Annotated in this window: 48 protein-coding genes and 1 pseudogene (1 of these 49 running past the window's edge); 32 read left to right on the forward strand and 17 right to left on the reverse strand. The window is 52.9% G+C overall.

Going from position 1 to position 57,671, the window contains the following annotated elements:
* Nucleotides 1-165: 165 nt before the first annotated feature.
* The 3 genes and pseudogenes from mscL to P1P89_04565 form a co-directional block, all read right to left on the reverse strand.
* Complete coding sequence (mscL, locus tag P1P89_04555) at nt 166-621, reverse strand: large conductance mechanosensitive channel protein MscL (GenBank protein ID MDF1590767.1); 456 nt, start codon at nt 619-621, stop codon at nt 166-168.
* A 68-nt stretch (nt 622-689) separates the two neighbouring features.
* The gene (locus tag P1P89_04560) at nt 690-1,712 is read right to left on the reverse strand and encodes a DUF481 domain-containing protein (GenBank protein MDF1590768.1); all 1,023 of its coding nucleotides are present in this window, start codon (nt 1,710-1,712) and stop codon (nt 690-692) included.
* Between the two features lie 246 nt (nt 1,713-1,958).
* Nucleotides 1,959-2,645, reverse strand: a pseudogene (locus P1P89_04565) (mechanosensitive ion channel family protein).
* Nucleotides 2,646-3,882: 1,237 nt separating this feature from the next.
* Here P1P89_04565 and P1P89_04570 point away from each other — a divergent pair.
* The 20 genes from P1P89_04570 (at nt 3,883) to P1P89_04665 (ending at nt 29,240) form a co-directional block, all read left to right on the forward strand.
* On the forward strand, nt 3,883-4,152 hold the full coding sequence (locus P1P89_04570; GenBank protein MDF1590769.1) for a type II toxin-antitoxin system Phd/YefM family antitoxin: 270 nt from the start codon (nt 3,883-3,885) through the stop codon (nt 4,150-4,152).
* Between the two features lie 4 nt (nt 4,153-4,156).
* A complete protein-coding gene (locus tag P1P89_04575) occupies nt 4,157-4,582 on the forward strand; it encodes a type II toxin-antitoxin system VapC family toxin (GenBank protein ID MDF1590770.1) in 426 nt (141 codons plus the stop codon).
* Nucleotides 4,583-5,044: 462 nt separating this feature from the next.
* A complete protein-coding gene (locus tag P1P89_04580) occupies nt 5,045-6,130 on the forward strand; it encodes a rhodanese-like domain-containing protein (protein ID MDF1590771.1) in 1,086 nt (361 codons plus the stop codon).
* 5 nt (nt 6,131-6,135) lie between these two features.
* Nucleotides 6,136-6,657 (forward strand): YeeE/YedE thiosulfate transporter family protein, encoded by a 522-nt coding sequence (locus tag P1P89_04585; GenBank protein ID MDF1590772.1) that lies wholly within the window; start codon nt 6,136-6,138, stop codon nt 6,655-6,657.
* Nucleotides 6,658-6,661: 4 nt separating this feature from the next.
* Entirely contained in the window at nt 6,662-7,204 is a 543-nt protein-coding gene (locus P1P89_04590) for a YeeE/YedE thiosulfate transporter family protein (GenBank protein ID MDF1590773.1), read from the forward strand.
* A complete protein-coding gene (locus P1P89_04595) occupies nt 7,188-7,787 on the forward strand; it encodes a hypothetical protein (protein ID MDF1590774.1) in 600 nt (199 codons plus the stop codon). Before P1P89_04590 ends, P1P89_04595 begins: the two co-directional genes overlap by 17 nt.
* A 284-nt stretch (nt 7,788-8,071) precedes the next feature.
* On the forward strand, nt 8,072-8,536 hold the full coding sequence (locus P1P89_04600; GenBank protein MDF1590775.1) for a universal stress protein: 465 nt from the start codon (nt 8,072-8,074) through the stop codon (nt 8,534-8,536).
* A gap of 235 nt (nt 8,537-8,771) precedes the next feature.
* A complete protein-coding gene (locus P1P89_04605; protein ID MDF1590776.1) occupies nt 8,772-9,005 on the forward strand; it encodes a hypothetical protein in 234 nt (77 codons plus the stop codon).
* A 306-nt stretch (nt 9,006-9,311) separates the two neighbouring features.
* Entirely contained in the window at nt 9,312-9,605 is a 294-nt protein-coding gene (locus P1P89_04610) for a hypothetical protein (GenBank protein ID MDF1590777.1), read from the forward strand.
* Nucleotides 9,606-9,617: 12 nt separating this feature from the next.
* On the forward strand, nt 9,618-11,123 hold the full coding sequence (locus P1P89_04615; protein ID MDF1590778.1) for a ShlB/FhaC/HecB family hemolysin secretion/activation protein: 1,506 nt from the start codon (nt 9,618-9,620) through the stop codon (nt 11,121-11,123).
* A gap of 9 nt (nt 11,124-11,132) precedes the next feature.
* The gene (locus P1P89_04620; protein ID MDF1590779.1) at nt 11,133-18,623 is read left to right on the forward strand and encodes a hemagglutinin repeat-containing protein; all 7,491 of its coding nucleotides are present in this window, start codon (nt 11,133-11,135) and stop codon (nt 18,621-18,623) included.
* A 508-nt stretch (nt 18,624-19,131) separates the two neighbouring features.
* Complete coding sequence (locus P1P89_04625; protein MDF1590780.1) at nt 19,132-19,287, forward strand: hypothetical protein; 156 nt, start codon at nt 19,132-19,134, stop codon at nt 19,285-19,287.
* A 433-nt stretch (nt 19,288-19,720) separates the two neighbouring features.
* Nucleotides 19,721-20,644 carry a TRAP transporter substrate-binding protein gene (locus tag P1P89_04630; GenBank protein ID MDF1590781.1) on the forward strand — a complete coding sequence of 308 codons (924 nt, stop codon included), beginning with the start codon at nt 19,721-19,723 and terminating at the stop codon, nt 20,642-20,644.
* Nucleotides 20,645-20,976: 332 nt separating this feature from the next.
* Nucleotides 20,977-24,252 carry a caspase family protein gene (locus P1P89_04635; GenBank protein MDF1590782.1) on the forward strand — a complete coding sequence of 1,092 codons (3,276 nt, stop codon included), beginning with the start codon at nt 20,977-20,979 and terminating at the stop codon, nt 24,250-24,252.
* A complete protein-coding gene (locus P1P89_04640; protein ID MDF1590783.1) occupies nt 24,249-25,610 on the forward strand; it encodes a WD40 repeat domain-containing protein in 1,362 nt (453 codons plus the stop codon). Before P1P89_04635 ends, P1P89_04640 begins: the two co-directional genes overlap by 4 nt.
* Nucleotides 25,540-27,492: a caspase family protein gene (locus tag P1P89_04645; protein ID MDF1590784.1), complete on the forward strand. Its 1,953-nt coding sequence runs from the start codon at nt 25,540-25,542 to the stop codon at nt 27,490-27,492. The genes P1P89_04640 and P1P89_04645 overlap by 71 nt, the downstream gene beginning before the upstream one ends.
* A 107-nt stretch (nt 27,493-27,599) precedes the next feature.
* Nucleotides 27,600-27,923, forward strand: coding sequence for a hypothetical protein (locus P1P89_04650; protein MDF1590785.1), 324 nt, complete (start codon nt 27,600-27,602; stop codon nt 27,921-27,923).
* 460 nt (nt 27,924-28,383) lie between these two features.
* The gene (locus tag P1P89_04655) at nt 28,384-28,590 is read left to right on the forward strand and encodes an AbrB/MazE/SpoVT family DNA-binding domain-containing protein (GenBank protein MDF1590786.1); all 207 of its coding nucleotides are present in this window, start codon (nt 28,384-28,386) and stop codon (nt 28,588-28,590) included.
* A complete protein-coding gene (locus P1P89_04660) occupies nt 28,587-28,961 on the forward strand; it encodes a type II toxin-antitoxin system VapC family toxin (protein ID MDF1590787.1) in 375 nt (124 codons plus the stop codon). Before P1P89_04655 ends, P1P89_04660 begins: the two co-directional genes overlap by 4 nt.
* Nucleotides 28,962-29,012: 51 nt before the next feature.
* On the forward strand, nt 29,013-29,240 hold the full coding sequence (locus P1P89_04665) for a hypothetical protein (GenBank protein ID MDF1590788.1): 228 nt from the start codon (nt 29,013-29,015) through the stop codon (nt 29,238-29,240).
* Between the two features lie 99 nt (nt 29,241-29,339).
* On the opposite strand, the gene P1P89_04670 is transcribed toward P1P89_04665, so the two are convergent.
* Together P1P89_04670 and P1P89_04675 are read right to left on the reverse strand one after the other, a co-directional pair.
* Entirely contained in the window at nt 29,340-29,669 is a 330-nt protein-coding gene (locus P1P89_04670; protein ID MDF1590789.1) for a hypothetical protein, read from the reverse strand.
* 86 nt (nt 29,670-29,755) lie between these two features.
* The gene (locus P1P89_04675; protein MDF1590790.1) at nt 29,756-30,247 is read right to left on the reverse strand and encodes a peptidylprolyl isomerase; all 492 of its coding nucleotides are present in this window, start codon (nt 30,245-30,247) and stop codon (nt 29,756-29,758) included.
* A 348-nt stretch (nt 30,248-30,595) separates the two neighbouring features.
* On the opposite strand from P1P89_04675, the gene P1P89_04680 reads away from it, so the two are divergent.
* The 4 genes from P1P89_04680 to P1P89_04695 all read left to right on the forward strand — a co-directional run bounded on the left by P1P89_04680 (nt 30,596) and on the right by P1P89_04695 (nt 34,820).
* Nucleotides 30,596-31,507, forward strand: a complete 912-nt coding sequence (locus P1P89_04680; protein MDF1590791.1) for a hypothetical protein — start codon at nt 30,596-30,598, stop codon at nt 31,505-31,507.
* Between the two features lie 55 nt (nt 31,508-31,562).
* Nucleotides 31,563-32,882, forward strand: coding sequence for a CDP-alcohol phosphatidyltransferase family protein (locus P1P89_04685; GenBank protein MDF1590792.1), 1,320 nt, complete (start codon nt 31,563-31,565; stop codon nt 32,880-32,882).
* A gap of 109 nt (nt 32,883-32,991) precedes the next feature.
* Nucleotides 32,992-34,017 carry a Na/Pi cotransporter family protein gene (locus tag P1P89_04690; protein MDF1590793.1) on the forward strand — a complete coding sequence of 342 codons (1,026 nt, stop codon included), beginning with the start codon at nt 32,992-32,994 and terminating at the stop codon, nt 34,015-34,017.
* Between the two features lie 8 nt (nt 34,018-34,025).
* Nucleotides 34,026-34,820, forward strand: a complete 795-nt coding sequence (locus P1P89_04695) for a PhoU domain-containing protein (GenBank protein MDF1590794.1) — start codon at nt 34,026-34,028, stop codon at nt 34,818-34,820.
* A gap of 141 nt (nt 34,821-34,961) precedes the next feature.
* Here the strand turns inward: P1P89_04695 and P1P89_04700 are convergent, their stop codons facing one another.
* The gene (locus P1P89_04700; protein ID MDF1590795.1) at nt 34,962-36,557 is read right to left on the reverse strand and encodes a DASS family sodium-coupled anion symporter; all 1,596 of its coding nucleotides are present in this window, start codon (nt 36,555-36,557) and stop codon (nt 34,962-34,964) included.
* A gap of 426 nt (nt 36,558-36,983) precedes the next feature.
* On the opposite strand from P1P89_04700, the gene typA reads away from it, so the two are divergent.
* Entirely contained in the window at nt 36,984-38,825 is a 1,842-nt protein-coding gene (gene typA, locus P1P89_04705) for a translational GTPase TypA (protein MDF1590796.1), read from the forward strand.
* A gap of 70 nt (nt 38,826-38,895) precedes the next feature.
* On the opposite strand, the gene P1P89_04710 is transcribed toward typA, so the two are convergent.
* Nucleotides 38,896-39,873, reverse strand: coding sequence for an electron transfer flavoprotein subunit alpha/FixB family protein (locus P1P89_04710; GenBank protein ID MDF1590797.1), 978 nt, complete (start codon nt 39,871-39,873; stop codon nt 38,896-38,898).
* 10 nt (nt 39,874-39,883) lie between these two features.
* Nucleotides 39,884-40,663 carry an electron transfer flavoprotein subunit beta/FixA family protein gene (locus tag P1P89_04715; GenBank protein MDF1590798.1) on the reverse strand — a complete coding sequence of 260 codons (780 nt, stop codon included), beginning with the start codon at nt 40,661-40,663 and terminating at the stop codon, nt 39,884-39,886.
* 313 nt (nt 40,664-40,976) lie between these two features.
* Here P1P89_04715 and P1P89_04720 point away from each other — a divergent pair, with 313 nt between their 5' ends.
* From P1P89_04720 to P1P89_04750, 7 genes are all read left to right on the forward strand, one after another.
* Entirely contained in the window at nt 40,977-41,684 is a 708-nt protein-coding gene (locus P1P89_04720; protein MDF1590799.1) for a phosphoglycerate mutase family protein, read from the forward strand.
* Nucleotides 41,685-41,710: 26 nt separating this feature from the next.
* Nucleotides 41,711-42,925, forward strand: coding sequence for an acyl-CoA dehydrogenase family protein (locus P1P89_04725; GenBank protein ID MDF1590800.1), 1,215 nt, complete (start codon nt 41,711-41,713; stop codon nt 42,923-42,925).
* An 11-nt stretch (nt 42,926-42,936) separates the two neighbouring features.
* Entirely contained in the window at nt 42,937-44,004 is a 1,068-nt protein-coding gene (locus P1P89_04730) for a phosphotransferase family protein (GenBank protein ID MDF1590801.1), read from the forward strand.
* A gap of 146 nt (nt 44,005-44,150) precedes the next feature.
* The gene (locus tag P1P89_04735) at nt 44,151-44,711 is read left to right on the forward strand and encodes a hypothetical protein (GenBank protein ID MDF1590802.1); all 561 of its coding nucleotides are present in this window, start codon (nt 44,151-44,153) and stop codon (nt 44,709-44,711) included.
* A gap of 131 nt (nt 44,712-44,842) precedes the next feature.
* Nucleotides 44,843-46,987: a SulP family inorganic anion transporter gene (locus tag P1P89_04740; GenBank protein MDF1590803.1), complete on the forward strand. Its 2,145-nt coding sequence runs from the start codon at nt 44,843-44,845 to the stop codon at nt 46,985-46,987.
* Nucleotide 46,988: 1 nt separating this feature from the next.
* Complete coding sequence (locus tag P1P89_04745; GenBank protein MDF1590804.1) at nt 46,989-48,215, forward strand: response regulator; 1,227 nt, start codon at nt 46,989-46,991, stop codon at nt 48,213-48,215.
* Nucleotides 48,216-48,326: 111 nt separating this feature from the next.
* Nucleotides 48,327-48,815 (forward strand): response regulator, encoded by a 489-nt coding sequence (locus P1P89_04750; protein ID MDF1590805.1) that lies wholly within the window; start codon nt 48,327-48,329, stop codon nt 48,813-48,815.
* Nucleotides 48,816-48,824: 9 nt separating this feature from the next.
* On the opposite strand, the gene P1P89_04755 is transcribed toward P1P89_04750, so the two are convergent.
* From P1P89_04755 to P1P89_04795, 9 genes are all read right to left on the reverse strand, one after another.
* Nucleotides 48,825-50,138 carry a TRAP transporter large permease gene (locus tag P1P89_04755; GenBank protein ID MDF1590806.1) on the reverse strand — a complete coding sequence of 438 codons (1,314 nt, stop codon included), beginning with the start codon at nt 50,136-50,138 and terminating at the stop codon, nt 48,825-48,827.
* Nucleotides 50,123-50,623, reverse strand: a complete 501-nt coding sequence (locus P1P89_04760) for a TRAP transporter small permease (GenBank protein MDF1590807.1) — start codon at nt 50,621-50,623, stop codon at nt 50,123-50,125. The genes P1P89_04755 and P1P89_04760 overlap by 16 nt, the downstream gene beginning before the upstream one ends.
* 67 nt (nt 50,624-50,690) lie before the next feature.
* On the reverse strand, nt 50,691-51,710 hold the full coding sequence (locus tag P1P89_04765) for a TRAP transporter substrate-binding protein (protein ID MDF1590808.1): 1,020 nt from the start codon (nt 51,708-51,710) through the stop codon (nt 50,691-50,693).
* A gap of 383 nt (nt 51,711-52,093) precedes the next feature.
* Nucleotides 52,094-52,552 carry a 4Fe-4S binding protein gene (locus P1P89_04770; GenBank protein MDF1590809.1) on the reverse strand — a complete coding sequence of 153 codons (459 nt, stop codon included), beginning with the start codon at nt 52,550-52,552 and terminating at the stop codon, nt 52,094-52,096.
* Nucleotides 52,540-54,651, reverse strand: a complete 2,112-nt coding sequence (locus tag P1P89_04775; GenBank protein ID MDF1590810.1) for a molybdopterin-dependent oxidoreductase — start codon at nt 54,649-54,651, stop codon at nt 52,540-52,542. Before P1P89_04775 ends, P1P89_04770 begins: the two co-directional genes overlap by 13 nt.
* Before the next feature lie 11 nt (nt 54,652-54,662).
* A complete protein-coding gene (locus P1P89_04780) occupies nt 54,663-54,866 on the reverse strand; it encodes a hypothetical protein (GenBank protein ID MDF1590811.1) in 204 nt (67 codons plus the stop codon).
* 4 nt (nt 54,867-54,870) lie between these two features.
* Complete coding sequence (locus P1P89_04785) at nt 54,871-56,190, reverse strand: AMP-binding protein (protein ID MDF1590812.1); 1,320 nt, start codon at nt 56,188-56,190, stop codon at nt 54,871-54,873.
* 55 nt (nt 56,191-56,245) lie between these two features.
* Entirely contained in the window at nt 56,246-57,007 is a 762-nt protein-coding gene (locus tag P1P89_04790; protein MDF1590813.1) for an IclR family transcriptional regulator, read from the reverse strand.
* Between the two features lie 108 nt (nt 57,008-57,115).
* Nucleotides 57,116-57,671, reverse strand: partial view of a class I SAM-dependent methyltransferase gene (locus tag P1P89_04795; GenBank protein MDF1590814.1) — the 3' portion only. 68 nt of this gene lie beyond the right edge of the window; the window shows 556 of its 624 coding nt (coding positions 69-624); the start codon falls outside the window, past its right edge — the gene reads right to left on this strand; it ends in the stop codon at nt 57,116-57,118.

A 57,671-nucleotide genomic window follows, 5' to 3' on the forward strand; every position in this document is an offset into this window, starting at 1 on the left:
AGCAACAGGGTGTCTTGGCTCCTCCATAACCGCATACTACACCATGTGGTCGGTTGAGTAAAGTGCATACCCACTATATTATTTATTCCAAACTCGGGCCGAAACCTCTGCCTCGACCAGGGGCATAATCTCTTTGATGCATGCCCATCATTCTTTGCCCGTTAGTTAGTTTGTCTTCAATTCTGATGTACAAAAAGCGCAGCGAGTCGCCTTGATGGGTATTGTTGACAGACAATGTGGGCACGCTTTTGTTGTCGGCTCTCCCGAGGGCTTTTCCTCTTGCCTCTTGAGTTTATTTATATTCCGAATTATGAGAAATACCGCAAAAGCGACAATAATAAAGCTAATGATTGTGTTCAGAAACACACCGTAGTTAATTGTTACAGCACCAGTTTTTTGAGCTTCGGCAAGGGTAACAAATGGGCCGATGGTGGAACCAGCTTTTAAGACTAAAAATAGGTTAGAAAAATCAACGTTACCTAAAAGCATGCCGATAGGCGGCATGATGATATCTGCAACGAGTGATTTGACGATGGCACCAAAGGCTGCTCCGATTATGATTCCAACGGCCATATCAACTACGTTACCTCTCAAGGCAAACTCTTTGAATTCTTTAATCATAGCGGCATTCACCTTTCCCTTCAATCGATATCTCCATATAAAATCCAAAAAATTCAATCATGATCTGATCAGAATTGATACCCGAGAGTAAAAATATAAGCCGTATCGGTATTTTCAACTCCGGACGCAGGTTCGTTGTCCCAGTCGAAATTCACCTGGGCGGTTGAATTCAATCCCTGGTAGATCTTGAATCGAAATCCTGTCTGGCTCTGCAGGGATGTTTTTGACGTATTTTCCAGACTCATCAAACCGACATGATGATGAAAAAACTGGACGAAATCCTTGTAAAGAAGGTGGTCAAAATTGACAGCCCAGCGACCAGCAGCATAACTGTCATCATCCGCTACTATATAATCTTCGTTTACATAATTTGCTCCTAATTCAGCCGACAGATTGGTTGTCTTAGTCTCGAAGAATTGGTATCCTATACCTAAACCAAAGTTAGACCTTAAATTGAGATCCTTAAACGTGTCTTTGGTCCCGGCAGCGTTTGCGAGAAAATACCATTTTGGGGTTAAAAAATGGTCATATTTGATATAGCCGGTCTGATTGTCCACCGTCGTATCACCGCTATCCTCTGCGCGGTTATATCTGCCTCCCAGTGTGAAACGGTTTTTTTCACTTCGTGCGACCAGTTCCGCATCGCCATAATAGGTTTTGGTATCGGTGTTCCCATCGGTGATATTAATTCCAATATTGAACCGGCCCGACAATGTCACCGGAGGACCTGGAGGGGGCGGATTAATCCCCTTTACCTGGGTTAGCTGGAAGGTCAAGGGCATCTCCATCTGCTCGGATTTCATGCTTATTTTTCCATCTTCCCCGGAAATAATTACCCCTTGCAAAGAGGTGCCATCGCTGAAGAGCACCTTTATGGGAGCGTCTGTACGTATATTGACAATTTCAGACCAGGTAATGGTAATGTCACCGGCATAAGATGTTTTGAAAATAAGCTTTTGCGCTTTCATCGAGACGACGATTCCCTTAATACGGTCCCCGTTCTTGAGCCAGACATCATCGGCTCGAACGGTATTTCGATCTATGAGGATTGCAAGAACGGCAATTCCAAGCATTATTCGAAAAAATTTCATTTTGACCTCCTGAATTTATTTTAAGAAATAAAATGAATTCCTATAAGTTCGGAAGTAAATTTAGGGCAGCGTGGCATTTGAATCGAAATGGTGCCCAAGCAGAACAGATACTCAATAGTTGTCGGTTTCGCCGGAAAGTGCGGTCACTTTGCATCGGACGTTATTAATGCCCTGGTCAGCACAGCGTATGCATTTACCATGAGTGTAAATCTTGGCATAATCCCCAAACGTTAAACAGCTGTCTGTTTAATCGATTGATTCACTTGATTCCGCTTTCTTTAGGACTACCATGTTGAGTGGGGCCGATTTGCCTTGCTTATCCTGGCCCGCATATAGCGTTACGTGCGGGTAAGGAATTTCAATGTTTTTTTCATCAAAGGCTTTTTTTAATCTCCTGTTGAACTCCCGACCCACTGCCCACTGACGAATCGGCTTTGTCTTCGTGCGTGCCTTAATGATAACAGCTGAATCCGCAAATTGATCCAATCCGAGAATTTCAATAGGTTCAAGTATATCGTCTTTAAATGAAGGGTCATTCCGTAGTTCCTCATCAACTTGCTTGATAACTTCAATAACTTCATCCACATTTTCTCTATAGGCCACACCTATGTCAAACACATATCGGCCGTAGTCTTTGGTCATATTGGTGACCACTTGAATCTGCCCATTGCGAATATAGTGAACATTTCCAGCCAGATCTCTTAAAACCACAAGTCTTAAGCTCATTCATTCAACCAAACCGCCTTTATCGGCAATTTGCACAACATCGCCAACACGAACCTGGTCCTCCATCAATATAAAAAACCCGCTGATAACATCCTGTACCAAGTTTTGTGCTCCAAAACCGACGGCCAGTCCGACAATTCCGGCAGCAGCCAAGATTGGTCCGATTTCAATGCCGAGTTCCCCCATCATCGTGATGGCAGCCACAATAATGATTGCAGTAAATAAAGTATAATGAATTACGGAACTGAGAGTGTCTGCACGTTTCTGGAATTCAGGGTCCTTCTCTTTTTTAGATGCTGGAAAAATCCTGGTAGATATAAACCGGGCCGCCCCTTAGAGCCACCAATGTGAGAATCACAATGAGCAAGACTCTTATCCCACTGGTAAGAAGCCATTTGCTAATCAGTTCAAAGTATTTTTGAATATTCATAATTTCCTCCCTATCAAATTTTGTGAACTTGTAACGGCCCTTTCCTACATCACGAAGATAGAAGATATAAACCAGTATAAAAGTATGATTTCGAATGTCAATACACGAATCTTATTATCCATCTGACTCAATGACTTTCCCCAAGATATAACTCCATTGAGCCGGAGCCCTAATGCGCCGCGTCGATTTCAACAATGGGCGCTGATTGTCGTCCCACCTTAATCTAACCGGATCTTACCTAAAATAGGGTGATCAATGTATTTATGCTTGACTATAACCTGCCTGCATCCCATGCGAGCGTAAACAACGGGTCTTGAAGCAGTTTTTTGCATTAATTGAAAGACTTGGATTTTATATGCGGTGGTACTGAATCAAGTGGTGTAGGGGACTGGTTTAGATGGGGCTCCATCACAGGGATGGTTAAAAAAAGTGGTTTGGATGGAACTTATTTGCTGGTTTGGTTTAGCAGTATATTGATTCTGAGTAAAATAAGGGCTTTTAACGCGGTGTTTGTGGGGGTAAATGAAGGATGACGGTAGTAATAATATCGTAGAACATCATTAAAGTAGAACCATCCACCATCAGAACCATCAACAATCAAACCCTTCAACCTGGCAGGCATAACCAAAGTCAGCATCAACCTTTTCACAAACAACTGTCCATACGTTTGGAAATCGGTCAATTGTTGACAAATGCCTGATTAAAGGGGATAAATTGTTAGCAAAATGGGTGTGTCGCTTACCTTGATCTGATCTGAAACCGAACCTTCCAAAACCGCTCCTTTTCAACACGCCCGAAACTTAATGATACAGCGAGAATCCATGAGCATGGCGGGTGTTTCGTCTAGATGCAAGAATTGTTTAAATTGCTTCGTTTTCGGCGATGTTTTGACTTGGTATAGATGCAGAGCAACAAAACGCAAAATTGCATAGGCGTTCTTGTTTCTCATTTGACAAATGAGGTAACTTAAATTATCATGTGTACACATTTTATAAATATATAAGGACTCGTGTTATGGAAACAATCGGCATAAGAGAGTTAAAGGAAAACCTGAGCCGTTACATGCAGAAAGTGAAAACCGGCGAGAAAATTATTGTGACTGACCGTAAAAAAGAGATCGCTGTCATCATGCCTCTCGAAAAAAACGCCAAAGAAGAGAAAATATATCAGTTGATTCAGCGGGGCGCGGCCTTCTGGTCCGGCGGTAAACCGGCTGGTATGAAGAAGCGCATTGTTTCAAGGGGCAGGAGTGTATCCAGCGCCGTTATTGAGGACCGGCGGTAACCATATGATCGGATATCTTGATACCAGTAGCCTGGTGAAACTATATGTGGAGGAAGACGGATCATCGCAAGTGGACGACATCGTCAGATCTTCTGAAGTTACGGCCACATCCATTGTTGCTTACGCTGAGGCGAGGGCTGCTTTTGCCCGCAGATATCGCGAAAAGGCTTTTACATCATCCGAGTATCATCGCATTAAAAAGTATTTTGAAAAAGATTGGAACAGCTATCTTATCCTGAACCTAACAAGAGAGATTGTCAGGCTGGCCGGTGATCTGGCGGAGAAACATGCTCTGAGGGGATTTGATTCTATCCATTTAGCATCGGCCTTATCCATGCGGCGGGAATTATCCGCTCCAATCGTTTTCTCTTGTTTTGACGACAATCTTCAAAAAGCATCTGAGCTTGAAAACTTGATCAAATTCAATTGAACTCCGATCGAGATTAAATGCTGGACCTTCTGATTTTTTTTAAGACTCCCTTTTGTATGTTTAAATCTGTCATTTTTTCATAAATGCAAGAATTGTTGAGTTGGCAACGCCGTCATTTTGTATATCGGCGGGTCATAATATGTTGTGGTGGTAGTCATGAGGTTTTGTTGCATGTCCTCGAAGAATCCGCAGCCGCGGAGAGAGGGGTCGCGGAGTGTCTGTCGGGGAATCATACGCAATGATATACGGTGCGGCCCTCAATTCGTGACAGGCGCTGTGCCAAAGGAACGGTTCGTGAGCCGCGGCAGGCTTATTATGCATGCCGATTTGATTAGATTGATGTATCAATCATTGCTCTTTAAGTCCGGGTCGGGGGTATTGATTTCAATATGATAGACGGTACATTTGAGAGACAGATTCCTGCTTGAAATTATTGATCGTTAAAAGGGAGGTACTGGAATCATGAAGCAAAAGCATTCAATACGATTCAGCATCATTGCCGTGCTGTTGGGATTAGGCGTGTTTTGGGCTCTAGTTTCAGCTCAGGACGTCGCAACCAAGGGCTATCCCAATGAAAACTTCCTGGCTGATGCCCAGTGGCTGAACAGCCACATCAACGACCCCAAACTGGTCATTGTTGACGTTCGGGAAAAGAAATACCTCAAGGATGTTTTCATTCCCGGTGCGATCCATCTGGAATGGAAACAATTTCAGGAGTCGGCCACGGCGCGAGGCATCGGCGGTGTGTTTATCGGGGTTGATCGGGCACAGGCGATATTAGGCCAGGCCGGTATCGCGCGCGGCGACACCGTGGTTCTTTACGATACCATAGACCGCGATGGCGGAGCCACCTCGTCCTATCTTTTCTGGGTGCTGGATGTATTGGGGCATGGCAGCAAGATGGTTCTGGAGCGTGGCATCGAAGCTTGGGTTGAAGCCGGCTTTAAAACCGCTGCCGGGCCGCGCCCGGCCGAACCGGTTCTCTACCAGGCGCCCGTGCAGGAGTTGCGAATGGATCGCTGGGCGGATGGCGCGTTTATCCAGGCCCGACTGGGAGACCCTTTTTACCAGATCCTGGATGTCCGCTCAGCGGATGAATACCTCGGCGTCAAACTCAACGAGGGCCTGGACGGCAAGCCCCTGAAAGCGGGTCATATACCGAGTGCCTACAACGTCGAGTACAAACAAAATTGGGGCGATGGGAAAAGTAAGGCGGTCAAGACCTATGCCGACTTGCAGACGCTGTATGCCGGGTTGGATCCTAACCGCAGTGTGATCACCTATTGTCACTCCGGGCGCCGGGGGTCGTTTTCGTATTTTATCCTGCGCTTGATGGGGTTTGAAAACGTATCCCTCTACGATTCATCCTGGTTCGAGTGGGGTAACAACGGTCTCTTCTTCCCGGTCGAAACTCAGGCCCGCCGCCTGGTGGGTGGATTGCCCGGCGCGAGTGCGCAAGACGCCGCCAAAGGCGCCCCCCTTGCGAATCAGAAGAAATCGGAAGCCGGTTCCAAAAGCGCCGGCGGATACGTTTCCTGTGGAGGATGATCGCCATGAAAAATAATAACACATCCGTTTATTGGAATATTTATCCGGCGGCAATCGCGCTGGCCGGCATCATTGTATTCATTTTTGCCACCTTCGGTCCCCCGGCGTCATCGAGCGGTTTCGTGAGTGCCCTGAAAGGATTGCTGCAGGCCGTGGCGCCCGACTATGCCGCGTCCAAGGCGCATTACCAGTCGATCCCCGGACCCGGGTCGTGGCTGCTGGCGTTTGTGCTGGGCATGGCCATCGGCGGTTTCATCGCCGGCCGGACGTTTCCCCGGCCGGTCCGTGACGTGCCCGAAATCTGGGAGGCTAAATTCGGGCCGGGCCGCATGCGGCGCTATGTCGTCACCTTCCTGGGCGGTTTCCTGATCCTTTTCTCTTCACGGCTGGCGGGTGGATGTACGCTCGGTCTGTTTATATCCGGATCGACGCAGCTGGCCGTGAGCGGGCTCTATTTCGGCGCCTTGATTTTCGGTGCGGCCATGCTGACGAGCCGCTTCATCTATGGCAAACAAAAAGGGAGGTAAACCCATGGAAAAAGTCTTGCTTGGACTCATGGCGGGAATCGCCTTTGGCTTTGTCATCCAGAGGGTTGGGGCGACGAACGCGGATAAAATGGCGAAAGCCCATTTAATGATCGAACCGCAAATCCCCCAGTTTATGCTGCTGGCTGTGATATTTGCCGCCATCGGGGTCTTCGGCCTGAAGCTCGCCGGCATCGGGCGCTTCTTGCCGCTGCCCACCAGTATTGTGGCCACCGGTTTGGCTGCTATTCTCTTCGGGGTCGGCTGGGGAATGACCGGATACTGTCCGGGAACGTGCTGGGCGGCGGCCGGGGAAGGTCGGGGGGATGCTATTTTCGCCTTGCTGGGCGGTTTTGTCGGCGCCGCCGTTTTTGCCGCTTTTCATGAGGCCCTAATTCCGGTGCTCTATTTACCAACCAATATAGGCCAATTGACGCTGGATGGATTGTTCAACAGTGCTGCCGCCGGACTTTTCTTATTGGTTTTGGTGTTCGCCGGCGGGGTCGTCATGATTGGCCGTTTGTGGCAGAAAAATGAATCTACCTATTAAATACGGCCTGGTCGCATGGCTCGTTTTACTCGCCGCCTGCAGCGGCGAGCAAAGCCAGGCACCGGCAAAAATCCCCCGTGGTTATTATGCAACACTCCGCATTGTCGCAGATGGGCGCCAACTCCATATTGGACCGTTTGTCGGGTACTACTTTAAACCGGCAGATCCGAGCGATTTCAGCCGTATGGATTTCATTTGCCTCAATGAGCGCCAGTTCTACACCAAAGATTTACCCGACGGTGCCAAACTCTATGAAGGCGAGGCCATTCAAACCACTTTGCCGCGGGAGATACCGCTTCCAGAGGCAGAGGGTGACCGCATGCGCCCGATTTTCGACAAGGACATTCCCGCCGCCTGGTGGGCCACTATGCCACCGCCGCAGGAAGAATTCATTCACTTTCACTCCTGTTACGATGCGGCCGGCCCGGTCCATACCGGCTACTGGCTCAGGCATCGGGCGGTTGCAGCTTTTACCTATGATATGGGCGGGCGTGTTGGGCCTGAAAGTATCCTTTATCACCGCGTAAATATTGGAACGGACCGCGAGTTTGCTCGAATCGTTGAATTCGATTGGGGCCCTTAGCAAAACAGCAATAATAATTATCCGAAGCGAAAAAAAACGAAAACCCATCTACAGAAAAGGAGAAAATTATGGTTAATTGTGCTGAAATGAAAAAAGGCGATATTTTCAAATGCGAAAAATGCGGCCTTGAGCTCCAAGTTGTCAGGACGTGTTCCTGCTCTGCCGGAGAAGAGGTCTCGTGTTTGGTTCCTTTGCAGTGTTGCGGCCAAGACATGGAAAAAAATAGAGATCACTATTTAAATAACAGAATGAATTCATAAAGAAATTAGAAAGAAGATAAAGAGATGTATAAAAAAGTATTAGTTCCGCTTGATGGTTCAGAGTTGGCCGAGTGCACGTTGTCCCATGTTAAAACCCTTCTTAAAGATGGATTCGTTGGAGAAGTGACCCTTCTAAATATAGTCAAGTTTGATGTTCCATGGGCTCAAATCAGGTCCGAACAGCACCATGCCATTGATCTCGATGCGATCAGAAAACCGCTCTTTGCTGAATCAAGGAAGTATCTTGCAAATGTAGAATCCCAGCTTGTTTCCGAAGGGATTAAGGTAAAAACGGAGTCGCTGGAGGCTAACCGGCCTGCAGATACCATCACTGAGTACGCCAAGGAAAAAGGCATGGATATGATCATTATCGGCACCCATGGTTATACCGGACTGAAAAAGCTGATGATGGGCAGCGTGGCTTCTGGTGTTCTTAATCAATCCCATATACCCGTGCTCCTGATTAGGCCGGAGTCTTGCCAAATATAGGTAATATATGGCGAGCAGATGTCAGGTACTATGAATATTTGGTACTTCAGCACGCAAAAGGGATAGGCGATGGGAGATGTCTGGTTTGCGTTTGGCCTAACCCTGTAATGAAAGGGGACATTCTATAAGAATTCAATACGTAGATTTTTTTAGATGACGAGCTTTGATATTCCAATCAAAAAAGTTATTAAATTGATAAAGAGCGTCCCACTTTACCCATAACGTGGCAACGTCCATGCAACTAACTACCGGCCTTGCAAAAAAACGAGCTGAGAATAAGAAAAACACTCGGCTTTTCCAAGCCATGGAATGGAAAACGATTCGGTTCCTATTGATTAACCGTGCCGGTCGCATTGCCTGGAATAATGGAAGTAAAGTGCTCCAAATGACCAAAAATCTAAAAACCAAAGAACTATATGAGAAAATATCAAACTCACTTTCGGACATACAATTCAAAAAAGCAGCCTAATTTTTCGCTCATTTAGGGTTATAAATAAGTAATTATTTGACATTCTCATATTTTTAGTTAAGTATTCAAAAAAATGATAGTTCTATATATGAGAATGATGCCGGTCACATCCCTTTTATTGATAGCCATCGCGGTTTATTTAAAATACTTGATCCCTTGTTTTTTTAGGGGTGGTATTTTTTGCTTGGCAAATCGTTCCAACCGGGTGAATTCAAGACAAGCACGCAAAATCTGATATTTATTTTCGCCGACAGGAGGTTAGATGCGGGCCTTTTTTTGAAAAATCAATCTGTCATGTAAGGGGCAATGGTGATTGACCAGAGAATCCCCCTCTTGAATCTTCAAACTCGTTTTCAAGCATGCCAACATGCTCTTGGATTAGCTGATGCTGACACTCTCTCGAACGTTTCTTTGGTTTTGTCTGTCATGGTCATGTGGATGGCCCCGGCCGTATTCGCGCAATCCCCTGCAGACATTGAGGCCGCGAAACGCCAGTTAGAAATCATTCAACGCCAGGAGCAGGAGCGCCTTCGGCGCGATCAGGAAGAAGCCAGTCGCCGATCCAAACCCTCTGAGCCCACCGATACAAAACCGCTGTAACCCAAGATTGAAGTGCCGGCCATCGGCGCACCCTGCCGTGAAATCAAGACCATCACCATCAACGGCGCCCCCAACCTCCCCGCTTCGGTACGTAAACGCATCATCACCGAATTCACCGGCCGCTGTCTCAATGTGGGCGATATCGAACGTATTCTGGCCGAGATCACCAAAAGCTATATTGACCGCGGCTATATCACCACACGCGCCTACCTGCCGCCGCAGGATTTGAGCAAGGGGCATCTCGAAATCCTTGTCATCGAAGGCGTCGTGGAAAAAATCATCATCGAGGATGGTAACGCCAACAGCATTTCGATCGGCAACGTGTTTCCGGGTGTCGAAGGTGACCTGCTGAACCTGCGGGATCTGGAACAAGGACTGGACCAGATCAACCGCCTTGCCTCCAACGACGCACAGCTCGATATTCAACCTGGAGAAAAACCGGGCACAAGCCGCGTTGTTGTTCGCAACCAGCCCCGCTCCCGATTTCACTTTTACGCCACGGTAGACAACCAGGGGTCTGAATCCACAGGAGAACTACAAGCCGGCCTGACTGCCAGCGGGGACAATCTGCTGGGGTTTAACGAAATGCTTTCTGCGACGCACCGGGAGTCCATCCCCGGCGATTCGGGTCATAAAGACGCCAGAAGCAACAGCGTATATTTCAGCCTCCCCTTCGGGTATACCACCCTTTCCCTGGGTGCCAGCCGTTCAGACTATGACAGCCCGATTCGCTTGTCCAGCGGCCGCGAACTCATCGCCAGTGGTAAGGACGAAATCAATTATGTACGCCTCGATCGGGTAATGTACCGCAATCAATCTACCCACTTCTGGCTGACATCCATGCTCACCACCAAAACAACAAAAAATTATCTTGACGATCAATTCCTGAATGTGAGTAGCCGCAGCCTTACCGTGCTCGATCTGGACGGCAACCTTTCGACCGGTTTTTTGGGGGGCGTGCTCACCCTGAATCTCGGTTACGCTCAAGGTCTGGACGCACTGGGTGCGCTGCATGATCCGGATCATCTGCCGGATTGGGCCGCGCGCGCCCAGTTCGGCAAGTACAAGGCCGGACTCAACTACGCGCGCCCCTTTCGTCTGTTCAATAAAAACGCCAGTTTCTCCAGCCAGGTGAGCGCTCAAAAAGCCAACGACACGCTTTATGGCAGCGAGCAAATCTCCATTGGCGGCCTCTACTCCGTTCGCGGTTATGTTCACAATACCCTGGCGGGTGATGACGGCTACTACTGGCGCAACGAAATCGCCCTGCACCAACCGCTGGCCATCGGCAGCAACACGATTTCAACCCGCATCTACGCCGGCTATGACACCGGCAAGGTGGAAAATCGCGCCACGACCTTACAGCAGAGCCACCTGTCCGGCATGGTTGTCGGTCTGTCGGCTTACTGGCGGGACGTCTCTCTGGATCTGTTCAACACCTGGCCGCTGACCACCCTGCCCGATACCATGCCCAAGGAATCGAGTCAGATCTGGTTCCGTATCTCTTACTCAATTTAGGAGCGCTCTATGAATCGCAGTTACCGACTAATTTTGAATATACAAACGGGTTCCTGGGTTGCCATCGTCGAAACGTTTCACTTTTGCTGCCAGGGCATCGGCCGCGCTGTCTTCAGAACCGTTCTCGTTGCGCTGATTGCGTGCGGATCCGGAATGGCACCGGCAATGGCCGAGTCACCTGCCACCACGGTCGTGCCCGCCGGCGGCAAGACCAAGGCCTATATATCCGCAAACGGGGTACCGGTGGTGGACATTAAGACCGCAAACGCGGCCGGGCTCTCGCATAACCGCTACCTCCGTTACGATGTCGAGACAAACGGCCTGGTGCTCAACAACGGCAACAGCAGTCAGCTTGAGCGTCAATCCCAGCTGGCTGGACGCGTGCCGGCCAACCTGAATCTGGGAGCTGAAGCCAGGGTCATTCTAAACGAAGTGGTGTCCACCCGTCGCAGTACGCTCGCCGGTTTCACCGAAGTCCTCGGCGGCAAGGCCGACGTCGTCGTGGCCAACCCCAATGGCATCACGTGCAACGGTTCCGGGTTCCTCAACACCAACCGCGTCACGCTCACCACCGGCACGTCCAATATCGCGGCCGATGGCAGCCTGAAGGGCTTTAGCGTCAACCGCGGCGATGTGCAGATAGGCGCCGGAGGTGCGAATGCCAGTGCCCAGGAGATTTTTGATATCGTCGCCCGGTCGGTGAACCTGAGCGGTAAGATCAATACCCCTGCAGGCGGCAGCCTCAATCTGACCACCGGCAACAATATCTGGAACTACAGCGGCCGCAATGTAAGCGGTGCGGTTACGGGCAGCGGCACAGCGCCCACCTACGCTGTCGATTCCAGCGCCCTGGGCGGTATGTATGCGGGCAAAATCCGGATTCTGAGCACCGAAGCGGGGGTGGGCGTGCGCATGCTGGGCGAAGTCGCGGCCAGCGCCGAGGATTTCACGCTGAGCAGCGCCGGCAAGATCGAAATTCAATCGGCGGTAAGCGCCGCGCGGGATGCGCGCCTCACGTCAACCTCCACCAGCAGCAGCGAGGATCTCTTTTTGAACGGCGCGGGCGCCAAAGTTTCCGCCGGCCGCGATCTTACCCTCTCCGCCGCCGGCGGCCAAATCAAACTAAGCGCGGGCGAGCTATACGCCGCCAACAACCTCACGCTCACCGGCGCCACCCTGAGCGATGTTTCCACCAGCGCGCAGACGCGTTTCGCCGGGGTCAGCAACACACTCACCACCACGGGTTCGGCCGGCATCGACGGCAGCGTATGGGGAGCGGGGAGCGCGCTGTCCGGCACTTTCGACAGCCTCTCGGTGGGCACCAACGGCGCCACGATGTATGCGGACAGCACCCTGGACCTGACTGCCGCCAATGATCTCTCACTGGCCACGGCAGCAGTTCGTTCTGCGGGGGACATGACCCTTGCCGCCGGCGCGGGCACGCTCAGCACCACAGCCGGAACGGATCAGGGCATCCAGACCACTGCCGGCAACCTGAGCCTGACGGCGGGCAACGGACTCACCAATGCCGGAACGATGACATCCGACGCCGGCAGCGTCACGGCCCGCATCGACGGCGCGTTCGTAAACAGCGGCACGCTGCATGCCAAAACCACGCTGGATATTGCTGACAAGACAAACGGCAGCAGCGAAAACGTTACCAACAGCGGCACCTTGTTGGCAGACGCTACCCTGCAGCTCAAAGGCGACGATATCGTCAACACCGGCGAAATTCAGGCCGTGCAGGGGACACACCTGGATGCCGCAACGTTTGCCAACGCGGGTGGCGCGGCCAAATTCATCGGCAGCACCCAGGTCGGATCGGGCACCACCCTGAACGTGAGCGATTCCTTCAGCAATGAGAGCACATTGCAATCGGCAGGCGCGCTGAACGTGACGGCGGGCTCTATGCTGGTCAACTCAGGCGGGATGTTTGCCCTGCGCGATGGCAACGGCGGCAGCAATGGCGCTGTGGCGCTGCAGGCAGGCAGCATTGACAACAGCGGTACCATCGATGGCGGCGGTACATTCACGGCCACTGCAACGGCGACTGTCGGCAACAGCTTTGACAACAGCGGCAATCTCCAGGGCGGCGGCGCAATGGCCCTTGATGCGGGCAACCAGTTCAGCAACCAGGGTGCCGGCACGGTGGTCGGTGAAAGCTCTTTGAGCATCACTTCCAGCCGCAGCGCGTTCACTCTCGACAACGCCGGCCTGCTGCAATCGACAGGTCTTATGACGCTGGGTGAAAACGGCCATCTGGTGACTCTGGACAATGCAGGCACGGGCGGCATCCTGGGCGAGAATCAGATCGCCATTACCGGCGGCGCCCTGACAAATGCCGGCACAATGCAGGCGGCAACGGGAGCTGTTGTGACCGGCAGCAGTTTCGCCACTAGCTGCGGGACTTCCAAGTTTCTGGTATCCACGGCAGCGGGTGTTGACGGCAGCCTGACGCTGACCGGCGCCTTCAATAACGAGGGCACCCTGCAATCGGCCGGCGGTCTCAATGTCAACAGCACCGGCACCCTTGCCAACAGCGGCACCATCAAGACTACCGGTACCGGTGATACGCTGGCATTGACCGGTACCACGCTCACCAACAGCGGCTATATCGACAGCGCCGATCTCACCACGCTCACGGCGACGACTACGAGTGGCACGACGCTTACCAACAGCGGGCAGGTGACGAGTGTGGATGCCCTTTCCATTGTTACCGGGGGGAACCTCGTTAACACCTCGACCGGCAACCTGATGGGAGACGGCGCAGTTTCAATCACCTCGCCCTCGGCCGGTTTTACCCTCATCAACGACGGCCGCATCGAGTCGGGCAGCACGCTCAGCCTGGGTGGCGCCGGGCATGTGGCCGGCCTGACAAACAACAGTTCGGGTGTTCTGTTTGCAGGCACCGGATTGGGCATCATTGGCGGCAGCCTTAATAACCAGGGCAAGATCACCGCGACTTCCGGTACGGCAATGAGCCTGAGCGCTCTAACCAACGGCAGCACCACCAACAGCAGTGCGGTGATTCTGGGCGCCACCACGTCGGGCGAAAGTTCCATAAGCGTTTCGAATTCCCTCAGCAACTACGGCGCCATTCATTCGAATGCTAAATTGGGGATCACTGCCGGTGGTATTTCCAACAAAGATACCGGCGGCATATCTTCTCTCACTACGCTGAACCTCACCGCCACAGGCGCCGGCAGCATTGACAACTACGGAGCCCTGTATGCCGGCACAGTCATGAATCTCACAGCCGACGGCGGCTCTATTTATAACCGCGCCCCTACTGATACCACCAGCGGCGGCACCATTGACAGCGGCGGCACCCTGACCACCAGCAGCACCAACTTTACTAACAACCATGCGGTGGTGACCACGGGTAACATCTCTATTAAGACCACCAACTCGTTCGTTAACGAAACGACAATTGAAGGGACTCCGATCACCAAGACACTGGGCGACCCTGTTAATGTTGCCAATGGCAATCTAACGACAAACTTTGCAATCAGCACAGAGGGCAGCGTGTTAAGCGGTATGTATGCGTATCTCAGGGAAAATAAATTTACCAGAACCGAGCAGCTCAGCGGCATAACCCTGGCCGGCTTGAACGCCTTGCCCAGGGCTCAGATCATCGCCAATGGGGCGGGCAGCAACCTCACCATCAATTATGGTCTCATCGGTCTTAACAAAATTGCCGTGCTTTCGGCGCCAACAATCAATATTGCAGGAACCGGCACCTTTACCAACGAAGACCTGACCCTCTACGAATACGAGTACACCAGGCGTTGGATAGTGATCGAGGACTATTATATCGATGGGGGTGCAGCAGCTGTGCATAGGGTAATGTGGGTGAGGAGCGACCCGAATTATTCCGGGTACACCGCCGTAGGTTCAGATAATGATAACTACGATACCTATAATCCGGGCCCGGGATGGTCTACGCCTTATACAGAAGCATTGGCTAATGCGGGTGGCTTACTTGGAAACACGACAGCCGTTCCCGGAGGAACCTCTGGTTCCGGCATCTTTGCCACAACGTTGAATGTTACCGGCGGCACGTTTCACAACGTGGGATCTCCCTGGCCAACGGATCCCGATAGGGCCATAGCGGGCGGACCCGGTAGCGAAGACGTAATTGAAAGATCTGGAAGCGGTGCTGATACCGAATCCGGCTTGCCAGTGGGTTCGGCAGGCGTGGACTTGCTGGGAGTTCCAAGCACAGTAGTCGCCGACAGTCCGCTTTCTTTTGTCGGGCTCAACCTGACGTTGCCCACCAACCCCAATGGCTACTTCGTCATCAGTCAGAATCCCGGCTCCGGCTATCTGGTGGAGACCAATCCGCTCTTTGCGGTCGGCTCAACGGTCGTCGGTTCCGATTACATGGCCGATCGTTATGGCTATGACCCGGACACGATTATCAAACGGTTGGGCGACGCCAATTACGAGGCGTACCTGGTTCGCCAGCAGTTGATCGCGCAGACCGGCAGCAATATCATAAATGGCTACGCCAATGAAGCCGACCAGATGATGCGCCTGATGGCGCAGGCGATCGACGAGGGCAATCGCGCTGGTTTTGTTTATGGCCAGGCACTTACTGACGACCAGATAGCCAACCTGCAGGAAGACATCGTCTGGATGGTGGAAACCACGGTCGCCGGTCAGAACGTTCTCGCACCGGTGGTCTATCTGGCGGCCGGCACCCGTGATGCCATCATGACCGGCGCGGTGATTGCAGCCGCTAACGTCACCATGACTGTGGACGCGCTGACCAACACCGGCGGAACCATCAGCGGGTCCACATCGCTTGATATCACCTCCCAGGGCGACATCACCAACACCAGCGGCACCATCAAGGGTGGAGAGGTCGGGCTGACTTCCACCGAGGGCAGTATCGTTAACCAGACTCAGGTCGAAGGCGCCGGTGATGGGACAACCTACACCACCACTATCGGCAAGACGGCTGGCATTGAAGCGACCGGAAACCTTGATATGGATGCCGGGAAAGACATCTCGGTCACGGGCGCCGACGTGACAGCCGGCGGCGACGCCTCGCTCACGGCGGGCGGTGATATCACTTTCGACACCATCATCGATAAAACCACCGGCACGACCGGTTCATTTTCTACCGACGACTCCCAGATCTCAAGTGAAACCACGACCACCACGACCGAGAAAAATATCGGCTCGACGCTGCAAACGGGGGGCAATCTTTCCCTGCAGAGCGGCAACGACACCACGATCGCGGGCAGCGATGTAACCACCGGAGGTGATCTGGAGGTGAACGCCGGCGGCGACTTCAACGTCATATCCCGCCAGGATACAACGACGACCAGTTCCGTGGAAACCAAATCTGGCATGGGTGTGGGCGGGGGCGTGTGGGGCACGGAAAAAACCACCACCGACAGTTTTACCGGCACCAATGTCGGATCGACCGTCACGGTCGGCGGCAGCGCCACGGTCATGGCCGAAAAGGAGATGACCCTTCAGGGCTCGGACGTGACGATTGCCGGTGATGCGGATATCAACGCCAAAGAGGGCATCCATATCCTCGACGGTCTGGATGAACAGCGGACCACCACCACCACCACCACCGAGACCACGACCATTTTAAAGACGGACAACTCCGGCGAAGCGAGCTCGGATTCCGCATCCGCGAGTCAGCCCGACAGCACCAGTGCCGGTGACAGCGCGGAAGCCAGTGCCGCGGCCTCCGGGTCCTCGGATATCAAGCTGACCGAGACCACCACGACAACGACCACCTCCGCCTCTGATACCAGCGTCTCCTCCAACTTCACCGTCGGCGGCAAGCTGAAGGCGACAACGGAAGGGACCCTGACGGTTCAGGGATCGAACGTGGCGTCCGGCGGCGAAATGGAACTGGATGCCAAAAACATCGAGGTGCTCACCGGTCGCAATGAGACGTCATACAGCAAAACAACCACCAGCACGTCAATCGGTCTTTTCAATGATGGTGAAGCGTCTGCCGATGCGGATGCAACGTTTAACGACAATAATGGTAATGATAATCAAATAAACGCAGCCGCCTCTGCCGCTGCGGATGCCAGCGGCACCTCCACCATGGGTGTCAGGATGGTTGATACGGAGCAAACTTCCTACAGCCTTACCAATACCGCTTCTTCCATAAAATCAGGCGGCGATCTTTCCCTTAAGGTAAAAGAAACCGCATCAACTAAAGAGGTAAGCCTCGAGACAACCGCCACAACAAACAAAACGACGACCTTTAAGGCCGGCGGCGATTTTAACCGAACCGCCACAGACACGATCACTGACCAGGGTACGCAGGTCTCGGCAGGCGGCAATATTACCCAAGCGGCACAAACAATAACAGATATTGCTGTTTCTGATTCCACTGCGACAACCAGCTCATCCTCAAGTGAGGATATTATGGTCGGTGTCGGCGCCGGTGCTTCAGGTGGCGGTGAAGATTTAGGCGGTGCCGGCGCAGGGCTGCGTGTCAGATATGATAATAGCAGCGAAGATACAGAAAATACTTCATCCACGGCTGTAACCAGCAGCTTCACAGCGGGTGGCAATATCACTTCAACGTCAAAAGATAAAACAACCCTTGTCGGCACCGAGTTGAAGGCAGGTGGTGACGTAACGCTTAACGCAGGATCACTCGACTATCAGGCCGCTCACAATACGACCAGCTCGGATACAAGCTCTGAGAATATCAATGCCGCCGTTGATGTCGATGTTGTCGGCACCAGCGGATTTAATCTGGAAGGCGGGTACGCAACCGAAGACAGTTCAAGTAAAACCTCTACCGCAAAAACCGGCGGCATTACAGCCGGTGGCAACCTCAACATAAACACTGCGGGCGATGCCACTCTTGAGGGCACACAACTTGAGGCAGGCAAGGATGCAAACCTCAACATCGGAGGCGATTTAAATTTTAAAAGTGCGGTTGACACCGCCGAAAGCAGCTCTGAAAGCCTTGATGCCGGCGGGGCACTGGGCGCATCGAAAAAAAGCAAAACAAAGAAAAGCGGTGGAAAAACAAATAAAAACAGCAGCAGCGGAGGGAATGGGAAAGAGGTAACAAAAGCGGGTCAGAAATCATTGTTCAACTACAATTCTTCCGAAGATGAGGGTTCCAGCAGTACCGCCAGAGTTGGCAGTATAACTGCCGGAAGCGGGGATGTTAACATTAAAACCGGGAATGACGCCACTTTCGTCGGCACCAAGGTACAATCAGAAAACAATATCTCAATAGAGTCTGGCGGCACGGTTAACCGAAACGAAGCAACCAGCACAGTGACGGGATCATCGAGCAGTGTAGATGTTGGTTTGAAGAGCATAAATAGCGTCAGCAAACAAGCCTTGCCTAAGGATAAGACGGTGACGACGTTTAAAAACACAAACGAGGGTACTTTTAATATCGATAATACCGAAACAAATAATTCAAGCACTGCCGAAACAATTTTCAACTCAGGCGGCACGACCACCATTAACGGTCAAGATGCCGGCAATTGATAATCTCAGAAAATAGAATGTCGAGCAGATAATTTGAGTAGTTTTGGTAAAAATGATCGGCAGAGATATACAGGTGCAAGATCTCTATCAGAGCACCTGTCAGACAGGATTGAAACTAGCAATTTCAACGTGTACTGTCTTGTATGAGTTTTTACAATTAAGGTTCATTCGGTTAATGAGTAAATGGGGACATTCTATAGTCCTCGTGTCAAGTATTTTTTTTAACCCCGTAATATCAAAAAGTTGTGATCTTCGCGAAAATTTGGGCTCACTTCTCCTCTGGTGCTGACATTTCTTTTCGGCGAGGTTCTCTCCTCTCGGCGAACTCACTGCCTGAGCGTTACGTTTATCCGGCATCCAACCCCAGGGGCGGTGTCCATAAAAAGCACAGGGTCAAGTCTTGAATCTTGCAGGATGTAATTCTTTCTCAATACCTATGACCAGCCAAATATGCAAATTTCAAGACACGACCCCGATGGCTACGAATTGAACAAGCAGGAGAAGTTACATGACCATAAATATCGCTATTATCGGGCCGGGAAAAATTGCCGGCAACCAGCTTGCTCCGGCTCTTGCTCAGGTCGAAGGCGCAAGATTTTGGAGTGTTATGAGTCGGGATTTACAGCGGGCATCTGAATTTGCAAAGGCCCACAAGGCACAGTAAAAGGGGATGTAGGTTCCAAAACAACTTATGAGTATACAATCGACATGATGTTGAACTTCTTCGAAAAACAGATTTGCGGTTATCAAACTCCGGGGGCAGGTCGTCATTCTTCACTAAATATGTCAAAAGTGAGGACGCGCCCCCGTTGATCCTGTAGAATATATTCTAAGGCGAGAGATACTATTCGGCTTGCCGACATGCCCCAAGTTAAGCGCTCGGGGTTTATGACGAAATTTACACGGGTGACGAGCGCTGCTGGGCCTTTCGGTAAATATCTTGAGTCGAAAGGCAATTGCCCCTTATTTCGTTGACAAGCAGAACTGTTCGCCCTATATTCCCGCCGAATGAAAGCAGTCTCTGACTTGTCGACGGCGATTCTTCAGGCAGGTTCTGTGACTGACGACATGTTAGACTATCCGGAGGTGACCATTCAATGACGATTCAAATCTGCATGGGGGGATACGGCCCAGCGACAACGACCCACAGCCGCGCACTCAAGATGATCGGCGATAAACTCACCGCGCAGTTCGATAAAGAAGTCGATATCCGCTACGTCTGGAACGTAATGGACTTCGGCTACAAATCCGAGGACGTGCTGTGGATGGCCGAGCGCGGCATCCTGACGCTCGCCTATCAATCGACCAGCTACCTGACCGAGCGCGTGCCGGAACTCGAATTTGCGGACCTCCCCTTTCTGTTCAAAAGCCTGGCGCAGGTGCGTTCCGCCATGGACGGCAAGCTCGGCGCCTACCTGAGTCGAAAGATTGAGGAGCGCATACCCGGCTATCATATGCTCGGCTACTTTGAAAACGGCTACCGCCATGTTTCCAACCGGCTGCGCCCGGTACTTACACCCGCAGACATGAGAGGACTCAAGATACGTTCCCTGCCGAGTCGAATGCATGCCCGGACTTATGAATTGCTGGGTGCGATTCCCCTGGTCATGGATCTCAAACCGGCGATTACCGGTTTAACGTCGGGCGAGATCGACGCCCAGGAAAACCCGCTTGCCAATACCGTCGATTACGGCGTCCACAAGCTGCACCGATATCATACATTGACCAGCCACATCTATCTTTCGCGCGGCCTTTACTGCAATCGCGCGGCGTTCGAGAGCTGGCCTCCGGTGCTCCAAGCCGCCATGACGAAGGCCGTGCGTGAAGCGGTCCTGGCGCAACGCGAACTGGCCGTGAGCGAAGAGCAGGTCGCCCGCAAGGCGATCGAGGATGCGGGAGGCGAGATTGTCGAACTGACGCCGGCGGAGCAGGCTGTGTTCGTCGATGCGGTAAAACCGTTGCACGATGAGGCCCGCGATCGTTTTTCTGAGCCGTTCGCCCTGCTGGCGGAAATGAAGTAGCCACAGGGATTTTGTTTTCAGCCCCATGTTGCCTGGTAAACAGAGAACAGGGAAAATCATCCACCGGATCCATAAGAGAGAATTTCTTCTATAATTCCCTCAGTTTTCCTTGTCGGACCACCCATTTTATTAGAGGTGATAACTTGTATGACTGCTTGACAAGACGGCTAATTAGTGGAAATAAATAAAAAAAGATCCAAGGCGCATTGCCCATGGGAAAGCGTCATGAGATAGGCACCTTAACCCTGTTTCTCAAAGAGAGATGGGTTTTTTTATTTTCCTGCCTGTCACGGCGATTCCCGGCGATTTGAAATAGCAGGAGGGTTATGTCTATGTTTAAAAATGTATTACGTTTCTTATTAGTCTTTTTGGGGATGATGGTGATCGTGTCCGGCGGCTTCGTTTCCGTTTTTGCGGCCGAAAAACCGGAAATTTTCGTGCAATTGGGCCACCAAAAAAGTGTCGCCACCGTGGCCTTTTCTCCGGATGGAATGTACGCCGTTACCGGGAGCGAGGATTTTACAGCCAAGCTCTGGATCGTTGCCTCCGGCCGTGAGATGACGACGTTCAGCGGGCATGCGGCAACAATTAGCGCGGTAGCCGTCTCTTCCGGCGGTCTGCGGGTCGCTGCGGGTGATGAAAAGGGCAACATCAAGGTGTGGGATGCCATCACGGGAAGGGAGATCCGGTCCCTGACCATCCGGGCGAAAAATCCGAAAGTCAGCTTCCTTGCCTTTTCGCCGGACGCCGCCACCGTTTCCTCGGTTGCCTGGGACGGTGTTCTGACGGTCTGGGACATCGCCAGTGGCCGGACTCTCAAGACGGTCGAGAGGATACGGGCATATGGCTTTATCACCCCTGGGGAAAACTTTCTGGCTGCCGAGATCGATTATCAGAAGTATGCCCTGGTGGAATCTTATTCGGGCAGAACGGTCGACACTTTCAGCCAGGATAAATCCTTTTTCCCCAGCACATCCTTTTCCAGAGACGGCCGCTACGGGCTGTTTAGGTGGGATGACTACAGCGCCAATCGCACCTATTTTGAGACGTACGATATAAGCGAGAAGCGCCGCCTGGCCTCATGGCATGCGGCAAGAGAAATGGACTTCAACTATTTCACCCTCTCACCGGACGGCCGCCTGGCCGTGGCAGCGGGGCATAAAGGCATGAAGATGTGGGAGGCCCTGAGCGGCAGGGAGATCAAGACCCTGACCACGTCCTTTACCAGAATGGCAACCTTTTCGGCGGACGGCCAGTTTTTCATCTCGGCGGGACTTTATATCCCCACGCTCTGGGAAACCGAAACGGGCCGGGTTGTCAGATCTTTCGGAAGAAGCCCCCTGAGCAATGTATATTCCGCCGCCGCCAGCCCGGACAGCCGGCAGGCCGTGGCCGTCAGCACCGATGCGCCGCCCCTGCTATGGGATATGGCAATGGGCAGCCCTGTCAAAATATTCAAGGATTATTCGAACGCATCCGACTATAGCGGCGACGGCCGGCACATCCTTCTGGTCAGCAAGCAAAAGACCATCGAGCTCTGGGATATGGCCGCGGATCAAAAGGTCAAAGTGCTTCAGGGAAAACGCGTTGTCTTTTCCCGCGACGGGCGGCTGATGGCAGAGCAGGTGGCCGATCGGCAGGTCAGCATATGGGAACTCGCCTCGGCAAAGGAAGTCCTGAATTACACGGAACCTGCCGGCGCCATCCAGCGGATCGCGTTCTCGGAAAACAATCGATACCTCCTGATCGGTCTGGAAAAGGCCGCCAAGCGCATCGACTTCGAAACCGTGGAACAAAAGGTCTTGAGCTGGCAGGAACCCTATTACGGCAGCCTCAAGATTTCTCCTGACGGCCGATACATCGCGGTGATCGGGATGTACGCGGATCTCAAGAATCCTAACACCCTCCATTTGTACGATGTCGAAGCAAGCAGAACGATCAGCTCCTTCAAGGACGCTACTCCGGCGGCTTCCATGGACTTTTCGCCCGACGGGCGCCGGCTCCTGTTTTCCAGGCAGCACGATCTGGTCCTGTGCGACACGGCATTGGGGACCGTGCTCCGGACATTCACGGGGCATAGGGACACGGTCTGGCATCTGGGGTTTACAGCGGGCGGGGATCGGATACTGTCAGCCGGGTGCGATCGGAACATCATTCTGTGGGATACGGCTTCGGCAAGGGTTTTGATGACCTTTGCGGGGCATAACAGCAGCGTGCGCCGGGCGGTCATTTCCGCGGACGGCAAACAGGTGATTTCGGCGGCCGACGATCACACGATACGCCTGTGGGATGTCGATACGGGCAAGGAACGCGCCAAGTTTCTGAGTTTTACCGACGGCGAGTGGATCGTCATTACGCCGGAAGGGTATTACAACAGCTCTCCCAACGGCGAAAAACATCTCAACGTCCGCATCGGCAACACCGTCTACGGCATCGATAGCTACCGCGAGGCATTTTTCCGGCCGGATGTCGTGAAGATCGCCCTTGCCGGCGGGTCCCTCAGGGATTTCAGGAAACTGGCCGACGTGAAGCCGCCGCCCTCCGTCAGCATCGTGGATACGCCCCGTAGCGTAGCCGCGGACAATGTGACGGTTAAATTGCGACTGGCCGACAACGGCGGCGGCATCGGCGATATTCGTCTGTATCTCAACGGCACGGCGGTGGTCATGGACAGCCGCGCGGTGAAGGTCATCGCCAGCGCGGCGGCGGACTTGATCAAGGAATATACCCTGAAGCTGGCGGCCGGCAGCAATACGATCCAGGCCGTGGCCTTTAACGCGGACAACACCATGCAGAGCAACGAGGCGACGCTGGAGGTGAGCGCTTCTTTTGCCGCCGTCGGCAAACCGTCGCTTTCGGCCCTGGTGATCGGCATCAACGAGTTTAAAAACCCCAAGCTCAAGCTCAACTATACCGTGGCGGACGCAGAACTTTTCGCCCAGGCCCTCGAACAGGTATCGGCAGGTCTTTTCGACAAGGTCAACATCCGAAAGCTGACCGCCGGGGAAACCACCACCAACGCAGCGATCATCCGGGAGATCCAGTCCTTCCAGTCGCTGCGGCCCGATGATCTTTTTGTTTTTTATATCGCCAGCCACGGCACGGTGGACGAGGGCGAATACTTTCTGATCACCTCCAATGTGGGTTCGCTGCGGACGGAGAAGCTGCGGACCGACGCCATTTCCCAGAACATGCTCAAAGAGGCCATCGCGAACATTCCGGCCACTAAGAAGCTCATCATCATCGACACCTGCAACGCCGGCGCGTTGGGGGATGCCCTCCAGATGGCGATGCTGACCCGCGGCATGAGCGAGGACACGGCGCTGAAAATATTGAGCCGGGCAATGGGCTCCACCATTCTTTCGGCCTCCACCTCGGTGCAGGAAGCCCTGGAGGGTTACCAGGGGCATGGCCTGTTCACCTATGTTCTGGCCGAAGGCTTGAAAGGTTTGGCCGATAAGGGCAAAACCGGCTACATCAAAACCACCGATCTTGCGGATTACGTGGACAACGAAGTACCGCTGCTGGCGGAGAAAGTATTCAAACGGGCGCAGTATCCCACCATCTCCATCAGCGGGCAGGCATTCCCCATCGGGAGAATAAAATGAAGTGTCGGGAATATATAAAAGGCTTGGGAATGAAGCTGGTGACGGCGGCGTGTGTGCTGGTGGTGTTTTCGGGCACGGTCCTGGCCGCAGCGAAAGATCCGGAGATATTCGTGCAGCTGGGGCATTCAGGCGTGCAGTCGGTGGCCTTTTCCGCCGACGGGAAGAGTGCCCTGTCGGGCGGCGACAAAACGGTCAAGACCTGGGATGTCGGCAGCGGCCGCGAGATCCGCACCTATACGGGAGCGCATACCGGTTTTGTGGCATCGGCCGTTTTTTCTCCCGATGAACGCTATCTGCTGTCCTGTGGAACCGAAGGCAAGATCGTCCTCTGGGATGCGCTTAGCGGGGAAAAAGTGCGCGAGCTCGGCGGGCCCGGCAAGGCCGTCTTTCGGGCTGTTTTTTCTCCTGACGGCCGCACGATTGCATCGGGCGGCATGGATGCCGTTATCAGACTCTGGGATGTGGCCACCGGCGAGCAGACCCGCACCCTCAGCGGGCATGCCGCCACGGTGCGTACGCTGACTTATGGTCCTGACGGCCGATATCTTCTGTCGGGAAGCTGGGATAAAACCATCAAGCTGTGGGAAGTCGCCACCGGCAAAGAGGTTCGCACCTTTGCCGGCCACATTGCGGCGGTGAACGCCGTGGCTTTTTCACCCGAAGGGCGCTACCTCCTTTCCGCCGGCGGCAAGGACGGCACGGTCAGGTACTGGGAGACGGCATCGGGCCGAGAGCTTGCCGTCTTGCGCGGCCACACCGGCGAGGTGACTTCGGTTGCATTTTCAGCAGACGGCCGCCTGGCCTTTTCCGGAAGTTTTGACAGAACCGTCAGGATCTGGGATCTTTCCCGGGCCGGGGAGCTGATGAGCCTGGCGGCCGGCGAGGTTTCGGTATTCTCGTTGGCGATATCGCCAGACGGCGGACAGCTGCTTGCAGGCAGCCGCAATATGTCGCTGTGGGATCTGGCTGCCGGCAAAAAGCTGCGGACCCTGGAGGGCAAGGTCAACTGGGTCAGCCGGGTCGCCATTGCGCCCGGCGGAAAATATGCGCTTTCCGGCAATTTCGACGGGACCATCAATCTGTGGGACAGCGTCACCGCTCAGCGGCTCTGGACGTTTACGGACGTAAAGGGGATCGTCTCTTCGCTGGCCTTTGCGCCGGACAATCAGTACATGCTGGACTGTCGGCTTGACGGGCCGCTGATGCTGCGGGAGGTGGAAACCGGCAGAGAACTGCTCCGGATCGACGGGCAGGGAGCCGGCCTTTTCGCGGGATGGGAAATGGATTGTGTCCGGAGATGCCGCCAACCGTATCAGGCTATGGGATGCGGCGAGCGGCCGCGGTATCAAAAGCTTTAACGGCCATACCGATAAAATCCTTTCCGTCGCCTTCTCGTCGGACGGCAGATCGATCGCTTCAGCCGGCCGCGACAAAACGGTCCGGCTCTGGGATGTCGAATCGGGCCGTGAATTGCGGTCCTTTACAAATTTTCGCTACCACGTGAACGCGGTGGCATTTTCTCCCGACGACAAGCTGGTCTTTGCCGGCAGCAGCGACAACACCGCCAAGCTCTTTGAGGTCCAAGGCGGCCGGCAGCTGCAGGCGTGGCAGGATTTCGCTGTCTCTTCTGTGTCCTTTTCCCCCGACGGCCAATATGCCCTGACTTCCGGCTTTGACGGCACCCCCAAGCTTCTGGCGGTTGCCACCGGCGAGCGGGTCATGAGTTTGAAGGGACACAAGCTGAACGTCTATAGTGCCGTATTCTCTCCCGACGGTAAACGCATTATCACCGGCAGCGGCGATGGAACCATGCGGTTCTGGGATGTAAAAAGCGGTCTGGAAACCAGTCAGTTCATCGGTTTCATCGATGGTGAGTGGATCGTGATCACCCCGGAAGGCTATTACAACTCATCCCGTTACGGACATGAAAACCTCAATGTCCGCCGGGGAAGCACGGTTTACGGCATCGATCAGTTCTATGATGTGTTTTACCGTCCCGACATCGTTGCGGCAAAACTCAAGGGCGATGACATCAAGGGCCTGATCACCCTGACCATCGACGACGCGCTCAGAAATCCCCCGCCGACCGTGGCGTTCACCTCGGTGCCGACGGCGACGGATCAACCGGCGGTCAAGGTCTGCTACCAGGTCAAAAGCGCAGGGGGCGGCATCGGGGAGGTAAGGCTGTTTCACAACGGCAAGCTCATCGAGTCGGACGGCTTTTACAGGGACATCGCCAAAGCGTCCGCTGAAAAAACAGAACTGGCGGCCCTAAACAGCCGAAGCATCTATGAGGATATGCGCGGCGTCATCGTCAAAGGAACGGGCGACAGCACCCCCATCGTCAGCAACGCCAAGGGAGAGGTTTTTGAAGATTGCAAGGAGGTGGAAAGCGTTTCCGGAGAAAACGAGGTGAGCGTTACGGCCTTTAATACCTCCAACACCGTCCAGAGTTACATGAAGACAGCTAACTTTAATGCAAATATCAAAGAAGAAGAACCCCATCTCTACATCCTTTCCATCGGTATTGATCAGTACAGGGCCGGCAACGTCAATCTGAAATATGCCGTCAAGGATGCAGCGGACATGGTCCGGAAACTGCTGCAGCAGTCCGCGACGATATTCAACCCCCGGAATATCCATCATGAAATATACACAGACAAGGACGCCACCAAGGCGAACATTCTGAATAATATTGACGCGATTTCCCGGAAGGTGAAACCCGGCGACAGTTTTATCCTCTTCGGCGCCGGGCACGGCATCCTCTTGCAGAACCAGTACTACATGCTGACCAGCGAGTTTGACGGGAATGTAAGCGAAGGCACGATGATCAGCTCAAACGAGATCGTCGAGATGTCAAAGAAGATTAAGTCCCTGTCCCAGCTTTTCATCTTCGACACCTGCCACGCCGGCGGTGTGGACACCATCGTCAGCGGGCTTTACGACGCCCGGATGTCGGTCCTGGCAAAGAAGATGGGGCTTCACATCTATGCGTCGGCAAGCTCGAAAGAGGCGGCCATGGACGGCTACCAGGGAAACGGGCTATTCACCTACACGCTCATGGACGGGCTCAGCAACAAAACCGAGGCCGACAGAAACACGGACGGCAGGATCAGCCTTGAGGAACTCGGGGGATACTCGAAACAGACAACGACAGAGATATCCAAAAAAGTCGGGCATCAGCAGACCCCGCTGGTCATAAACTTCGGGAAGGACAATCCCGTTTATTTGTTAAAATGAAAGGGAAACGAATAAAAACAGGTAAGATCGCAACAGCATTAGCAGTGGTTCTGTGTCTCTTTTGGATTCACTCAGCGGCACACGCCGAAGACCCGTTAGAGAAGCAAATGATGTCGGCAACAGGCAAGGCAACCGTCAAGATGATCTACGCCACGATGGAAGAGGCGCGCACGGAGTGCGAGGCCGCCCGTGCGCTGCTCCCCGACACGGCACCCAAATATCTCTTTGCTTATGTCGAAGCCTGCCTCGGCTTGACGGCCTCAAAGTTCGGCCCGCACAAGAAACCGGAATCCTGCCCCTATTATCAACGCGCGATCGACATTTGGCGCGACAACCCGCCGCCTGCGGACAATGACGAGATCGCCCTGAAGTACGCCGCCAAGCTCAAGGAGTGGAAGGACTCTGTCGCCCAAAATTGTCCTGCTATGTGAACATTGGGATGAGCTCGTCGGGCCCGTCCGACACCGGTGTCGACAAGACGACTGCTCTCGGTATCGCGCGCAAACTGGCTGAGACGGTGAGAGTGCTTGGCCCGCGCCGCTGCATTGCCAATTGCGGCCCGGGCACGATCATGCCTGCGAAGTGAACGCCTTGCGAATAGATTGCTTTTGGGGGTTCATCAGCAGAAAGCGCACACAAATTAGGTGTATCCACTTCGGCAATTTCCCAAATTCTGCGACGCCAAAGTTAGTACCATTAGAATGTCCCCTTATTTCACGAACTTGATCAGCAGGATGGAAGCAATAACGAACATCACGCGTACAGAAATTTGTCCTTTTGAAAAGACATCCCACCAAGCGGGAGATTAGCGGCGTTGGCCGTAATACAATTGACAAAACCATATCGATCATGATATCGTAATACGCAAAACAGATCGATGGAGGTATTGACATGCAGTCGGTAACTGTATCACCAAAATATCAAGTTGTTATACCGAAAATAATCAGGGAGGCCTTAAATCTTCGTCCAGGTCAAAAAATGCAGGTTATTGAATATGCCGGGCGTATCGAGCTTATACCGGAACGCGATATCAAAGAACTCCGTGGAATTCTCAAGGGCATCAATACGGAATTCAGACGAGAGGCAGATCGCGTATGAATATTGTAGATTCTTCCGGTTGGCTTGCATACTTCGCAGATGAGCCTAATGCCAAGCATTTCCTGGCCCCGCTCAGTGATTCGGACCTGCTAGTTGTTCCAACGTTAACGATATATGAGGTCTTCAAGGTCATTCTCCGGGAGACCAGCGAGAATGAAGCGTTGCAGGCGGCTGTTGCCATGCAAAAAGGAATGGTGGTGGATCTGACAACAGCTTTGGCAATCGTCGCTTCAAAGCTGAGTTTGGAGCATAATCTTCCAATGGCGGACAGTATCATCCTTGCAACCGCGCGGGAATTTAATGCGATTCTCTGGACTCAGGATTCAGATTTTAAAGATCTGGCCAATGTTAAATATTTTCCTAAGAAATGAGAAGTGGTCAACCTGACACTTCGCCAGACCCGACGGGAAATACTTAAACATATGACATATAATTTTGATCCTGATAAATGGTATGAAAATGAGCTTTCAATATTGAAATCAAAGTTCAAATCCGGCGAAATAACCGAACATGATCTTAAAAAAGCTGTGAATAAACTTGACAAGCGGCATGAAGATATGTGGAAAAGATTAGATGGAACCTATCAAATTCCAAATGCATCAATCAAAAACGGGACAGAAGAAAGTCCCGTTTTTGATTGCGACCGATAGTGCGCCGTTGAACGTTGCCGGGGCTTGTTTCAGGGAGACTTTTGCCGCTTCTGTGAAAAAATGACGGCTGTCCGCAGGATCGTGCCGATCTACTTCCGGTCAAACCAGCAGGTATGTGATGAAGATAAATACTCCCGCCAACGCCGCCAGAATGGCCCAGACAATGAGGCTTTCTTTTGTTTTTTTAGTTGCGGTTGTCGGTTGAGTGTTGTTTTCGTGCGTGCGTTTGAGCCCTGCGGCACATGCGATAAAAATTGCAATGCCAATGACCCCCGCGATAGAGAAGGTCAAAGCCCCTTGAGTCCGGCCGGGTGTTCGGGAAATGATGAAAATCGCACCCGGAATACCGATTGCCGCCAGAATGCCGCCCGCGACCTTGCCGATAATCAACGGCAACTTTCTGACATCAGATTTAAATTGTTCGAACATTTTTTCGATGACCGGATTGCGTTAATTGTTCCGCGAGCCTGAGTTTTCCATTGTTAAAGGGGACGGTTAAAGGCCCCCTCTTCAATTCAGCGCCGGATCGTCACCGTATTCATCACCACCGCTTTCAGGGGTTTGTCGCGGGGATCTGTTTCCACGGCTGCGATTTTGTTGACGACATCCATCCCTTTAATCACTTTTCCGAAAACGGAATGCCGGTTGTCCAGGTGCGGGGTTGCGGCCAGGGTGACGAAAAACTGGCTGCCGTTGGTTCCCGGGCCGGCGTTTGCCATGGACAGGAAGCCTGCGCCGCTGTGGCGCAGGGAGGGGTGAAATTCATCCGTGAACCGATAGCCCGGGTCGCCGGTGCCGGTTCCCAGCGGGCAGCCGCCCTGGATGACAAACCCGGGGATAATCCGGTGAAACGTCACGCCGTCATAAAAATTCCCGCTTTTTTGAGTTTCCTGCCGTCCTTCGGCAAGGTTGATGAAATTCCATACGGTTTCCGGGCATTCTTTGGCATACAGCTCGGCCTCAAAGGTGCCGAGGGATGTTTCAAATACGGCAACCGGCCGCTCAATTTCCTCTTTATAATCGCTTTTAGTTGATATAAATCCTCCTGTGTTCAGTTTCGGGCAGGTATAAGGGAATTAAACCCATATGTCAAACAATCCTGCCGGATGGGATCATCTTTTGTTTTTGAAGAACCCTGCCGCCCCGTCACGGCGGGACGGGGAATGCATTCGCTGTTGCGGTTCAAAGTCCTCACCATTTGATCTTCAAAATATTTTTCATTATAAGAAATACTTGCTTAAAGCCCCAAAAAATGAAATATCATGTTACTTTCGTTATAATTCCGTTTTAGAACAGCGATTTGAAATTTTCTTAAAGAGATACCGCCATTTCAGACAAGGAGCCTGTTGGAAATAATGCCGCTTGAAAAAATTGTTGCAGTTGTTCTGGCCGGTGGAAATAAACGGTTCTCTTTCAGAGAGTTCTTCTACCAGATGGAAGATCTGATAACCTATTATGAATGGTATTTCAGGATAGGTTATAAATCGCTCAAAAGAATCAATATAAAAGGGAGCCAGCTTGAAGGGCCCCGGCCCATGGTGGAGTATATCCTGCATACCCTTATCCACGTTGAAAGCATCGATCAGATTTTGGTTATCGGTCCGGAAAAAGAGATGCGGGAAAAAATAGATCCCGAGCTGCTGTCGGCCAACGGCAACATCCGACTGATCGAGCAACGGGACAGTTTCGGCCAGAATGTAAATCTGGGATATAAACTGGCCGGCCAGAAATTTGCCTTATTTGTGACGGCTGATTCACCCACCACCCGGGAACAGGATGTGGCCGAGTTTATTGAGATTTGCCGGGGTCTCTATCAGGATTATGATTTGATTTACCCCCTCGTAAAGGAATCCGTTCTAAAAAAATATCACCGCTTCTTCCCCCGCCCGTTTTTTAAAATGATACCTGATAACATCATACCGGCCGACTATATCGAACCGGAAGATCTTCGCGAAGACGGCCGGGTCGGTTTCAGAATAACGAGCATGGCTTTGGCGAATTTAACCGATTTTCCGGTTAAGCGGATCGACGGGGCCTATAACCTGAGAAAGTTTTACCGGCGGAGTTCACGCCAAAAATTAAAAGAGATATTCGGCAAGAAACTGATCCGGCGATATCGGCAGGGCCTTAACATGTCGGATGTCGAGACGATGTTTTGTGAGTATGAGGGGTTGCGTATCAAAATGGTGGGCCTCAGCGGGGCCGGGACATCCCTGGATCTTGACAGTTCAAGGGATGAAAAACATTTGCACGACATGTCCCTGTAAAAAAGAAACCGCAGCGGCCGTCAACATACTTTATTCCTTTTGGAAAACTACTTAGATGAAGTCCATGGATAGTGCAGTTTCAATCGCCATTTCAGTTCTGGTATCGCTTGGAATTTATTTTTGGTTCTGGGTCTCATTAAAGAATGAGAAAAAGAAACAATATATCAGCACCCACTGGTTCCTGCATCCGAACGCCATCTGTCTCTGGAGAGTTTTGATCGGTCTGGCCGGGATGCTGCTTTATTTTGTGGCTGAGCAGCACTTCTGGGGGATTTTGCTGTTTACCTTTTCGGCTGTTGCAGACGGGATTGACGGCCTTGTCGCTCGGGAGTGTAATCTGCTGACGCCTTTTGGCGAGGAACTTGATCCGCTGTGCGATAAGATAACCTATCTGCCGCCGATGGTCTTTTTCGCCCATCAGGGCTTTCTGGATATGACCATCCTCTGGGTTTTAATTATTATTGAGGTCTGCGGACAATTCCTGGTCCGCGATATTATCAAACGATTTACAAAGTTCTCGGTGAGCGCCAATAATTTCGGAAAAATTAAAGCAGTGCTGTGTTTTTCCCTGATCATCTACGGCGCCCTTCTGGACAGCGCCTATCGTATTCCGGATTTTACAGCCGAGATTCTGATGGCCTGCATCGTTTTATCGGTTGCCTCCAGCGTGTTCAAAATCATATCCAACCACTTTTATGCCGATATTTTGTCCGGATTGAATCTGGTCTGCGGCATAACCGGAATCGTGCTGGTTTTTAAAGGATGGTACGTCCTGGTTGCCATCGCCATTCTGGCCGGGCAGATTTTTGATCTGTTCGACGGCCGGATCGCGGAAAAGCACGGGGGGACAAAATTCGGTCCGTGGCTGGATGATATTGCGGACATGGTCAGCTTCGGCGTTTGTCCGGGCCTGCTGGTACTGATGAGCACCGAAATGAAGCTGCCCGCATTTGTTTTGGGGATTTTCTATATTCTTGCGGTGGGATTCCGCCTGTGGCGCTTTCTGATTCGTGACAAACATGACAAAACCCTGCCCCCGGGGACGTTTAACGGCCTGCCCAGTCCGGCCGGCGCCATCGTCGTGCTGGGGGCCTGTCTTTTCTGGCAAAACGCCTGGATGTCATTGGGTGTTGTGCTGCTAACCTCGTTCCTGCTGATCAGCCACATCCGGTTTGTCCATTTCGGCCGGGTGATTCTGCGACGGATTCCCCGGTCGGTGATGGTTATCTTCGGCTTTCTGGTGGTGTTTGTCCTAGCCTATCTGATCAAAACCAGAAACCCGGAAATGCTGGGCGCTATTCTGCTCATATCTTTTACGATTTATGCCTTGGCGGGTAACACGAAAATTGCGGAGAAGATTTTACCGACCGGCTGAAAAAAGGATTCCAGCTCGAATCCTTGACCCGATTCTCCCACAACAAGCATCCGGAAGCAAATTGTCATTATGTTTTCTCATTGACGCTTTCAGCAGATAGGGGAACGCTATGAACACAAAATGGGTCATCGGTCGATCGAAGTGGGTTTTCGTTTTCGGTCTGCTTACTTTTGCTGCGGCAAAAACGCTTTACGCCGACCAGGGAGGGGCTGCTGCGGTTTCCTGGAAGCTGCTGATTTTCGGGCTTTTGGGAGGACTGGCGTTTTTTCTGTATGGAATTGAAAAGATGAGCGTCGGCATGCAGAAAGCGGCCGGCAACCAGATGCGGGCGGTCCTGGCGGCAATTACCAAAAACCGCATCATTGCCCTTGGGATCGGAGCGGGGATCACCATGCTGATTCAATCCAGCAGCGCCACGACTGTTATGCTGGTCAGTTTTGTCCAGGCCGGCCTGATGAGTTTTACCCAGTCCCTCGGCGTGATTCTGGGGGCTGACATCGGCACAACGGTCACCGCCCAGTTGATCGCCTTCAAGCTGACCGATTACGCCCTGTTGATGATCGCTGCGGGTTTCGGCCTGTATATTTTTTCTAAAAACGACGACGGTAAAAATATCGGTGAAATGATCCTCGGTTTCGGGATTCTCTTCTACGGCATGAAACTGATGAGCGATAGCATGAGCCCCTTGCGATCACACCAGGGCTTTGTGGGGATGATGGCCGGGCTTGAAAACCCGCTGATCGGCCTGCTGATCGGGACACTGTTTACGGCGGTTATTCAAAGCAGCGCCGCCACCATCGGGGTGGTGATCGTCTTGTCGCAGCAGGGGTTGCTGACGCTGGAGGCCGGCATCCCCGTTATTTTCGGCGCCAATATCGGGACGTGCATTACGGCCGGTCTGGCAGCCATCGGCACGACCCGCGAGGCCAAGCGGGTTGCCCTGGCGCATGTGCTCTTTAAAATCGGCGGAGTAGCGCTTTTTATTTTCTGGTTGCCTGCTTACGCCGGCATCATCAAGGAGCTGGCGATCACTTTCGATTCCGACATCGCCCGCCAGATTGCCAATGCCCATGCTATTTTCAACATCAGCCTGGCGGTTGCTTTTATACCGTTACGCCGTTTTTCGCACGCCTGATTGAAAAGATGCTGCCTATCAAAAAAAAGGCCGACGTCGACGAACCCGTATGGCATCTGGATCAAAGCAGTATCTCTTCGCCGGCCCTTGTCATCGATCTGGCCCGCCACGAAATCTCCCGCATCGCCGTGATTCTCGGCCGGATGCTGCGGGCCATTATTATACCTTTCATGTCCGATGAGAAATTAATCCGAAACGAGGGGCACTCCCGGGAAGAAACCGAACTTCTCATTAAGGAAATACCCACGCGGGATCATTTTAACCCGCGCCTGACCCTGATGGAGGGGATCGACCGGCGCGAGGAGGAAATAGATTATCTGGATGAAAAGTTGCGCGAATACCTGTTTCAGATTGCCCGGCACAGCGTTTCCGATGATCAGGCCAAAGAGGTCTACGGCATGATTTCGATAACGAACGATATGGAACGGATCGGCGACCTGATCCATCGGAACATGGTGCCCCTGATCGCCAAGAAAAAACTGCTCGAAGTCGATTTTTCGGACGAAGGCAAAGAGGAGCTCTTAATTTACCATCAGAAAGTATGCCGCCAGATTGACCTTCTGGAGGAAGCCTTTGCCGAAACCAATCTGGACATGGCGCGCGACATCATGGCCAGCGAGAGAACCTACCTGGATCTGGAGGATCAGTATCGTGTCCGGCATCTGGAACGGATCCGGCGGCAGAACAAAAAGTCCCTCGAAACCCACGAGATTCACATGGAGCTGATGGATCTGCTTAAACAGATCATTGTCTACTCATCCAATATCGCCGGCACCTTCCTGAGAAAGCGGCCGTCCGATTAAATATTGAGAAAAGCTTTTGAATAATTCTGCAGTCCCGCAAAGCGGGATCTCCGCTTCGTTCCGGCAAGCTGCGAGTAATGCACTCGCTTTTGCAGTTCAAATCTTAAGATCAAGCCAGTCCTTTTGGCGGGGACCCACTTTTTAAACCAAACCAATCAGCTTCCACCATGAGGTCGCAACCAGAATCAGCACACCCAGCAGGATCGGCGTGGCCACCAGGCCGGCCTTGGTCAAGTCGAAAGCTTTGAACTGCTTATATGAATAGGCGATGGCATTGGGCGGGCAGCCGATCACCAGGATCATGGCAAAGGAGGTCGCCATCCCCAGGCACAGGGCGATGATGCGCGGATCAACCCCTTCCATCACAGCCAGGGGCAGAGCGATGGGCATGATCAGGGCTGCTGCCGCCACATTGGCCATGACGTTGGTAACCAGCGCGCCGAAAACGGCGATGGCGCCGAACAGAAGGAGCCAGCCGCCCCCTTTTGCCAAGGGAAAGAACAGGTTGGCAAAATACGTGGCCGTGCCGGAGCCTTCCATGGCAAGTCCCAGGGCCAGGCCTCCGCCGAAGATAAACACGGAAGTGCCCCACTCCAGGTGCTCCTGGATATCGTCCCATGTCAGGACGCCGCTGACGACCAGGGCGGCCACACCCAGCGGGCCGGTGAGGGAATAATCAAGTCCGTGCCAGTTTTTAGTCAACCACACCAGCATGATGATAACCAGAATCCAAAGGGTGCGTTTTTCCGCAGGAGTGAAAGTACCGGACTCCACGTCAAACTTTGGCAGCTTGATCTTGGGATCCGGGCGGTAGAGGAAATAAATCACGGCAACGGCAGTGGGAATCGTGGCCAGTGCCGCGGGAAAGGCAAAGATGAACCAGTCCAGGAATGTAATTTCGATTCCGCTAAATTCTTTCAAAAAAGCGGCTGAAACCATGCAGCGCCCTCCGCCGATCAGGGTGCCCATGCCGCCGCTGGAACAGGCAAAGGGGAGTGACAGCATCATGAAGCGCGCGGTGTTGGTGTGCGGTTCAACCCCGGCGGCGCGCATCATCGGCAGCATGGCGGAAATGGCAATGGCCGTGGCGGCCGCATCGTGCATCACGGTGGAGGCGAGGCCCAGACCGCAGGCCAGGATGAAGGTAAAGCGGGTGACGCTGTCACCGGCTTTACGGGCGATAAAATACCCCATCCGTTTGGTGATGCCGACCTTGTCAAGGGCGATGGCGTATATCAGGCAGCTCATGATGAAAATCACCACCGGGTGCATATAGGCCGCCCAGGAATCCTTAAGGCTTGATACGCCGGTGATGACCAGCAGCACGCCGATGCACATTGCGGTGATCTGCAGCGGCACCGGTTCGAAAACAAACAGAAAAACGATCAAGGCGAGAAATCGGTGCGCTTTGATCGACAACCCATCCACATAGTCCACCTTGACGGTTGTCAGCCCCACCTGGCCGGCTTTTGCCGTCAACCATGCGGCGGTTGCCTCGGGACTTCCCGGCGCCAATGCCTGCAGCTCGTAGATCACCTTTTTCTTGCCGTCGACCAGTTGCGTTTTTTCCCCCTGATCCGAAAGCCTGAAGATACCGTGAGTTGCCTCCAGTAATCTTTTGTCCTGATCACCGACAATCTCAAAACGGCTTCCTTCGGGTCTGGGAATGGCCATCACAATTAAACTGAGTGTAACGGCGATACCAAGTTGAAAAAATGTCTTTTTATTCGGGGACATGTAGACGGGCTCCTTTAAATAATACTGTTTGGGATTCTGATAAGCGCTTAAGATGCGCCCGAAATGATCGGTTATGTGATAGAGCAACTGTTGTGCCATGCTGTCTTCGGCTTCATGGCATGGGCGGAGGGGTGCCCGGCGGCTCGGCTAACATGTCGTAACCATGATGTTTTTAACGCTTACTGCATTACCGTAAAAAAAGCAGTGGGTGGGTTGATGGTCCGGTAGAACTCAAAAACAGGAACTTCGTCCGGCTAAATTGTCAATTTGTTTTACAACTTGAAAAATTTATTATCACAATGATGGCAGCTATCCGGGAGGGTTGTCATCATTGTTTGAGAAAATCCTTGTTATTTATATTTATATGATTATATTCCCACTTCCTTATTGACGGCAGAGATCATAACCAGTGGGAGAAACAAACGGATGGCAGTTGAATTAAGAAACGACAAACTAAGAAACATCGCAATCATAGCGCATGTCGACCACGGCAAGACCACCCTGGTGGATACGATGTTTCGCCAGAGCGGCCTGTTTCGTGACAATCAGAATGTTAACGAACGGCTCATGGACACCATGGAACTTGAACGGGAACGGGGGATTACCATCGCGGCCAAGAACTGCTCGGTCATGTGGCAGGGCGTCCGCATCAACATTATCGACACCCCGGGTCATGCCGATTTCGGCGGAGAAGTGGAACGGGCGCTTTCCATGGCGGACGGGGCGATTTTGCTGGTGGATGCGTCTGAAGGTCCTCTACCCCAAACCCGTTTCGTTCTTAAAAAAGCCCTGGCGGCCGGGCTTAAGATCATCGTGGTCATCAACAAGATCGATCGTTCGGATGCCAGGCCGGCGGCGGTTTTGGATGAAATATACGACTTGCTCATCGATCTGGGCGCAAATGAAGATCAGCTTGAATTCCCGCTGCTGTATGCAATCGGCCGCGACGGGATCGCCCAGAAAACCTTGAAAGAGACCGGCAGGGATCTCCATATTCTATTTGATACCATCCTTAAAGAGATTCCCGGGCCTGCCTATGATCAGGACGCGCCATTTCAGATGCTGGTATCGGATCTGGCGTACTCGGATTACGTCGGCCGTCTGGCTGTCGGAAAGATTTTCAACGGAACAGCCCATGCCCGGGACAATCTGGTGTGTCTGGGGGAATCCGGGCGGCAGACGCCGCTTAAAGTTGCCAAGCTAGAGATATTTCAGGGAATTCATCTTCTGGAGGTAGAGGAAGTCCAACCCGGGGATATTGCCGTGTTGGCCGGCATCGAAGCGGTCCAGATCGGGGATACCATCTGCAACCTGGAAACCCCCCGGGCGCTTCCCCGGATTCGAATCGATCAGCCGACGGTTTCCATCAAGGTTTCGGTGAACAACTCACCCTTTAGCGGAAAAGAGGGCAAGCATGTCCAGTTCAGCCGGGTTCGGGAGCGGCTGCAGAAAGAGCTCCGGATGAACGTGGCCATTCAGCTGGAGGAAACCGGTGAACAGGAAAGCGTTTTGATTAAAGGCCGCGGGGAATTTCAACTGGCCATTCTCATCGAAACCATGCGGCGGGAAGGCTATGAATTCTGCGTGGGCCGGCCCAAAGTCATTTACCGATATGAAAACGGACGTAAACTCGAACCCATGGAACGGCTCTTGGTGGACTGTGATGAACGCTTTATGGGCGTCGTGACTGAAAAGCTTTCCTGCCGCAAAGGCAAGATGATCAGCCTGTCCAACAACGGCAGCGGCCGGGTTCGGGTTGAATATTCCGTGCCCTCCCAGGGGTTGATCGGCTACCAGGACGAATTTCTTACCGATACCCACGGCACCGGCATCATGCATCCGTTTTTTGACGGGTATGACGAATTCCGGGGAGAAAGTCTCAGTCGCTTCACCGGTTCCCTTGTGGCCGACCGGACGGGAACAGCCGTTCCCTATGCCCTCTATAACCTTGAGCCGCGGGGCCGGCTTTTCGTCAATCCGGGCGACCCGGTCTACGAAGGAATGATCATCGGGGAGCATAACCGTGGCAGCGATCTCAACGTGAACGCCTGCAAGGAAAAGAAGCTGAGCAACATGCGGGCCGCCAATAAAGATGAAAACGTCATTCTGTCACCGATAAAACCCTTAACCCTGGAGCAGGCCATCAGCTTTGTCCGGGATGACGAACGGGTCGAGGTGACCCCCCGTTCCATCCGCATGCGCAAGGCCGAACTTGGCGCCCAAAAACGTCATAACATGCGCGCCGCCAGCCTGAAGACAAAATCTTGATCCGGTGTCAGCCCGGCGGAACAGTGTTTATCTGTCGGGAATATATAATGATTTAAAATATTGGGCCGGATCAAGTTTTTTGCCGGTGTGCTTCAATCAGGGCGGGAATAAATATATTCAGATCTTCCACGATACAGATATCGGCGATGTTGAAAATGGCGGCATGGGGGTCGCTGTTGACCGCTACGATAAAGCCGGAGTCGCGCATGCCGGCCAGATGCTGGACGGACCCGGAAATGCCGCAGGCGATATAGAGTTTCGGGGAAACCACCGCCCCTGTCAATCCCACCTGGCGCCGGTGTTCGAGCCAGCCGGCAACGCAGATCCAGCGGGAGCCGGCCACGGCAGAGAGCGGAAAGAGGGCGGCAAGCGTGAAAATCAGCGCCAGGTTTTCCTTCTTGCCGACACCCCGGCCGGCGGACACGATCACCGGGGCCTGGGCAATTTCGCTTTCCTGGGCGGGTGCCTTCCGGGTTTCAACCGTGCGGATGCGTGCCTCTCCACCGGGTGTCTTGCGGATTTCAACCCGGCCGGGAGCGGCGGGATCTGCGCTCGACGGTTTGAAAAATCCCGGGGCAACCGTCAGAACAGCGGTTTTGGCTTGTACACAGATATCCGCCAGGATCTTGCCGTTGTAGAATGCCCGGGTAAACAGGATGCGCCCCCTATCTTCATATACCGATTCTACGCCCGTAATGCAGACAGCGCCCAATCGGTGGGCCAGACCCGGGGCAAAATCCATCCCCATGGGGGTCTGGGCGATGCAGACGTAGTCGGGATTCAGCTCCGACAGCAGCGGTGCAAGGATGTTTTTGTAAAGGTCGCCGTTATACCGGGGGCGGTTCGATTCCTGGACGGCCATAACATCCAGACCGGTTTTTGCGGCAATGAGATGGGCCATATCTTCGGGGTCGTTTCCCAGTATAAGGACCTTGATCGGCGCCGGCATCGCCTGCCGGAGTTCTAGGGCAAAGGCGATAAGCTCATAGGTTGCCGGCCTGATTTTTCCCTCCAGGTGTTCTGCTATAACGACAATGGGTCGCGTCATCATCCCTCGTTTAAGCCAGAAAAGACTTTTCTTTGAGTTTACTCAATAATTCCTGCGCCTTCTGCTGCGGACTGCCTTCAAGGAATCTGCCGAAGCGGGTTTTTTGGGGATATTTAAACCGGACGGCCTGTTGGAATGATTCCGGACGGCTCAGGGATGCGGCGGCGATGATTTCAAGATCCTGTCCTTTTGCGCGCAGGATATTTGAAAGGGACGGGTAGCGGGGCTTCTGTGCGCCGCTCTGGATGGTCAATACGGCCGGAAGGCTTAATGCCAGCAAATCCCGAAGGCCTTCGGCCGGCACGCGCTGGACGGACGCGGTTGCCTTGCCGGGTGTGATCCGGATGCCGACAACAGCGGTCACACAGGGCAGGGACAGGTGCTCAGCCACCAGCGGCCCCACCTGGCCGTGCAGTCCGTCTTCCGACATCATGCCGCTAAGGATCAGATCATAATTTCTGCTGCGAGCGGCTGCGGCGACCCATGCGGCGACGACAGCGGGGACCGGATCGTTTTCAATGTCGGTACAGATATGGATCCCGTGGTCTGCCCCCATGCCCAGGGCCCTTTTCAATACCGTTTCAGAACGCTTTGGTCCGACACTGATTGCCTCGATGCGTGTATCGGGAAACGTGTCCCTGATCAGAAGCGCCTCCTCCAGCGCCTGTTCATCATAACGATTCATCCGCAGCGGGGACAACGGGTCCGTTTGAATGGATTTCCCGTCCGGCGCAATCCGGACAGGCGCTTCGGATTCAGGTACGGGTTTTATGCATACAAGTATTTTCATGGCTGACACGAAATAGGCCCCTTATTCTACAGCCCTTTAGGCAGGTGAAAGATAGTTAGGGTATCACCATCTTTTTTTCAAGGAAAAAACGACCGCCCTCCGGATGGGGCGCATATTTATGGCAATAACGCTATTTGCTTGACACGATTGGCGGTGAAACCTTAAAATAAGATGTAAATGTAACGAGTAACAAGTGACGAGTGACCAGTCAGAAACAGGAAGTTCGAAGATCAAGCGGCTGGGAAGGTCAAGATATCACCACTGGTACCCCCGAACCCAGGACCCCTTTTCCCCTCTGTTTGAAAGCGGGTTTATGAGTGAAATTTATTTTATCAGGCACGCCCAGGCGTCTTTCGAAAACGATAATTACGACCAGCTTTCAGCGCTGGGCGTCCGTCAGTCGCAGATCCTGGGGGAGTATTTCAGGCGTTTGGGATTGAAGTTTGACAGCGTCTATGCCGGCACCATGAAGCGGCAGGTCGATACGGCCAGAGAGGTGCTGTCCCGGATGCCGGAAGATCATACCGGGTTGAAGCTGCGCCGGGAGTCCGCTTTTGACGAATACGATTTTACGGCCATCCTCAAAACCCAGATTCCCTTAATGATTGATGAAGAACCCGCCCTTGGGGAGATTTTAGCCCGCAGGGCCGCTGACCGGCCGGCCTTCCAGAAACTGTTTGAGCGAGCGGTTACGAGGTGGATCAGCGGCCGGTACGATACCGGGGGCATAGAGACCTGGCCGGACTACGGCGCCAGAATCCGCGGGGGTATTCAGCAACTGATGAAAGCGGGCGGACCGCAAAAAAGAGCCGCTGTATTTACGTCGGGAGGCTGTGTTGCCGTGGCCGTGCAGATGGCGCTCGATATTTCAGACGTCAAAACAATTGAACTTTCCTGGCAGGTGCGCAACACATCCGTGTCCGTATTTAAGTATGGCAGCAGGGGATTGGGGCTCTTTTCATTTAATTCTACGGCCCATCTTGAAGCTCAGGATAGTGCCGATCTGCTGACTTACCGGTGAACGATCGCTTTTAAGAGGAGGTTGCGATGGACTTCAACGTTTCGGAACAAACCCGGACCATCATCGCGATGATGGAAGAATTTGTTGAAAAAGAGTTGATCCCCATGGAGCCGGAGTTTTTGCGGCGATCCTTTGCATCGATGGCGTCCGAACTGGAAGAAAAACGACGGATGGTCAGACAGATGGAGCTGTGGGCGCCCCAGCATCCCCGCGAATTGGGCGGCATGGGTCTGGACCTGATGGATTTTGCCCTGGTTTCGGAGGCCCTGGGACGGACCCCGCTGGGCCATTACGTGTTCGGCGCCCAGGCACCGGATGCGGGGAACATCGAAATCCTGCACCGCTATGGGACAGAAGCGCAGAAAGAAACATTTCTGAAACCACTGGTGGCGGGAGATATCCGCAGCTGTTTTTCCATGACCGAGGTTGAAATGCCCGGCTCCAATCCCATTATGCTGGAGACCACCGCGGTGAAGGACGGCAGCGACTATGTCATCAACGGCCAGAAGTGGTATACGTCCAGTGCCGACGGCGCCCGTTTTGCCATTGTCATGGCGGTCACCAATCCCGAGGCTTCGCCCTACCTCCAGGCCAGCATGATCATCGTTCCCACGGATACCCCCGGTTTCAACCGGGTGCGCAATATATCGGTGATGGGGCATGAGGGCTCCGGCTGGGCCAGCCACGCGGAAATACTGTACCAGTCCTGCCGGGTTCCCCGGGAAAACCTGCTGGGGCCCGAGGGTCAGGGGTTTGTCATCGCCCAGGAAAGACTGGGACCGGGGCGGATTCATCACTGCATGCGATGGGTCGGAATCTGTCAGCGGGCGTTTAAGCTGATGTGCGTCCGGGCGATGGAGCGCGTGATTGCACCCGATGGCCGCCCCCTGTCCAGCAAGCAGATCATCCAGGCCTGGATCGCCGAATGCGCTGCCGATATTCAGGCCGCGCGGCTCATGGTTCTGCATGCGGCCTGGAAAATGCAGCAGTATGGCGCCCGGGAAGCACGCCAGGAAATATCCCTGATAAAATTTTTTGCAGCCAACATCCTGCAGAAGGTGGTGGACCGCGCCCTGCAGGTGCACGGCGGTCTGGGCATGACCGACGACACCATTCTGGCATTTTTTTACCGGCATGAGCGGGCCGCCAGAATTTACGACGGCGTCGATGAGGTTCATAAAATTTCGGTGGCCCGGCGGATTTTGCAGGATTTTGGAAACAGACCCCTTTTTCCCAACTAAAAGGAGGGCTGATGGATTTTACGGACAAGGCCACATCCATTCGAAATGGAGAGTCCCTGGATCGGAAAAAGGTCGAAAGTTTTTTAAAAGACGCGATTCCGGGATTGAGCGGCGCGCTGGATATCCGCCAGTTTCCCGGGGGGTATTCGAACCTGACGTATCTGCTCGGCATCGGCGATCGTGAAATGGTTTTGCGGCGCCCCCCCTTCGGCACCAAAGCCAAAAGCGCCCATGACATGTCAAGGGAGTTTCGTGTTCTGACGGCGCTTTACCCGGTTTTTCCTTACTGCCCGAAACCCCTGGCATATTCAGAAGATCCGGCGCTGATCGGCTGTCCGTTCTATGTGATGGAGCGACTGAACGGCATCATCCTGCGTAAAAACCTGCCCGACGGCCTGACGTTAATGCCCCCCCAGGCCGACGCACTGTGCGATCGATTCCTTGATGTCATGGTGGAGCTGCACCGGATTGATTACAAGGCGGTGGGCCTGGAAAATTTCGGCAAACCGGACGGATACATTTTTCGACAGGTTGCCGGCTGGAGTGACCGCTATCGGGCCGCCCGAACGGAAGATGCCCCGGACTTTGAAACGGTGATGGCCTGGATTAAGGAAAACATGCCGGCCGATACAAAGCGACCGTCCATCATTCATAATGACTATCGTCTTGACAATATCGTACTGGACCGTTTTAATCCTGAAAAGATCATCGGCGTGCTGGATTGGGAAATGGCGACAGTGGGGGATCCCCTCATGGACCTCGGCAATACCCTGGCATACTGGGTCGAGCAGGATGATCCGGATGAACGCAAGGAAATCCGGATGACCCTTACGCATCTGCCGGGTTTCCCGACCCGGGCGGAAATGGTCCGCCGCTACCGGGAAAAATCCGGCCGGTCCTTTGAAAAGTTTGACTTTTATTATTGTTTTGGCATGTTTCGCCTGGCGGTCATCGCCCAGCAGATCTACTACCGGTATTTTCACGGCCAGACCAAAGATAAACGTTTCGGGATGCTGATTTTTGTCGTCCATATTCTTGAGCGCGCTGCGGTTAAGGTGATGGAAGGGTCAAAACTGTAACCTCCGGATAAAAAAATATGATGGACCGGTTGCAATCTGAAAAAAACAGCTTATATTAGCGGTGAGACCCCGCCGCCACCGGACGGGGTCGTTTATTTTAGAAGATCGCATTTTAAAACGGGGGTCAAGAAAAGGAGACAGACACAATGACGGATCGTTCGACTATTACGCTTTACAGCGGGGGGCACAAAGGCGCCGAAGCCGAGTTCGGGAAGCTTGCCGAGCAGTGGGGAATTCAGGAAGTTAACTATTCGTTTGACGGACACGAAGTCGAGCGCACGCGAGGGGTCCGGGTATTGAGCCCGGCTGAACTCGAAAAGGGCAATGTCAGCATGGAGATTGTCTCCCTTCGCGTGGGCCGCAACTTTTCAAAGGCTGAAAAAATCCGGAAGGTGATTCAGTCCATTTTTCACATGGTCAACAGCGGTTACTGCGTGATTGCCGTGGGTTGGATACAGCCGGACGGCACTGTCAAGGGGGGAACCGGTTGGGGGGTTGAGCTGGCAAAACTTTTTAACCGCCCGGTCAGTGTGTACGACCAGGACCGCAAAGGCTGGTTTACCTGGAAGGATAACAACTGGGTAGCCCAAAAGCCGCTGATTACCCATAAGACATTTGCCGGGACCGGTACCCGAAACCTGACCGATGACGGCCGCAAAGCGGTTTATGATCTTTTTGAAGCCTCTTTCGGACCCTCCCGGGGCTGATCAGCCGTTTTCTCTCCATGTCATTCAATTTTTATAGGCGCTGCCGGAGGTCTGTATTGAGACCTTCGGCCGGCCTGTTAAAATAACATTCCGGATCTCTTCATTCACTACCATCATTTGGGCGGTAAATTTTGGCGCAACGTATTTTTCCATTTTTAGAGTGGTTCCAGAATTACCGGTTCGACAGTTTCAAGTCCGATGCCGTTGCCGGGCTTACCGTGGCCCTGGTGTTGATTCCGCAGTCGATGGCCTATGCGCAGCTGGCGGGTTTGCCGGCCTATTACGGGCTGTATGCATCCTTTCTGCCGCCGCTGGTGGCGGCCCTGTTCGGTTCGAGCCGCCAGCTCGCGACCGGGCCGGTTGCGGTGGTTTCATTGCTGACGGCCGTGACCCTTGAACCGCTGGCGACTGCCGGAAGCCAGGGCTATATCGCCTATGCCGTCATGCTGACCCTGATTATCGGCGTTATCCAATTCTCTTTGGGTATTCTGAGGCTCGGTATCGTCATTAATTTTCTCTCCCTCCCGGTCATAAACGGATTTACCAATGCCGCCGCCATCATTATTGCTTCATCGCAACTCCCAAAGCTCTTCGGTGTCGATATTGATAAAGCCCTGAATCACCTTGATACCATCGTCGGCTTATTCAAAGCCGTCGCCGCCGATACGCACGGACCGACCCTGATGATGGGGCTCCTGGCGTTTGTCATTATGTACGGCTTAAAGCGGCTGGTGCCCAGAGTTCCCGGCATACTGGTGGCGGTGGTTGTGACAAGCCTGTTGTCATGGGGATTGGATTTTTACCGTGAAACGTCGGTGGACTTGCCGGCGGTCCAATCCCAGGAAGTCAACAAACTGATACAGCTATACAACCGGGAGATGCTCTCGGTCCAGTCGCTTTCCAGCAATCGCAGCGAGCTGACCAGGGAGCTGAACCGGGCCGCGAAAACGCTCCATCCGCTCAAGGCGCTGGAGCTGAAACATCAGATAGCGGTCTTGACGCACCATGTTGATACCCAAAAAAAACAGGCGGCCGGCTATCGTGAAAAGTTGCGGGGTTTTTATCTTGCGGGTGTGCGCAGTCCCGGGGGAAGCCTGCTGTTATGGTTGAAAAATGAAGTCCCCCGAGACAGCCAAAGCGATGGCCGAACCTGGCGCATCCAAATAGACAAACAGACGATCCTGACCGATTCCATCCGCTTAACGTCCGGCGGCAAAGTGGTAGGGTTCGTTCCGAAAGGGTTGCCGGCGGTTTCGTTCCCCCGAATGGAATTTCATACTGTGTTACACCTGTTGACCTTTGCTGCGATCATCTCTTTGCTGGGGTTCATGGAGGCCATTTCCATCGCAAAGGCCATGGCAGCCAAAACCGGACAGCGAATCGACCCGAACCAGGAGCTCATCGGGCAGGGCCTTGCCAACATTTTCGGATCCTTTACGAGCAGTTACCCCACTTCCGGGTCATTCTCCCGATCGGCCGTCAATCTGCAGACCGGTGCGATTTCCGGGCTCTCCGGTGTGATTACCGGGCTGGCAGTGGCCCTCGTGCTCCTGTTTTTTACGCCGCTGCTCTATTATTTGCCCCAGTCTGTCCTGGCGGCCATCATTATGGTGGCGGTCATAGATCTCATCAACATTTCAGGCTTCATCCATGCCTGGCAGGCCCAGTGGTATGACGGCGCCATCTCCATCATCACATTTGTCGGCACACTGGTTTCAGCGCCGCACCTGGATCGTGGTATTTTTATCGGGGTGGGGCTGTCCCTGCTGGTATTTCTTTATAAAAGCATGCGTCCGGCCACGGCCTCTCTGTCGCTTTATGACGATGAAGCGCTCCATGATGCCGTGACTTTCTGCCTGCAGGAGTGCCGTCTCATGGAAGTGGTCCGGTTCGACGGGCCTTTGTTTTTCGCTAATGCAACCTATCTGGAAGACCAGATCAATATGCATCGTCAAACCAAAAAAGAACTGAAACATATTATTATCTATGCCAACAGCATCAACGATCTGGATGCAACCGGCGAGGAGGCGCTGTCTTTAATCGTGGACAGGGTCCGCAGCGCCGGCGTGGATATTTCTTTTGCCGGCGCCAACCGGTCGGTCATGGCGGTTTTCAAACGCACCCATCTGCTGTTCAAAATCGGTGAGGACCACTTTTATCCAACGATCGAAAAAGCGATATCCGCGGTGCATGCCCAGACCCACAGTGAAAACGAAGAAAAAATGTGCCCCCTTACGACGGTGTGCCGTCTGCCGGGAAGCGAAAGCGAGGTTTAACATGTCTGTCATTACGGTATTCAGCGGAAGCTACTGCAAAGAGACAGATGTCATCGGCCGGCTGCAGGAAGCAACCGGTTATGAATTGATTGCCGATTCTGAAATAGTTGCTGAAGCCGGCAGGCTTTCCGGTCTGTCCGAGGGTAAAATTGCACGGTGTTTTTCAGCCAAGACATCCATTTTCGACAAGTTCGGCCGGGAAAAAAAACAGGCCGTCATTTTCCTTAAATCCGTCTTGGCAAAACTGCTTTCCCGGGATAAACTGCTGATTGCAGGTTTTTGCGGTCAGTTGATTCCGAAACCGATCTCGCATATCCTGCGGGTCTGCCTGATTGCGGATATGAAACACCGAATTGCACTGGCAGTCGCGGCGGACAAAATCACGGAAAAAGAAGCCATTCGGCTGATCAACAAAAAGGATGAAGACCGTGTCGCCTGGACACTGGCGCTATTCGAAAAAAAGGACCCATGGGACGGATCTTTCTATGATATGGTCCTGCCCATGGACAAAATAGCCGTATCGGACGCAGTGGGCCGAATTGCCGAGAATGCAGCTAAAGCGGTCGTCCAGCCGACTGAACGGTCCCAACAGGCGGTTGCCGATTTTATGGTTGAAGCCCGGGTTGAACAAGCCCTGTTTAAGGCGGGTCATTCCGTGGATGTCGCGACTCAAGCCGGGCAGGTCACCCTTACCATCAACCGGAATGTGCTGCGGTTCAAACGCCTTGAAAACGAACTTCGCAAGCTTGTGGGTCAGGTGCCGGGGGCTGTCGATGTTCAGCTCAAGATCGGCAAAAAATACCATAAGAGCAATATCTATCGCCGGCACGATTTTTCGTTGCCGGACCGGGTTCTGCTGGTGGATGATGAACGTGAATTCGCCGAATCCCTGTCGGAGCGTCTGACAATGCAGGATATAGACGCGGCCGTGACCTATGACGGCAGTGCGGCACTGGACCTGATCAGCGAGGAAGAACCGGAAGTGATGCTGCTGGATCTGAATATGCCCGGGATAAATGGCATGGAAGTCTTGAAGCAGGTTAAAACAAACCGGCCGGAGGTGGAAGTCATCATCATGACGGCGCATGGTTCCGAGGCCGAAAGAAAAAGGTGTATGGAACTGGGCGCATTTGCCTTTTTACAGAAGCCGGTGGATCCTGACATCCTGAGCGAAACGCTTCGCAGGGCAAAGAAAAAAATCCGCCGAAATATTGCCCGACAATCGTAATCGGTTCCGGATACCTGAGGCCTGTTATCGCTATTTATGGTGATAAGGCAATTTTTTAAAAGATATGGAAATTAACATCATTTTCATTTTTTTCAACGAAGGGAGAATAGCATGTCCAAAGAAGCCCTCTTGAAAGGCAAGAAAATCCTGATCGTGGATGACGAACCGGATGTCCTGGATACGTTGGAAGAGTTGTTGTCCATGTGCGATATCACTAGAGCTTCCAGCTTCGATGAAGCCAGCAGGCTGCTGGAGAATGAGAAATTTGAATTTGCGATTTTGGATATTATGGGGGTGGCCGGTTACGATCTGCTGAAAATAGCCTCAAAGAAAAATGTTATCTCCGTTATGCTGACAGCGCATGCCCTGAGCCCCGATAATGTGGTGCGATCCTATAAGGAAGGCGCCGCATTTTACGTGCCCAAAGAGAAGATGGCCGAAATCGAGACCTATCTAAACGACATCCTGGACTCCCTGGAAAAGGGAAAAAACACCTGGAGCCGATGGTTTGAACGGCTGGGAACTTATTGTGAACAGCGTTTCGGTCCCGAATGGCAAAAGGACGACAAAATTTCCTGGGATAAATTTCCCTTCCATTAAAGGTAAGGTTCAGTACATCAGTTGGGGCAGAAGCAGGATAATCTGCGGAAAGATCGTCATGATGATAATCCCGATGACGATGGCAATCAGAAACGGGATGATCCCTTTGAATATGGATTCCAGGGAAACGTCTAACCCGAGGCTCTTGGCTACGCCGAAAACAACATATACATTGATGCCCACCGGCGGTGTGATAACGCCCATCTGGGTGACCAGCACGATAATCACGCCGAACCAGATCGGGTCGTATCCCAACTGGAGGATGACCGGGTAAAAAATCGGTATCGTCAGCATGATCAGGGCCATGGCATCCATGATGCACCCGCCGATCAGATAAACCATCACAACGGCCCCCAGAACCATATAGGGCGGCAAGTCGAATCCGCCGATCCACGAGGCGATGTTGAAGGGGATGCGGGTAACCGCCAGAAATTTGCCGAAAACCACGGCGCCGGCGATGAGGAGCATCACCATGCAGGAAGTTCGCAGGGTTTCATACAGGGACTTGACGAAACCCTGCCAGTTAAGGTTGCGCCGGATCAGGGATACGGCCAGGACGCCGGCGGCGCCGACGGCTGCGGCTTCCGTGGGGGTGAAAAGACCAAAAAAAAGACCGCCCATGACAAGGAAAAAAACGGCAACGGTATCGAAGGCGCCGGCCAAGGACTTGAATTTTTCCCGCCAGGTAAAGTGTTCACCATGGGGGCCCTGATCCGGAGCGACGCGGCACTGGATATAGATGGCGATGATAAACAGGATCGTCATGACAATGGCCGGCAGAATTCCTGCTACAAACAGGGCGCCGATGGACTGTTCCGTCAAGACCCCGTAAATGATGAGAACGACACTGGGCGGCATGATCATTCCCAGCCCTCCGCCGGCTGCCACTGAACCGGCCGACAGTTCGTCGGCGTAATGGTATCGTTTCATCTCGGGCATGCCGACCGTTGCCATGGTTGCGGCCGTGGCCGGACTTGAACCGCATACCGCGCCGAAGGCCGTACAGGCGGCCACGGTGGCCATGGCCAGACCGCCGCGGGTGCTCCCCAGAAATTTATAGGCGCTGTCATACAGTTTCCGGCTGATGCCGGCGTTAAAGGCAAACTGGCCCATCAGGATAAACAAAGGGATGGTGGTGAGTCCATAGGACGAGAAGGCTTCGTATATGTTTCTCGACAGAAGATTCAGGCCGCCTTTTGGAGAAATCATAACGGAAAAGCCGACATATCCCACAAGGGCCATGACATAAGCCACCGGCATACGGGTCATGAACAGGACAAGCATCAGCGCAATACCGATGATTCCGATCAGGGTTGGCGACATTCTTTTCCTCTCAGCTTGGCAATATTCTCCACTATATCCTGGATGATCAAAAGAAAGAAAATCAGGAAGCAGAAAGACACCGTATAGATGAGAACATATTCCGGAAACTCGAGGGTCATGGAGACCTCCCCTGATTTCTGGATGGTATGGGCATAAACGGCCATGCGCCAGGTGACCAGGGCAAATAATCCCAGACTCAGGAAACCGGTGAAAAGGTCCATAATTGTCTGCACCCTTTTGGAAAACAGGCGAACCAGAATTTCCACACCGATGTGAGCCTTGACCTGATGGGTGTAAGGCAGCGCGGTTGCCACCGACAGGGCGGCCATAAATATGACCAATTCAATGGACCCGAAAATGGGATGGCCGAAAAACCGGCCGATAACATCGACGCAAGTCAGGGCGACCATCCCCATCATGAAAACCGCGCCCATGGTTTTCATGATGTCAACGATTTTATGAATTATTTTCCAGAGAATCAGCATATTGATCGGATATTTACTTGAGCGCCGGGTCCGGGGCGGGAGTTTTTCCCGCCCCGGCGGCCGAAAGTTATTTCAGGCTGTTAAGGGTGTTGACGGTAAACTCAACGATTTCCTTGCCATTAAACCCTTTCTCGTTCAGGGTTTTAATATAGTCGTTATTAATCGGTGCAACCGCTTTTTCCCACCGGGCAGCTTCCTTTTTATCGATGCCGATAATCCGGCCGCCCTGATTGAGGAAATAATAGAGCCCCTCCATATCACTGGTGTCCCAGGCATCGCCATGCTTGACGATCCACTCTTCGTTGATCCCTGCGATGATCTTCTGAACATCCGCCGGCAGGGAATTCCATTTATTCTTGTTCATCACCACAAAAAAGGAGGTAGTGTAGGCTGCGCTGAAGGCTGCCGTGGCAAAACCGGTCACTTCGCCCAGTTTCCAGCCCTTATTGGCTTCAAACGGATAAACAGCCCCATCGACGACCCCTTTTTGAAGCATCTGATAGGTCTCCGGCATGGGTTGAGACACCGGGGTGCCGCCCAGCGCTTCCACCACCAGGGCGCTGGTTCCGTGCGCCCTGAATTTAAGCCCCTTCATGTCTTCGATTTTTGAAACCGGTTTGCTTTTGGTGTGGACCAGGCCTGGTCCGTGGGCGTGGAGATACATGACCTGGGTGTCGCTGAGTTCTTTGGGTGCGAACTTTTTATAGACTTCATTAATCACCAGGGTTGCCACCTTGCCGTTGGGATAACCCAGCGGAAGATCGATGGCGGACATTACCGGAAACCGGCCGCGGGTGTATGCCAAGACTGAAAACCCCAGATCGGAAAGTCCCTCCACCACGCCGTCGTAACACTGGTTCGCCTTGGTGAGGGTCTGGCCGGCGTAATATTCGATCTTGACCCTGCCGTTGGTGCGTTTTTCAACCTCTTTGGACCATGCTTCGGCAAGAACACTCTGAACGTGCGTGGGTGGGAAGAAGTTGCTGTAGGTGAGTTTGACGGTCTGGGCCTGTGCGTTCGGGCCGATTAAAATGAATGCGATGCTAATGAATACAATCAGGACGGACGCAAAGAAAATTTTTTTCATGGGAACCTCCTTCTTGTCGTTTTTATGCGGGAAAAATACAGTCGGTTTAACGTTTATGGGGGGGTGTGTGCATACCTCCTTTCTGGCATAGGTTTTTTAAATGGAAACGATCGGGACGCCGGTAAAAAAAACAGTGATTTCAAGCCGGCCCCTGATCGACCCCATAGCATACAATCGGAGAAATGACTAACAAAAAAAGCCTATAGAGGGGCCCTTCTATCTGTCCACGCATATTCCATCTTGCGACAGGGTTATCATTATAAGAAAACGGTCTAAATTTACAACAATATTTTTAAAATAACATTCCGTATTTCCTGATTGTGACGGGCGGCGCCCTCTCCAGGGGAAACGCGCGTCCTTAACCAAACCCTGGTGAGAAGCTATCAACCTGATAAAACAGGTTTTTCTAACTTCTCATTGAGTTTTGCAGCCACGCCCCAAAAGATGCACCGGGTCGGGCAGGCGTTGCTGCAGGCGGGCGCTTCATTGTGATTGAGGCGTTCGATACAAAGATCGCATTTAACCGCCGTTTCAGTCGCATTATCATACTGCATGGCCCCGAAAGGGCAGGCCTCCAGGCATGCTTTGCAGCCGATGCAAAGCCCCTTGTCGATCAGGACAATCCCGCGTTCATTTCTGGAAATGGCTTCCACCGGGCAGGATACCTTGCAGGGCGCATTGGCGCAATGGTGGCAGTGGATCGGAAAAAAATCGGGGGCGTTTTCAACCACGCGCACAAGCCTGGGTCCGATGCCCAGTTCGTGCTCCTGCTTGCAGGCGACTTCACAGGCATGACACCCCATGCATTCCTTCTTAAAAAACATCAGTGTTAATTTCTCCATCCGTTCATCTCCTCTTGATCTTCGCAGGGTGAAATGTTGCACAGGCAAACCCTGAGATTTGTTGCCGCCATCACCGGATCCAGGGTTTCCGGTGCGTTATCCGTCAGAATATTGATGTTGGAAATATCCCAGCCGTGTCCCTCTTCCTTCATTTCGGGAAACCACCAGCCGTGCTCTGCCACGACGACCCTTGGATCGATCCCGAAATTCAACTTGGCCCGCTGTTTGACGCGGCCTCGCGGTGAGGCAATGGTTACCCACTGCCCGGCCGCGATCCCGTGCTTTTTAGCGGTTTCGGGATGGATTTCCACGATGGGGTCGGGCCGGATCTCCCGCAGCCAGGGAATCATCCGGTTGGCGGAGTGAAAAAAAGTGGGGGTCCGCAAACCGGCATTGAGGATGTAGGGAAATTCGTCCAGCAAATCGGGGGTGGAGACCGGGCTTTCCGGCACTTCGGTATATTTCGGCAGGGGATCATGGCCCCATTTTTCAAGGGCGGTTGACAGCAGCTCCACTTTACCCGTCGGTGTTGAAAAGCCTTTTTGCCGATATTTGTGGTACGCCATTTCCCCTTTTAAATATCCGACCTTTTTAAATTCCTCCCAGGTCAGTCCCGAAGGTTCAAGGAGGTAATCGAGGGCAGTCTCCACCGTACTAAACCATTCCTGCCCCATGCGTTTGCCCAGTTCCATAAAAATTTTATGGTCCTGCCAGCACTCACCGATATCGACGGCCTTCTCCCGGGCCAGGGCGTAACCGTGGCGCTTCCAGTTGTCGGCAATATGGTTCTGTTCGAGCCAGGTCCCGGCCGGCAGAAAAATGTCTGCCAGGTCGGCTGTGGGGGTCATGAAAAAATCCATCACCGCCAGAAATTCCAGTTTTTTCAAGGCGGCGTAGGCTTCACGGGCATTTGCCCGGGTCACCACCGGATTGGTGCCGCAAAGCAGGCCGGCTTTTAAGGGGTAGGGTTTTCCGGTCAGAATGGCGTCCCAGGCCGCTTTCGGACTGATCAGGGCCACCCGTGCAGCCAGCTTGTACTGGTCCCCGCCCAGCTGTTTTTTGCGCTGCTCCGGCGCTAAATCCTTATGGCGGGAAAAGGCCGATACCGATCGCACCTTCGGCGGCACAAAAAAGACGTTTCCTCCGGGCGCGTCCAAATTCCCGGTCGCCGCCATCAGCCCCACCAGCGCACGGGTGCAGTCCGTACAGTTAATGGTCTGTTCTGTCGGTACGCCCCACTGGAGAATCGCCGGTTTGGTTTTGGCGTACATCCGGGCTGCCCTTCGAATGAGGTCCTTAGGGATCCAGGTAATGGATTCAACCGCTTCCAAAGGATATTCTTTTGCCCGCTCAACAAAGGCGTCCCATCCATGAACATAATGATTCACGAAATCTTTATCATAAAGGTCCTCTTCAATGATCACGTTCATAAACCCCATGGCCAAGGCCCCGTCGGTACCGGGCCTGATCTGGAGCCACAGGTCCGCTTTTTTGGCAAGAAATCCCTTGCGGGGGTCGATGACAATCAGCTTGGCTCCCTTTTTATAAGCGCTCCAGAAATCAACGCCCTTGTGCTCGTCCGGGTTTGTCCACTGGGGGTTGCAGCCCCACATGACAATGCATCGGGGATGGCCGTGCCAGTCGGCTACGGGCAGGTTGCCGCATGTGATCAGGGTGGCCCCGACCCGGGAAACGTAGCACATATGGCCGGCGGTGAGCACGTTGGGGGTTCCCAGCAGGTTGGCGAACCGATAGAGATGACTTTCATAATCTCTGCCGGTTCCCTGTCCAATGACGATGGACTCCGGCCCGCTGGCGTCCATGACCGATTTAAACTTTGCAACAACAGTGTCCAGGGCGTCATCCCAGGAGATTCGCTCCCAGCCCTTCTCTGTTTTTTTCATGGGATGGCGTATCCGATCGGGGTGATAGGCCAACTGGGTGATGGCCAGCCCCTTGCTGCACATGGTGCCTTGGCTTATGGGCGAGGCCGGGTCTCCCTCCACTTTGATGACCTTATTGTCCCGAACGTGAGCGATGACACCACATCCGCCATGACAGCTGCGACAGACCGTTCGAATTTTTTTTACTGCTCCCATCCGTGTCCTCCTTAATTATTTTCCATATCGAAGATATCCGAAATGCCGAACTTTAAAACATAGATGTAATTGAGCATGCTGCGGGTATTCTTTTCAACCGCAGGCAAACCTATCCCCAGGTCGCGCAGTTCATTGATGCGCAGTTCGATCTCTGCAATTTTCGCATGCATTTCCTTTAAATCCCATGTTTGTCCGGCGCGAATCACATTATCCATGTCGTTAGTTCTCCCTCAGATCTTTAAATCGCTTTGACTTCAGGGTATACCGGGGCAGTTCCCCCCGGGAGACAAAAACGATCCCAAACCGCAGGTTGGTCTTGATCTTTAACCGTTCGGACAGGTTGGCTGAGAATTCGGCCAGCCTGTCGTTGCCGGGCTTGTCCGGCAGTTCCACCCTAAGCGTGATCTCATCCAGGGCGCCTTTTTTCGCCACGACAATTTCATATTCACTGATTTCGGGAAATTCACTTCTTAAAAGATCTTCCACGGAGACCGGCGTAAAAAGGACCCCCCTGATCTTTCGCAAATGATCCGACCGACCGGCGACTTCTGAGACGGTCATGGACGTTCGGCCGCAAGGACATCCATCCGGTCCCCTTCGCACGACATCCTTTGTATTGAACCGGACCAGGGGAAACGAACGTCTCCCCAGCGGGGTCACAACCGCTACGCCGAGTTCCCCTTTGTCCACATCCCGGCTCAAGGTTTCCTGATCAAGAACTTCCACCAGAAAAAACGGCTCCATAATATGAAGGCCGCTACGGCTGCCGCACATGGCGGCCCAGGCGCAGGGCTCTGTTCCCCCGATGTGATCATAGACTTCGGCGTTCCAGACAGCTTCGAGCCTTTTCCGGGTTGCCCGGGGCAGCGGCTCTCCGGCACACAGCATTCTTTTAATGCCGATTTCCTTGGGGTTTAACCCCATCTCGTTGGCCACTTCCGCCATGTGAAGGCCATAGGTGGGGGTGTTCAGCAGCGCGGTGGGCTTCACCTCCAGCATTTTGCTGATCCGGGCACTGGTGTCCAGGGCGCCGCCCGGTACGACTTCGCAGCCCAGTTTTTCAGCGGCATAGTGACCCTCCCAGAAAGCCACATAGACATTGTAGCCAAAGGGAACAAACACCCGGTCCGTCTCCCGGAAGCCGGCCATCCAGAGGATGTGGCACCAGACCTCCACCCGCCACTGCCAGCTCTCGGCGCTTTCCGGAACATAGACCGGTTTTCCGGTGGTACCGGATGTCTGACGAAAAGTGGTCACATCCCTTGGGTCAACCCCCAGGATATGACCGTAAATCGTCGGGTCCTCACCCGCCTGGGCGACACGAAGGTCTTCTTTTTCAGTCAGCGGAAGCCCTTTTAGATCCTGCAGGGTTTTGATATCTTCGGGTTCAACGTTTTTAAACCGTTTCATGTAAAAGGCGGAATGGGCTTTGGCGTACCGGAGGTATTTGCGAAAATTGTTCAATTCGATCTTGACGAGCTTTTCCCGGGGAAGGGTTTCCAGAAGGGGATTCCAATAAAGAGGGTTCTGTTTTTCCATTATCGTAAGCTCACCTCATTGTCCTAAAAATTAAAATCAAATGGGGCCGGACGCATTAAAGCGAGAAGCGCGTCTCGATTTTCCTGGCGATCTCTTCTAAGAGCGCTGCATAGACAGGGATGTCTTTATCTTCCATCTGGCGTTTAAGACCTACCGCCCAGATGGCAACCGGGTTGTTTCCTATTTTCAGGCTAACGGGCACTGCCAGGGCGCATATGCCTTCAATGTATTCTTCCTTGTCGATGGCAACGCCTTCCGTGCGGGTTTCCCGGATCATTTCCATGTACTTTTTTTTATTTGTGCACGAATAGCGCGTAAATTTCTTGAGCTCATTCTTAGAAAGAATGTCTTGAACCTCATCATCAGATAATTGGGCCAGTAAGATTTTACCGCCTGCGCCGGCAAGGAGAGGGATTCGCATGCCAATTTCTGAAGAAATTTTTATGTCGAAAGCTGAATCGACCTTGTCCAGTATAATCGCCCTCAATCCGGAACGAATCCCCAGGAATGCGGACAGCTTGGTCTTTTGATTGATCTCATTCAGACAGGGGTGAACGGTTGTTATCAATTCGGAGCTTGTTCCCGCGGTTTTGCCCAGCAGGTAGAGTTTGGTGCCGAATCGGAATTTGTTTTCATTCTCATTTTCAAGGATGCCGATGCCCACCAGTGTGTGAAGGATGTTGAAAACCGTGCTTTTATGGTAGCCCAAGGCCTTGGAGATATCAGTGATTCCCAAAGGATTTTTCGATTTTGCGAAAAGGTCCAGCATGCTGAAGCATTTTTCTATGGCGGGGACCGGTTTAAATCCTTTTCCCATACCTTTACGTTCAAGTCCTTAAGAGGTGTTTTGTATAGAGAACAAACGTTTTTATGGTAAAACAAACGGAGAAGGGTGTCAAGGGGGTAAAAACTTTGGCAAGGTTTTTTAGGGGTGATGGGTAATATGTAAAATTTTTCCGCTCATACGCCGGGGCTTCTTTATTTCGTGATCGAGGACTTCCACCCCTTTTTTCGGTGAGAGGGATGCAACCAGGCTGTCGAATGTCGGACGCCCGGGGTCTGCAATGAGTATCCGGCCGACCGAAGCCCGCCGGGCCCGCTGAATAAGCCGGCGCAGCGGATCGATCAAATCATCCCAGAAGCAGATATCCGAGCCGATGATCAAGTCGACATCCCGGAGGCGACTGCTGCTGATCTGATCGAACCCTTTATTCAGAAACGCCACTTTGACTTTGTTGATCCTGGCGTGAAGATCCAAAAAGGGGTGGATGTCCGGATCGATATCCGCCGCCGTTACCGCAGCATCGAATTTTTTTGCACAAAAGATACCGGTCATTCCCCATCCGCAGCCGATTTCTAGGATTTTAGCACCGGGTATCAACCGGGTTTTTCTAATGTGGTCGATGAGCACCCAGCTTGTGCTCCATGATTTATTGCCATGAACGGAGGGTGCGTGTTTTCTTTTCAGTTTTGCGATTTCG

The sequence above is a fragment of the Desulfobacterales bacterium genome, from assembly GCA_029211065.1.
GTDB lineage: Bacteria > Desulfobacterota > Desulfobacteria > Desulfobacterales > JARGFK01 > JARGFK01.

Bases quoted from the DNA above. Each gene is read 5' to 3' on its own strand.
- P1P89_04720 (MDF1590799.1), top strand. From the start codon at position 40,977: ATGAGTGAAATTTATTTTATCAGGCACGCCCAGGCGTCTTTCGAAAAC.
- P1P89_04785 (MDF1590812.1), bottom strand. From the start codon at position 56,190: ATGGAAAAACAGAACCCTCTTTATTGGAATCCCCTTCTGGAAACCCTT.
- typA (MDF1590796.1), top strand. From the start codon at position 36,984: ATGGCAGTTGAATTAAGAAACGACAAACTAAGAAACATCGCAATCATA.
- P1P89_04755 (MDF1590806.1), bottom strand. From the start codon at position 50,138: ATGTCGCCAACCCTGATCGGAATCATCGGTATTGCGCTGATGCTTGTC.
- P1P89_04725 (MDF1590800.1), top strand. From the start codon at position 41,711: ATGGACTTCAACGTTTCGGAACAAACCCGGACCATCATCGCGATGATG.
- P1P89_04625 (MDF1590780.1), top strand. From the start codon at position 19,132: ATGACCATAAATATCGCTATTATCGGGCCGGGAAAAATTGCCGGCAAC.
- P1P89_04570 (MDF1590769.1), top strand. From the start codon at position 3,883: ATGGAAACAATCGGCATAAGAGAGTTAAAGGAAAACCTGAGCCGTTAC.
- P1P89_04695 (MDF1590794.1), top strand. From the start codon at position 34,026: ATGCTGCCTATCAAAAAAAAGGCCGACGTCGACGAACCCGTATGGCAT.
- P1P89_04775 (MDF1590810.1), bottom strand. From the start codon at position 54,651: ATGGGAGCAGTAAAAAAAATTCGAACGGTCTGTCGCAGCTGTCATGGC.
- P1P89_04690 (MDF1590793.1), top strand. From the start codon at position 32,992: ATGAACACAAAATGGGTCATCGGTCGATCGAAGTGGGTTTTCGTTTTC.
- P1P89_04590 (MDF1590773.1), top strand. From the start codon at position 6,662: ATGGAAAAAGTCTTGCTTGGACTCATGGCGGGAATCGCCTTTGGCTTT.
- P1P89_04635 (MDF1590782.1), top strand. From the start codon at position 20,977: ATGTTTAAAAATGTATTACGTTTCTTATTAGTCTTTTTGGGGATGATG.
- P1P89_04745 (MDF1590804.1), top strand. From the start codon at position 46,989: ATGTCTGTCATTACGGTATTCAGCGGAAGCTACTGCAAAGAGACAGAT.
- P1P89_04665 (MDF1590788.1), top strand. From the start codon at position 29,013: ATGACATATAATTTTGATCCTGATAAATGGTATGAAAATGAGCTTTCA.
- P1P89_04765 (MDF1590808.1), bottom strand. From the start codon at position 51,710: ATGAAAAAAATTTTCTTTGCGTCCGTCCTGATTGTATTCATTAGCATC.
- P1P89_04735 (MDF1590802.1), top strand. From the start codon at position 44,151: ATGACGGATCGTTCGACTATTACGCTTTACAGCGGGGGGCACAAAGGC.
- P1P89_04790 (MDF1590813.1), bottom strand. From the start codon at position 57,007: ATGGGAAAAGGATTTAAACCGGTCCCCGCCATAGAAAAATGCTTCAGC.
- P1P89_04715 (MDF1590798.1), bottom strand. From the start codon at position 40,663: ATGAAAATACTTGTATGCATAAAACCCGTACCTGAATCCGAAGCGCCT.
- P1P89_04750 (MDF1590805.1), top strand. From the start codon at position 48,327: ATGTCCAAAGAAGCCCTCTTGAAAGGCAAGAAAATCCTGATCGTGGAT.
- P1P89_04580 (MDF1590771.1), top strand. From the start codon at position 5,045: ATGAAGCAAAAGCATTCAATACGATTCAGCATCATTGCCGTGCTGTTG.
- P1P89_04605 (MDF1590776.1), top strand. From the start codon at position 8,772: ATGCAACTAACTACCGGCCTTGCAAAAAAACGAGCTGAGAATAAGAAA.
- P1P89_04770 (MDF1590809.1), bottom strand. From the start codon at position 52,552: ATGGAGAAATTAACACTGATGTTTTTTAAGAAGGAATGCATGGGGTGT.
- P1P89_04575 (MDF1590770.1), top strand. From the start codon at position 4,157: ATGATCGGATATCTTGATACCAGTAGCCTGGTGAAACTATATGTGGAG.
- P1P89_04640 (MDF1590783.1), top strand. From the start codon at position 24,249: ATGAAGTGTCGGGAATATATAAAAGGCTTGGGAATGAAGCTGGTGACG.
- P1P89_04685 (MDF1590792.1), top strand. From the start codon at position 31,563: ATGAAGTCCATGGATAGTGCAGTTTCAATCGCCATTTCAGTTCTGGTA.
- P1P89_04655 (MDF1590786.1), top strand. From the start codon at position 28,384: ATGCAGTCGGTAACTGTATCACCAAAATATCAAGTTGTTATACCGAAA.
- P1P89_04680 (MDF1590791.1), top strand. From the start codon at position 30,596: ATGCCGCTTGAAAAAATTGTTGCAGTTGTTCTGGCCGGTGGAAATAAA.
- P1P89_04585 (MDF1590772.1), top strand. From the start codon at position 6,136: ATGAAAAATAATAACACATCCGTTTATTGGAATATTTATCCGGCGGCA.
- P1P89_04600 (MDF1590775.1), top strand. From the start codon at position 8,072: ATGTATAAAAAAGTATTAGTTCCGCTTGATGGTTCAGAGTTGGCCGAG.
- P1P89_04620 (MDF1590779.1), top strand. From the start codon at position 11,133: ATGAATCGCAGTTACCGACTAATTTTGAATATACAAACGGGTTCCTGG.
- P1P89_04710 (MDF1590797.1), bottom strand. From the start codon at position 39,873: ATGACGCGACCCATTGTCGTTATAGCAGAACACCTGGAGGGAAAAATC.
- P1P89_04595 (MDF1590774.1), top strand. From the start codon at position 7,188: ATGAATCTACCTATTAAATACGGCCTGGTCGCATGGCTCGTTTTACTC.
- P1P89_04560 (MDF1590768.1), bottom strand. From the start codon at position 1,712: ATGAAATTTTTTCGAATAATGCTTGGAATTGCCGTTCTTGCAATCCTC.
- P1P89_04610 (MDF1590777.1), top strand. From the start codon at position 9,312: ATGGTGATTGACCAGAGAATCCCCCTCTTGAATCTTCAAACTCGTTTT.
- P1P89_04700 (MDF1590795.1), bottom strand. From the start codon at position 36,557: ATGTCCCCGAATAAAAAGACATTTTTTCAACTTGGTATCGCCGTTACA.
- P1P89_04630 (MDF1590781.1), top strand. From the start codon at position 19,721: ATGACGATTCAAATCTGCATGGGGGGATACGGCCCAGCGACAACGACC.
- P1P89_04730 (MDF1590801.1), top strand. From the start codon at position 42,937: ATGGATTTTACGGACAAGGCCACATCCATTCGAAATGGAGAGTCCCTG.
- P1P89_04660 (MDF1590787.1), top strand. From the start codon at position 28,587: ATGAATATTGTAGATTCTTCCGGTTGGCTTGCATACTTCGCAGATGAG.
- P1P89_04780 (MDF1590811.1), bottom strand. From the start codon at position 54,866: ATGGATAATGTGATTCGCGCCGGACAAACATGGGATTTAAAGGAAATG.
- mscL (MDF1590767.1), bottom strand. From the start codon at position 621: ATGATTAAAGAATTCAAAGAGTTTGCCTTGAGAGGTAACGTAGTTGAT.
- P1P89_04760 (MDF1590807.1), bottom strand. From the start codon at position 50,623: ATGCTGATTCTCTGGAAAATAATTCATAAAATCGTTGACATCATGAAA.
- P1P89_04670 (MDF1590789.1), bottom strand. From the start codon at position 29,669: ATGTTCGAACAATTTAAATCTGATGTCAGAAAGTTGCCGTTGATTATC.
- P1P89_04650 (MDF1590785.1), top strand. From the start codon at position 27,600: ATGATGTCGGCAACAGGCAAGGCAACCGTCAAGATGATCTACGCCACG.